Below are 57,671 nucleotides of genomic sequence, written 5' to 3' on the forward strand. Positions count from 1 at the left end.
CGCCCGCGTCCTTCGTGAAGATCGAGGCCGCGAGCCCGAACCGCGTGGCATTCGCCTGCGCGATCGCCTCGTCGACCGAATCGACGACGACGTAGCGGAGCAGCGGCCCGAAGACCTCGACGTCCGCGCCGGGCCCGTCCTCGGAGAGCGTGAACCGATCGACGCGGACGATCCCAGGCGAGAGGAAATGGCCGCCGGTCGGCGATTCGAGGGCGCGCGCCGGGAGGCGGACCTCGGCGCCGCCGGCGGCGAACCGATCCTGCGCCGCGAGCACGGCCGCGCGCGCCTCCGCCGAGATGATCGGCCCCATGAACGGCTGCGGATCCGCGAGCGGATCCCCGACGCGGAGCCCGGACGCCATCGCCACGATCGTCCGGACGAACCGCTCGGCGACGGCGCTGTGCACGACGAGCCGCCGCGTGCACGTGCAGCGTTGCCCCGTCGAGACGAACGCCGAGCGCGCGACCTCGATCGCCGCCTGCCGCAGATCCGCGTCGGGCAGGACGACGGCGGGGGCATTGCCGCCCATTTCCAGCGCGAGGACGCGGCCCGGCCAATCGAGGCTCGCTTCGAGGATGCGCCGGCCGACGGGCCACGAGCCCGTGAAGAGCACGCCGTCGATGTCGGGGTTCGCGACGAGGCGCGACGCGACGCTCGCGCCGCCGTGCACGAGGTTCACGACGCCGGGCGGCGCGCCCTCGGCGTCGAGCGCCTCGGCGAGCCACGCCGCGAGGGTTTGTCCGACGGCCGGGGCCTTGTCGCTCGGCTTGAACACGACGGTGTTGCCGAGCGCGAGCGCGGGGATGATGTGCCCGTTCGGCAGGTGCGCCGGGAAATTGAAGGGGCCGAGCACGACCATGACGCCGTGCGGCCGAAACCAGGTGCGCCCCGTGCGCGAGGCCGAGAGCGGGATCTCGAAGCCCGAAACGCGCCGCAACCCGCCGTGCTCGGAGGCGTCGAGCGTGATGTCGACCTTGGCCGCGAGCAGATCGGCCTCGGCGCGCGCATCCCAGAGCGCTTTGCCCGTCTCGTCGGTGATGAGGCGGGCCATATCGGCCGCGCGGGCCTTGCAGAGGTCGCGGAAGCGGCGGAGGGCCGCGAAACGCCGCTCGGCGGGGAGCGCGGCCCAGGCGGGCAAGGCGCGCCGCGCCGCCGCGACGGCCTCATCGGCATGCGCGGGGTCGGGGCTGCCTTGCCAGACGATCTCGACGGGACGCGTGGGGTTTCGCGAAGTGATGGCGTCGCCGGGGAGCGGGACCCAGCGGCCTTCGAGGAGATTCGACGGCCCGTGCGCGAGGAGGGTAGACATCGCGCAGAAGGGTCCCGGGCGTCCGGGCCCTTGTCAAGGCCCGGCGCCCCGGCTCGTCTTTTTTATTGCGGGGCGAACGCGACGCCGCGGAAGACGGTATTCAGCGGCGCGACCGTGGCGATCACGATCTCGGGGAACGCCGAGCCGTCGTCGAAGAGCGTGAGAACCCGGTTTTCGTTGTTCTCCGAGGTCGTCGCCACGATCTGCACGCCGGCCCCCGAGGGCTTCGCCGCAAGGCCCCGCACGCCCGCCGTGCCGTCGCTCCACGTCGCCGCGAGCGACCACGAGGCGCCGTCGAACGTCCATTTCTGAATTCCACCGCCGCTCGCCGGGCTGCGATCGTCCGCGATGTAAAGCGTGTCCGGGCCGGCAATGCCGGCGGAAAGATCGAGCAAGACAAACCCGTACGGGCTCGCGCCGACGGTGGGCAGGCCCGGGAGCGACGCCGCGGTTTGTCCGCTCGACGTGGGCAGGCCCGCGCCGACCGTGAAGACGTTGACGAACGTGCCCGCGCCGGACGTCGCGTAGAGCTGTCCGCCGGAGGCGTGCACGCAGCGCGTATTGAGCGGGTTCGTGAGGATCTGCGTGGGCGCGCTCGAGCCGAGCGTCGTGTAATGAATGCCGCCGGTCGTGGTGCTGTTGCCCGAGACCCAGATCGACGTGCCGTCCGAGGAGGTCGCGCCGCGCACGTTGCTGCCGTTGAACGCGCCCGTGAGCAAGGTCGAGGTGTTCACGTTGCCGAGCGCGTCGACCCGGCCGACAACGCGCGACACGAGCTGCGTACTCACGTTCAGCGTGCCCACGTCGGCGGCATACCCGGCGAGGAAGACGTATTTGCCATTCGCCGAGAGCGACAGGTGCCCCTCGGAGGACGCCGTCCCCGACAACGTGAGCTGGTAATTCGAGCCCGAGATCGACTGCGGCATGCCGGTCGTCCCCGGCGCGCCCGGCGTGGCAGAGCCGTCCGTGAGCCGCCATTCGAGGGAGACCGGCGACGCCGCGGAGGAGAGCGTGGTCACGCCGTCGCCGATACGCAGGAGCACGATGGGCAATGGCCCGCTGCCGCCGCCACCGCCGCCCGAGGACGAACTCGATCCGCTGCTCGTGCTCGACGAAGACGACGACGCGCCCGCGCCCATGCCGCCCATCCCTCCGCTGCTGCTCGAGGATTGCGCGGGACCGCTCCACTCGTCGCCCCCCTCGCCTCCTGCGCCACCGCCTCCGCCGGGACGGGAGCTTCCCTTGGCGCAGGCGAAGAAGACGAGCGGGACGACCACGAATGAAATGGAGACGAAGGTTCGAGACGAAATCAAGCGTGCACCTCCGGCAAAGCGTTCGGATACCCACGGCGTATGCCGGATTCGTCGGGGCCGCAAGGGCGAGGCAAGGAGGGTCGGTCAGAGAAAGTCCAGCCCTTCCCGGGCGCGTACGCCCTCGGGCAGCTCGACGCCTGGAACGACGTCGAGCATTTCGTCGGCGGGCTCCCGTTCGGCGCGGTCGCCCACGTCACCGGCGCCGTGAACCTCTCGAAGCAGGGCGGGCTGCCGTTCTTGCCCGTGAGGAACGTCGGGCTCTGAACCCACGGGGCCCGGATCTCGCCCGGCCGGGACTCTGCCAGTTTTCCCGGGAACAATCAACACCTATGTACGTGGGGGCCAAACGAGCCCGCGCCACCCTGGGTGTAGGCTGGTTCTCGGACGTCCTCTCCAAAATCTACGGGTCGGACGAACTGGGCGGTTTGTCTTCCGCGCATGTTGTGGTAAGGGGGAATCCTCGCTGCCGAGAGGTGATCCCATGCCCCGACGAACCGAACCCAGCCCCTTCTCCTCCAAGGTCGGCGCGCGCATCCGCGAGCTGCGCCTCGAGCGCAACATGTCCCTGCCCGCGCTCGGCGAGGCGAGCTCGATCTCGAAGGGCCACCTCTCGAACATCGAGCACGGCTTCGCGGCAATCACGATCGAGACGGTCGATCGCATCGCCCGCGCGCTCGATATCCCGCCCCTGTACATCCTCGCCTTCCCGACGGAGGACGAGCGGGCCCGCATCGCCGACGCCGTCCGCAAGCTGCCAAAGGCCGAGTGGAAGAAGCTGCGCAAGGAGATCGAGGGCCGCGCCCCCGCCGCTCCGAAGAAGCGCGGTTGACGATTCGTCACGCCCCCGGGGCCCGAGCGGCTCTCCGGGGGTCTCCCCCTTCCTTCTCCCTCCCTGCCCCCGACGTATCGAGCGCGACGCCGCGAGGCGTGTCATGAATGGGTTCGCGCGGGATGCGCGGCACGCCGCGCGTCCCGGCCGAAGGAGGATTCGACGTCATGACAGGCTGGACGATCGGGTACGGCGGTCTCTTGACCGCGCTCGGCATCGGGGGGTTCGTCGCGACAGGCAGGGAGCACAAGACGGCGCTGATCCCCGCGGGCGTGGGCGCGGCGGCGCTGGGGCTCGGCCTGCTCGCCCGTCGCGGTTCGTCCCGGAAGGCCGCGCTCGTGGGCGCGACGGCCGTGGCGGGCCTCGGCCTCGCCGGCTCGGCGCGCGGGCTCGGCAAGCTGCCGGCGCTGCTCCGCGGAGAGCCGGTGGAGCGGCCTGCGGCGGTGATCGCGCAATCCATCATGGCGGGCACGTCCGCGGCCTATCTCCTCGCCGCCGTGCCTTCGCTGCTGCGCGGCTGAGCCGCGCGCGGGAGCGTATCGTGGTACGATCACGTTTCCCATGACGCGCCCCTCGTATTCGCCCCGGCAAACGTGGCTCTCCGACATGACCGAGCGGTGCCTCGATCCCGGCTTCGTTCGCGCCGTGCAGGCCGGGACGCACGAGGCCCTCGAAGCGCTCGTCACGCGGCTTCATCCCGGCGTGATCGAATTCCCGCTCTTGTCGGCCGAATACAGGGAGGCCCTGCTCCGCGAGATCCACGCATTCGAGCACTGGTGCCGCCACCGAGGCGTGGGCCCGGTCCGGCCGAACAGCATGAACAACCAGGGCGTCGTGCTCGCGGAGCTCGGGCTCGAAGGGGCGATGGACGAGCTGCTCTACACCTGGCTTTCGCCGCTCACGAAATGGGCGTTTCCGGAGCATGCCGGTTCGAGCGTGGATCACCAGCATTCGTTCGTCGTGGAGTACGCGGAAAACGGCGATACCGACCTCGGGTTTCACGTGGACGATAGCGAGGTGACGCTCAACGCGTGCCTCGGGCTCTCGTTCGACGGGGCCGAGGTGTACTTCCGGGGGGTTCGTTGCGACGCCCATCGGGAGGACCCGGCGAACGACGCGGAGGTCTGGCAATGGAACCCCGCGGCAGGCCGGGCGATCCTGCACGCGGGCGCGCACCGGCACGGCGTGCATGCGCTGCGCTCCGGGAGGCGCGTGAATCTCATCGTCTGGGCGCGCAGCTCGAGGCACCGCCGCGCGCACCGCGCGCCGCACGAAGGCCCGACGACGTGGTGCCCGCGGTGCGAGGCGGCCTGAGAGATTGACAGGCAAAGCGGGCGCGGCTCTACTCGCCCCGTGCTCTCACGTACATGTCTCCTGGTCCTGCCGCTGCTCGCCATCGGCGGATGCTCGGGCCCGCCGCCGTCCTTCAAGGAGGCGGAGAACCTCGAAGCCCAAGCGAACTTCGAAGAGGCCTCGCAAAAGTTCGAGATCGTCTGCGCCGAGGGGCCGACGAGCCCGGAATGCCAGCAGAGCCGCCCTCGGGCCGCGGGTGCGCTCGTGACGGCCGCGACGAAGGCCGTCGAAAAGAACGAATTCGGCAAGGCCGAGCGTCTGCTCGTCCGGGCCCTCGCCCTCGCGGACGAACCCACCACAAAGGACATCGAGGCGCGCCTCGGCAAGGAAGATCTGACGGAGGGCGTTCGCTTCGAGCAGGCCGCGGCGGATACGGACAAAGGCCGCGCGTTCGACGCGATGAACACGCTCGCCGCAGGAAGCACGCCCGCGGCGACGCTGGCGAAGGCGTGGATCGAGAAGGAACGGCCGGGACTGCTGGTCGCGCAGGTGAAAGCCGCGTGTGGCCCGGAGCATCAAGGATCCTGCATGGATACGTTCGAGAAACTTTCGGCGCTTCCGCAGAAGCCGCCCGGCTTCGACGAGGCCAAAGCCGCCCACGACGCCGAGCAAAAGCGCACGGAGAAGGTACGCGCCGAGCTCGACAGGTTCCTCGGGGTCTTCATGCAGCGGGGCAAGAAGGACCTGGCCTTCGTCTTCTGCATGGCCACGAAGACCGCCGAGATCGAGGCCGAATTCCAGCGCGTCCGCGCCTGTGAGGAAGACGTCTACGCCGACGGGAAATCCGCCTACGAGCGGTTCGACGCGCGGCAGACCGAGGACTCGCTCTTTCGCAGGCGCGTCGCGGCGCTCGGCGATCCAGGCGTCATTGCGACGTACGAGGCGCGTCGCTCCGGGGCCATCGCGACGGGCGAGGATCCGCAGAAGGCCGCGGGAGGTGCGAAATGAGCCGATCCATTGCATGTGCCATCGCCGCGCTCGCCCTCGCGCTCGCGGGCTGCGACGCGGCCAAGGAGCCGATGTCGAAGGCGAGAGAGGCCGAGGCGGCCGGCAAGATCCCGGAGGCCAAGGCGCTGTATGCGGAGGTCTGCAAGGCCGCCGAGAGCTCGCCGTTTTGTCCCGTGGCGAAGCAACGCATCGAGGCCCTCACGGTCCGGGAGGCGACCACGCTGGTCGCCGAGGGGCAATTCGCGAAAGCCAAGGAGCTCTCCGCGACGGTCGCGGATGCGCCGGCCAAACGAGCGTTCGAGGCGCTCTCGAAGACGCGGGCGATGAGCAGCGCGGCCGCGTTCGAGGAGGCGAATGCCTCGGCGGACAAGGCCGCGGCGCGGGCCAAGATGGAGGAGCTCGCCGGGCAAAGCTCGCCGGTCGCGGACAAGGCCAAGGAGTGGCTGACGAAGAATGGCCCGGCGCTCCTGCTCGACGAGGTGAAGGCCGCGTGCAAGCCGGACGGGACGGGCTCCTGCGTCGATCTCGGCAAGAAAATCGCGAAGCTCTTCCCCACGAGCCCCGAGGCCGGCGAGGCGAAGGCGCTCGTCGACGCCGAATACAAACGCGTCCACCCGCTGCTCAAGCAGGCGGAGGCCCTGCTCGTGCAAAGGCTCGAGATCAGCAACTGGAAGAACAAATACGACCTCTGCTTGAAGCAGGCGGAGCCCGCTCCCGGCGGCTACGAGATGCAGGTGTGCAAGACGGAGATCGGCATTCCCGAGGACCGAGGGGATCCCTTCAGCACGAGCTTCCTCGAAGGCGCGTGGAAGAAGAAGCTCACCGAGATCCACGATCCAGGCTGGGTGAAATCGCTCGAGGAGCGGTGGGGGAAGATCGAAAGCGACGGGATCTACGACCCCGCGAGCTTGCCCAAGCCGGGGGAGCAAGAATCGAAGAAGTAGCGGTGAGCGGGCTGGGCCATGCGGCCGTGGAGCGGAGGAGGGGCAGGCCCTGATCCGGATCTGGTAACGGAGTCCACGTTTCCGCTTCCGCGCGGCCCTTCATTTTTCGTGATCAACCCGCGCCGGACCGGGCATTCTAGAGACGTGGCCCCCGCTCTTGCCCACGTCCCCCCTGCGTTCGCCGCGTCACGCGCGGCCCGAGGGCTCCGTTCGAAACGGAGGGTGCGCCCGTGACCCTCGTCTCCGACCTGGACATCCTCTTCGCGGGCGCCGAGGTCTGCGAGGCGGACGAGCCTCGCGCAGTCGAGGAGGCGTGGGCCAGGGGGGGCGAGGCCGGCGCGGAGAAGGCGCGGCTCCGGGAGATGGTCGACGCGCATTTCGACGCCGTGTACGTGGCGCTCCGCCGGCTCGGGGTGCCCGCGGCGGAGCTCGATGATTGCGCGCAGCAGGTGTTCGTCGTGGCCTCGGGCAAGCTCGGGGTGATTCAACCGGGACGCGAGAAGGCGTTTTTGATGGGCACGGCCGTGCACGTCGCCTCGCACGCCAAGCGCGCGCAGCGAAGGCGGCGCGAGGTCCCCGAGGGGGACGAGGTGGCGGACGCGCGCGCCGACGCCGGGCCTCGGCCGGACGAGATCGTGGAGCAAAGGCGCCTGCGGGCCCTGCTCGACGAGGTGCTCGCGGCGATGCCGGAGGATCTCAGGACGGTGCTCGTTTTGTTCGAGCTCGAAGAGCTCACGATGCAGGAGATCAGCGGGGCGCTCGATCTACCGATGGGCACGGTGGCGTCGAGGCTCCGGCGCGCGCGGGAGCTCTTTGCGAGGCTCTCGGCGCGGGCCATGGGAACACAAGGAAGGGGGCGGCCGTGAGCGAGATGCGCAGGCTGCTCGAAGAGAACGGGGATGACGCGGCGACTTCGCTCCTGCGCTCGGCGCGGCCCGATCGGGCGCCGGCGGCGTCCAGGGCGCGGGCGCTCGCCGCGCTCGGAATCGAGCCGTCACGAGCGGCGAAGCCGCAGGAGATTTCGGCGCGGGAGATCGTCGCGCCTCGAATGACGACGGCGCAGAGGCCCCAGACGTCCGAACCTCGGCCGGCGCGGACGGCAATGGCCGGCGCGAAGCGATCGGCGCAGGCGACGCCGCATATGCTCTTCCAGAGCGTCCTCGGGCCCACGGGACGACCGGTCGGTTTTTTCCAGAAAGGCCGGCTCGGCGCCGCGCTCATTGCGGCGGCGCAGGTGGTGGTGCTCGGAATCGTGCTCGCGCAGCCCATGCAGCGCCCCAGGGTATCGAAGGGGCCCGCGGAAGAGCCGCAGCAATACCCCGAGCTCCAGCTCGGCGCAGGGATCGCCGCGCCCGCGCCTCGCGCGGAGGCGAAAGGCCACGACGAGGAGCCTGTTCGCGCCGCGACGCCCGTGGCCGCGCCGCGTCCAGGACCGAATGCCGCGCCGTCGCCGCCGAAGGTGGCCGTGGAAGCAGAACCGCCGGCCTCCGAGGAGCCACGCGTGCCCGAGGCCGCGCCCCCCGCGGTCGCCATGGTGGAGAGCGTGAGCGCGCCCGAGGTGCCTCCGGCCAAACCCGAGGCGACGGCCGCGATCGTTCAGCCCTTCGAGCAAGGGACCATGTCCCCGCCGAAGCGCATTGGCGGTCGTGATCCGGTGTACACCCGCGAAGCGCTCGAAACACGCGTGGAGGGCATGGCCCTCTTGCAATGCGAGATCACGGCGGAGGGCGCGACGAAGGATTGTCGGCTCCTCAAGTCTTTGCCGCACATGGACGGCGAGCTGCTCGCGGCTGCGCGCACGTGGCGATTCTCGCCGGCGACGCAGGACGGGCGGCCGATCTCGGTGCGGTACGTCTCGAAGGTCAATCTCGTTCTGCCGAAGTGAATCGGTCGTGAAATAGGTTTCTCCGGGACGAGACCCCGTTCGTCCTGGAAAGGAGGCATTCGTGTTCGAATCGGCCATGGGCCGGTACGAGGGCGCTCGTCCGCACCTCGGCACCGGAGCGCTTCTCTCCATCGGCGCGCACGCGCTGGCAGCGGTCATCGTGTTCGCCATTCCCGCCAAGAAGGCCGCCTCGAACGAGGACGAGCCGGTCGTGGTGTTTCAGGTCCCGCCGAAGCCCGCGGCCTTGCTGGGCTCGCCGGGCCCGGCAGCTCCCAAACCCCCGCAGGCGGCCCCGCCGAAGACGCCCCGTCCGAAGCGCCCGCAGGCGCCGATCCTGACGAACGAGCCGCCGAAGATCGAGCCGACCGAGCCCGAACCGACGAACGATCCGCCCGCGGCCGCGGCGGGGGACGGGGCGACGGCGCCCGACGGAACGGGCAATGGAGGCGATCCGAATGGCAAGCCCGACGGCGTGATCGGCGGTGATCCGAACGGCAAGGGCATCGCTCCGCCTCCGCCGGAGCCGCCGCCGACGAACACCACGCTGAACTGGACCTCCGAGATGGGCCGCCCGGTCCTCGTCGCGGGCCCCGCCCAGCCTCCCTACCCGAGCGACGCGATGCGCCAGCGGGTCGAAGCGACCGTCATCGCGCAATGCGTCATCACCACGGAGGGCCGGCTGCGGGATTGCCGCATCCTCAAGGGGCACCCGTTCCTCGATCCCGCGGTGAACGCGACGCTCGCGCAGCAGCGCTACAGCCCCGTGACGTACGGCGGCCGGCCCGTCAGCGTTCGTTACATCCTCACGTTCAAATTCAAGCTGCAGTGACGCACCTTGGATCGATGGGAGTGATGCACGGTGGATCCACCCTGGATCGCACGTGACCCAACCGAGATCACAATCGCCCGAGGCTGCTACAGCCTCAATGGCTTGTTCCAGGCGCAACGCGTCATTCGATCCTCTGGCATGAACGGTGCCATTCGGATAGGATGGAGGGCCTCAACATGCGCTGGAACATTGGCTTGGGGGTTCGGTTTGGTCGGGCGGCGGCGTTCGGCGCGGCGATGTTCGCGTCGGCCTCCTTTACGGTTGGCTGTGGCGGCGAGTCGCCGAACCAGCTCGCGGCCTCCGAGGAGACGTCGACGTCGTCGGCCAATGCCTACACCGACACGTACACGCAGACGAAATACCCCATCGTGCTTTGCCACGGCATGGCGGGCTTCGACGAGCTGTTCGGCGTCGTGGACTACTTCCACGGCATCGAGTCGTCGCTCGCGTCGGGCGGCACGCGCGTCTTCGTGACGCAGGTGCCCGCGTTCTCGTCCACCGAGGCGCGCGGCGAGGAGCTGCTCCAGCAGGTCGAGGAGATCGTCGCGGCCACGGGCGCGAAGAAGGTGAACCTCATCGGCCATAGCCACGGCGGCCTCGACATCCGGTACGTCGCCACGGTGCGGCCCGACCTCGTCGCGAGCGTGACGAGCGTGGGCTCGCCGCACCACGGCGCCGACCTCGCCGATTTCCTCCGCGACAACATGACCGAGGGCGGCTTCTCCGAGGCCGTGCTCTCGCTCTTCGCGAACTCGCTCGGGACGATCCTCGGCCTGCTCTCCGGCCAGACGAGCCCGCAGGACTCGGTGGCCGCGCTGGAGTCGCTCTCGTCCGACGGCGCCGCGACGTACAACGCGACCTACGGCGCGGGCCTGCCTTCCGCGTGGTGCGGCGAGGGCGCGCACGAGGTGAACGGGATCCGGTATTTCTCGTGGTCCGGCACCTCGAAGGTGACGAACGTGCTCGACGTCTCCGATTACCCGATGGGCCTCACGGGCATCATCTACGACGACGCGAACGACGGGCTCGTCGGCCGCTGCAGCTCGCACCTCGGCGACGTCATCCGCGACGATTACAAGATGAACCACCTCGACGAGGTGAACCAGCTCTTCGGCATCACGGCGCCGTTCCAGACGAGCCCGAAGTCGGTCTTCCGCGCCCACGCGAACCGCCTGAAGCTCCTCGGCCTCTGACGAACCTCTCGAAGCGAGGAAACGCGTGAACCGCCGCCGCGTCGCCACGGGGTTCGCCCTCGTCACGCTCGTCGCTGCAGCCGGGATCGGCCTGTGGAGACGCGGCGGGGACGAACCCACACGCGCGGTCGAGACGACGGCGGAAACACGCGGCGGCGGCCCGAAGGGCGCGACAAACCGGACCACCTCGGCGCCGTCGGATCGACGCGCCGAGGCGAACGTCGATACCCGCGAGAAGAGCCCGTTCAAAGACAAGGCCCGCTCGCTGCGTGGCACGGACGAGGACGGCGCCTTGCGCGTCGGGCCCGACGGATCCCTCCTCCTCGGGCCGGAGATCCTGCGCCTCTTCGATTACTACTTCACCACCGAGGGCGAGGAGAGCGACGAGACGATCCGCGCGCGGATCCTCGCCGCCATTCGCGAGCGCGTCGACGGCCCGGCCGCCCTCCAGGCTGCGGCGCTGCTCGATCAGTATCTCGCGTATCGAAAGGACAAGGGCGGGCTCGAGCTGCCGAAGGCCGAGGAGGCCGATCCGAAGGCGCGGCTCGAAGCGCTGAAAAAGCTCAGGCGCAAGCATTTCGGCGAGGAGACGGCGGACGCGCTCTTCGGCGACGAGGAGCGCGAGGGCGAGGTCGCCGCGGAGGCGAGCCGGATTCGTCAGGACGAGGCGCTGACGGCCGAGGAGCGGGAGCAAAAGCTCGCCGAGCTCGAAGCGGGCCTGCCGAAGGGAGCACGCGACGCGCGGGAAGCCGCGACGTTGCCGCTCCGCGCGCGCGCCGAGGTGGACGCGATGCGCGCGGAAGGCGCGACGGACGAGGACGTGTACACGAAGCGCGTCGAGACGCTCGGCGTGGAGGCGGCCGACAGGCTGGCCGAGCTCGACGCCGAGCGCGCGGCGTGGAAGGCGCGGATCGAAGCGTTCCGGAAGGAGCGCGACGCGCTCGCCGCGAAGACCGAGGACGAGGCGGCGTTCAAGGCGGCCGAGCAAGCGCTGCTCGATCGTTCGTTCACGCCGCTCGAACAGCGCCGGGTGCGGGCGACGCTCGCCATGTCGAACAAGTGAACGCCGCGCCTTGCGCGTCGGGTTCCGCGCTGGTACGCGGGGCCTTCGATGCAAGGGCGTGTGCTCATCGTGGCCGGCTCGGACTCGGGCGGCGGGGCGGGAATCCAGGCGGATCTGAAGGCCGTGACGGCGCTCGACGCGTTCGGGGCGACCGCGATCACGGCGCTCACGGCGCAGAACACGCGCGGCGTCTTCGGGGTTTTTCCGGTCCCGCCCGCGTTCCTCGCGCAGCAGATGAGCCTCGTCCTGGAAGACATCGGCGCGGACGCGATCAAGACCGGCATGCTCCATTCGGCCGAGGTGATCGACGTCGTCGCTGACGTGCACGAGCGCCTCGCCAAGGACGTGCCGCTCGTCGTCGATCCGGTGATGGTGGCGAAAGGCGGCGCGCCGCTCCTGCTCCCGGAGGCGCGCGATGCGCTCCTCGGCCGGCTCCTGCCGCGCGCGGCGCTGATCACGCCGAACCTGCCGGAGGCGGAGGTTCTTTCAGGTCAAACGATCGACGGCGTCGCGGCGATGCGGCGCGTGGCCGAAGCGCTGCTCGCGCTCGGGCCGAAGGCGGTGCTCGTGAAGGGCGGGCACCTCGAGGGGCCGAAGGTCACGGACGTGCTCGTCACGGCCGCGGGCGAGCGGATCTTCGAGGACGACCGCATCGAGACCACCTCGACGCACGGGACGGGATGCACGCTGGCGTCGGCGATCGCCGCGGGGATCGCGCAGGGGCTCGGGGTGGAGGCGGCCATCGCGCGGGCGCGGCGATACATCCGGCTCGCGATCGCGCAGGCGCCGGGGCTCGGGCACGGGCACGGGCCCCTGAATCACGCGGTGACGGTCCGGCCGTTCGACTGATTATTCGGGGATCGGCGGCTCCGAGAAGCAGCCGATGGTCGTGTCGATGCGGAAGTTCGATTCGCTCGTGTGCCGCTCGGCGAAGAAGAAATCGAGCGGATAGGTCTTGCCCTTCTCGATCCCGAGCTCGGCCGCGCGCGCGTCGAGGTCCACCGTCGAGGTCTGCGCGCCGTGCACGCCGCCGAGGTCGATGACCTTCTTGCCGTTGATGAACGTGAAGAGGTCGTCGTCGCCCGTGAACGTGAAGACCTCGCCGCCCTCGTAGATGAACTGCGTCCGTAGCTCCAGCGTGAAATGGTAATTGTGGGTGTTGAACTCGTCGCCGAAGCCCTGGCCGTCAATGGGGAAAAACGCCGAGTTGTTGTACGTGTAGGTCCCGCCGCCCATGGCCATGAGCGGGATCTCGACCGGGATCGCGATGTTCACGCCCGCGACGTCGTTGTACCACTGGTCGAAGTTTTCCTTGCCCGTCGTCGTCGGCGTCGTGGGATTGCCTGCGTAGACGGGTTTTCCGTCCGCGCCCAGCTCGTCCGCGACGATGCCCTTATCGTCGCCGAGGAAATCCTCGAAATCCGGATGCGCGACCTGGAAATCGCGCACGGTGGCCTTGAGGATGGGATTGCAGCTCGGCCCACCGCCGCCCGCGCCTCCGCCCGCGCCGCCGACGCCCGAGGGAAAGAGCTCGCCGCCTTCCCCGCCCGTGCCGCCCTGACCCATGCCGCCCGCGCCACCTTGCCCCGAAGCGCCGCTGCCGCTCCCGCTGGCGCCCGACCCTCCGAGGCCGCCCGTGGCGCCGGTGCCGCTCTCCCCGCACGCGGTCGTCGCGCCGAGGAGGCCCATGATCGAAAGAACGAGCGCATAGCGCCCGCTCCGTCCCGCGTGTCGTGTCTTCGTCATGGATGGGATGGTATCCGCGCTGCGCAGGCGCTGTCACGCCGGCGCGCGCGGAGGCCGTGCTCAACCCGCCGAAACGAGTCCCACCGGGCAGCTCACGCCGGTGCCGCCGATGCCGCAGTAACCGCCCGGGTTCTTCGCGAGGTACTGCTGGTGATATTCTTCAGCGTAATAGAACTCGGGCGCTTCGAGGATCTCGGTCGTGATGTCCCCGTGCCCCGCGGCCTCGAGCGCCCGCTGGTACGCGACGCGCGAGCGCTCGGCGGCCATTTTTTGCAGCAGGCCGAAGCAATAAATGCCCGAGCGATACTGCGTCCCGACGTCGTTGCCCTGGCGCATGCCCTGGGTCGGGTCGTGGTTCTCCCAGAAGACCGCGAGCAGCGCTTCGTACGAGACCTTCGCGGGCTCGAAAACGACGAGCACGACCTCGTTGTGGCCGGTCAGGCCCGTGCAGACCTCTTCGTAGGTGGGGTTCGGCGTGATCCCGGCGGCATATCCGACGGCCGTCGAGTACACGCCCTTCGTTTGCCAGAACTTGCGCTCCGCGCCCCAGAAGCACCCGAGCCCGAACATCGCCTGCTCGGTGCCCTCGGGGAACGGAGGCACGATCCGCGCGCCGTTCACGAAGTGCCGCTCGGGCACGCGCATCCGATCGCTCCGCCCGGGGAGCGCCTGCTCCTTCGTGGGCATCTGCAGCTTGCGAGGGTCGACCTTGAAGAACATGGGCGTATCTTGGTGCGGAAGGCTCCGCGCGGCAAGATACGCCCGTCCGTCAGGGATTCGATCAGCTCGGGTCGGCCACGCGGCCGACGAAGAGCACGGACTTCGTCGCGATGTCGCGGATGAAGAACATGAAGGGCTTGTCGAACGTGATCGCCGCAGGCTGGGGCGCGCTCGTCTCGCCCACGATGACCGCGGTCGCCGCCGCGGCCTCGGTCCCCGCCTCGTTCACCGAGACGAACGACTGGTGAATCACGTCCGAGATGACGAGCCCGCCCGTTCCATTGATGCCCGAGAGATCAGCGCCGTCCGTGAATGCGATGCCCATGCCGAGTTCCTTCAGCGGGTCGACCAGGCTGAACTTCGACTCGAACTTGAACTTCGGCAAACGCGTGTCGACGCTGTGCTCCGAGAGCCCGCCGACGACCTCGCTCAGCTTGGCCGCGTCGAGGGCGCCCTCGAACGCGTCGAGATCGTCCGGCAGGACGAGCACCATCGAGAGCTCGTCGCCGTCGTACGGCAGCTCGACGGCCGCGTAATTCGCGCCCTTGACGTACGGCGCCTCGACGTAGCCTTGCATCATGGGCACCGTGACCGTGGCGCCGTCGCTCGTCGTGAACGAGGCGTTCTGCGTGTTCGCCTCCTCGAACGGCGTCCGCCAGGCCGCATTGAAGTACACGGCGTTCGTCAGCACGAGCCGCGTGCTCGAATCGATGGAGTCGGGCGAGAGGATGTCCTTGATCTTGCCCTCGGTCTTCTTCTCGACCCAGCCGTTGATCAACGAGAGCGCCTGATCCGTATCCTCGACGAAATCGACGATGTTCATGCCGGCGCCGTAGTTCTTGCCGAGCACGTCGAGGAACGCCGTCTCGAAGGGATAATTCACCTGGCCCCAGACCGCGTTCGCGATGTTGAGCCGGAAGCCCTGGCCGTCCGAGCCCTTCGCGTCCTTGCCGCGGCTCGCGAGCGCGAGATCGAGCGCGTTGTACGCCGGATGGAGCTGCGCCTGCGGCAGGGTGAAGTGCAGGGCCTTCGCCATGTCCGTTTCGGTTTGTCCGCGCGCGCCGGCCCAGGTCATCGCGAGGGCGCTGGAGATCGAGTGCGGGGAATAGAAGAAATTTCCCGGCTCACTGCGGAGGGACTTGTACATGTCGACCGCGAACGCCGTGTTGCCGTCGACGAGCGTGCCGAGGTCGGCGCTGGAGACGTTCGGGTTCGTGATCCGCTGCGCGCCGGAGGTCACGACGCACCCGGGGGTGCCCGGGTCGTGGCAATCGCCGGTGTTGTTGGCCCCCGGCGGCTCGGGCGGCGCGGACGAGCTGCAAGCGAGGGCCGAGAGGGAAAGAAGCAAGGAGAACAGAGGGAGCGTTCGCATGCGGGGGCTCCAGAGCAATCGGCATGCCGCAGGGCATTTTTCCGCGGTTCCATGGCGCGCGCGCCGAAAGCGCGGCAGCCGTGTCGGAGAACGGCTCAGGGTGGCACGGAGCGGCGATGGCTCACGCTGCAATGGCGGCGCGCGGGGCGTCGCCGCCGCTTGCGCCGAAGCTCTGCTCGACGGCCCGCATCAAGGACGAGACGGAGACGGAGAGAGGACGGCAAGCGCCTCGCTGAGGGACATAGGCACCGCGAGGTGCACGAGCGCCTCGGGATCGGGTCCGTGAGGAGGTTCGTCGGCGGAGGCCTGGGAGATGCCAATACGAGCCCCGTTTCCTCGGGACCACGCCACCACGCGCGCCGCGCCACCGTCACGATCGGCGGAAATGATCGGCCCTGAAAAACATACAGCCCCGGGCTCCCCATGAGCCCCGGGGCCGGATCGCCGAGCGGGAAAAATCGCGATCGACCTCATGGAAGCCCGCCCCGCGCGTCCCGTCAACTCGATTTCGACGAATGCAATTCTTTTGGCCCATCTCGCGCGCTCGCGTTATCGCCCCGGGCGGAGCGCGCCCGGACGCCTTCGGTCCTTCGCGCAGCGCGGCATGCATTCGTGTGCATGTAATGAGTCTCGCCGGCTTCGCGTCGACGCGGCGCCGAGGGTGGTCATTCCGGAGCGCAGCTCCTACCCGACGGAGCACGATACGAGCGTCGCGTGGGAAGGCCCGTCCCTGGTAAGGTGGGGGCTCCCATGAAAAAGGCCGAAATCGATGCACTCGTGCTCGCTCATCGGGGAAGCGCCCGCGCCGTGGCCTTCTTGCACGTCCTGCGGCAAGCGTCGCTCACGCCGGACGATCACGGCTTCCTCGCCGAGCACGCGCACGAGCTCACGTCCGCAGATCTCCTTCGCTGGCGCGCGCGCGCTCTGTCCGCGGATCGCACGCCCATCCTCGTCGCGCTCGCGAAGCTCTGCGAGGACAACCCCGCCGAGTTCGAGCACGAGGTGCTGAACGCGCCCGGGCTCTCCTTCGAGGATCGGGAATGGGAGACGCTCGCCGACCTCGTCCGCGGAAAGGCTCCGCCCGCGCTCCAGGCGCGTATCGAGCGCCGCGAAACCCGAGCCCCCGCGCCCGCCGTCGGGCTCTTCGCGCCCTCGGACGAACCCGTCGATCTCGCCGGGATGTTCGACCTCGACGAGGCGACGCAGCCCGCTGCTTCGGCCTCGAAAGAAGGGGAAGGCTCGTTCTTCGGCGAAGGCTCGCTCGGCGACGATCTCGGACTCGATCTCGGCCTCGGCGGTGACGAAGGCGATCCGCTCTTCGCCGACCCGTTCGCGGGGCTCACCGTCGAGGACGCGTTCGAGAAGGTGAAGACCGGGACGAACGGCGACGAGCGCGCGATGCTGCTCGATTGGCTCGCGGCGCAGGGCGCCGACGGCGAGCGGCTCATGGGCGAAGCGCTCCGCTCGCTGCATCGAGGGCCCGTGCATTCGCCCGTGGTCGCGTGGATCGCAAAGAGGCTGGCATCAAAACCGGCCTGGGAGACGGACGGGCACAACCTCTTTGGAGCGCTCGTCCATCGGCGCGCTTTCCCGGAGCTGCAGGAGCTCGTCGCGCAAGGTGCCGGTGGCTCGCCGGAGCTCGCGGAAGCGCGGCTCGCGGCGTTCGGGAACGTGCTCATCGACCTCGCGCGCGAAGCCATCAAAGACAAGGACGAGGCACGCGCAGCCGCGATGCTCGCCGCGCTGTCGGCGCAGGGCGCGACGGACGAGACGAGCAAGAGGTTCGGCTCGTTGAAACAAGCACTCCACGAGGCGAACGCCTCGGCGTATCTCGTGACGCTCGTCGACCTCGTGGTGCAGCATGCGCACACGCGCGGGGAAAACCCGACGGAAGGGATGATCGCCGCCGTGCACACGCTCTCGGACGCGCTCGGCTCGGGCTCGTAAGCCCGCTCAACGCTTCTTCGTGGACTTCGGCTTCGGCCCGTCCGTGGCTTTGCCCGTCACGGCTTCGTTCTTCGGCGCCTTCTCCGGCGAACGGATACGCACGGGCACGACGACCCAGTCGTTCGGCTTCAAGAGCTCCTTCGAGATCCATCCGACGGGCGCGTTCTTCGCGGTCGTCTCGACGAACGCGTACGCGCGGCCCTGGTAGCGGATCTTCTCGCCCTGCGCCGGCACGGCGACGCCGAGCATCGCGTGCCGGTGCGCATTCGAGTTGAGGAGCACGCTGTCGACGCCGATCGCGTCGAGCAGCATGTGCAAAAGGAGCGCCTTCGAATCGCAGTCGCCTTTCTTCGCCGAGGCCACGAGCGCCGGCGGCATGAGGCCGAAGGGGCGATCCTTCGGGATCTCGTAAGGGATCGTCTGGACGAACGAGGCCAGGAGCTCGACGGCGTCGAGCGTGCCGAGCTTCGCCTCCTGGATGCGCGCCTTGAAGCGCGCGGCGAGCGGATCGACATCGGGTTTGCTGCGCTCCGCGAGCGACTCGAAGATGCACTGCATGCTCGCGTCGCAGCCCGGCGGCGGCACCCACCGGAACGCACCGTCGCCCGCGTCCTGGTATTTGAGGCGCTGCGCGAGCTCGCGGTGCGCCGCGTCCACGTCACGCTGCTCGTCCGCGCCGAGCGCGTAGCCCGCGCGATAGACGGGCGGCTCGAGGCGAGGATCCCGCCACGCATACTTCGTCGCGCCGGCCTCGGGCGTCTTTTCGGGATACACCGCGACGCCGAGATCGACGCCCGGCGTGTCCTCGGACGGCTCCGCGTCGCCGCTCTGCGAGAGCAGGTCTCCGAGGTTGCAGCAGCAGCCCGCGACGAACACGCACGCCGTCGTGGCAAGCGCGAGGATCGTTCGACCGTTCATGACGGCGCCATCACCTCGTCACGCGCGAGCTCCGGCAGCGGGAGCAGACCGTCGAGGGCGGTCTCGAGGCCCGGCGCGGCCACGAGCGCGATCACCACCATCACCGCGCCGAGCACGAGCGCGGGCGCGAGGTTGCCCTTCCGGATCTCGGCGAGCTCGTCCACGCCGCGCGTGAGCCGGACGAAGAGGAACGTGCCCACGGCGAGCGCTGCGGCGCCCACGGCGAGCGAGAGCGCGACGTGCGCGAGGCCGTAGAACGCGAACTTGCCGAGCATCACCGGCGCGAGCTTCTGGCCGCGGTACATGAGGTCCATCGCGGCGAACGTCGCCGACACCGCGTGCTGCGCGAGGAGCCCGAGCGAGAGCAGACCCGCGGCCGAGATGACGGCGACGCCCGTGTTGCCCTTCGCGAGCTCCTCGTCGATCTCCCCGAGGCGCAAGAGCCGCCCGAGCACGCGCGAGCCGAGCCACACGCCGAGGGCCCCGACGAGGATGCCGAAGAGGATCTTGCCGATCCCGATCACGAAGAGGGCGACGTTCACGGCGCGAGCGTAGCGGAATCGAAAGGCCCTCGAAACCGGCGAACGAGCCGAGCCCCCCTCGGCCGGACACCGCGGAAAACGCAGGAGTTTCGCTTCTCGTGCTCTCCGAGGGCTCGCTCTTTCGCGTCGCCCGGCCCCCGGGAGGTGTTTCGTGGCGAGCTCGTCCGGAAGTGACGCGCCAAGCGTTGCGCGGGCCGAGCGGGGATCGTAGGTAGCAAGGACGAAGAAGTCCCCCAGAGGAGGCGCGCGCGTCGCGAGAGCACCGAACATGCCCGAATCTCACGAAAATCCGCTGCTCGGTCTCGGCTACGAAATCCCCTTCGATCGCATCCGCGGCGAGCACGTGCAGCCGGCCGTGAAGGCGCTCCTCGCCGAGGCGAAGGCGCGGCTCGACGCCCTCGCGGCGGACCCGGGCCCCCGCACGTACGAGAACACCATCACCGCGCTCGAGCGCGTGACGGAGCAGATCGATTTCGTGATGGGCGTCGTCGGCCACCTGGAGTCCGTCGCCACGACGCCGGAGCTCCGCGCCGCGTACTCCGCGGTGCAGCCCGAGGTGAGCGAGTTCTACAGCGGCATCGCGCTCTCGGAGCCCGTGTGGAACGCGCTCAAGGCGTACGCCGCGACGGACGAGGCGAAGGCGCTCACGGGGACACGCAGGCGGTTGCTCGACAAGACGATCGCCGATTTCAAGCGCAGCGGCGCGGACCTCGATCCCGACGGGAAGAAGCGGCTCGCGGAGATCGACGTGGAGCTCGCGCAGCTCACGCTCCGTTACGGGCAAAACGTGCTCGACTCGACGAACGCGTTCGAGCTCGTGATCGGCGAGCCCGAGAAGCTCGCGGGCCTGCCCGAGGGCGCGGTGCTCGCGGCGAAGGCGAGCGCGGAGGCGAAGGGCCTCTCGGGGTATCGCTTCACGATGCAGGCGCCGAGCTACCTGCCCGTGATGACGTACCTCGACGATCGCTCGATCCGCGAGCACATGTACCGCGCCTACGCCACGCGCGCGACGGAGCCGTCCTGGGACAATCGGCCGCTCTTGCAGCGCATCCTCGTGCTCCGGCGCGAGAAGGCGCGCCTGCTCGGCTTCGACAGCTTCGCCGACCTCGTGCTCGAAGACCGCATGGCGAGGTCGGGTCACGCCGCGCGCACGTTCGTGCAGACGCTGCGTGAAAAAACGCAGGTGTACTTCGAGCGCGAGAACGCCGAGCTCGAAGCGTTCCGCAAGGAGCTCGAGGGCCCGGACGCGCCGACGATCGAGCCGTGGGACGTCGCGTATTACGCCGAGAAGCTCCGCCGCGCGCGGTACGATTTCGACGAGGAGTCTCTCCGACCTTACTTCTCCGCGGAGAGGGCGCTCGAAGGCGTCTTCGCGATCGCCTCGGCGCTCTACGGCGTGCGCATCGAGCCTTCGCCCGAGACGAAGGCGTGGCACGAGACGGTCTCGACGTACCGCATCGTGGAGCCGAAGGGGCACGCGAGCGCGGTGTTCTACGTGGACCTCTGGCCGCGCGAGTCGAAGCGCGACGGCGCGTGGATGCAGGGCCTCGTGACGGGCATCGCGCAGGCGGCGACGCCGGCCTCGCACGTGGAGGTGCTCGCGGGCAACCTGACGCCGCCGATCGGCGATCGTCCCGCGCTCCTCAACCACCGCGAGGTCGAGACGCTCTTCCACGAGTTCGGCCACCTCATGCATCACGCGTCGAGCTGCGTGGAGGTGCGCACGCTCGCCGGGACGAACGTGGCGTGGGACTTCGTCGAGCTGCCCTCGCAGATCATGGAGAACTGGTGCTGGGAGAAGGAGGCGCTCGACCTCTTCGCGCGGCACCACGAGACGAACGAGCCGATCCCGGCGCCGCTGCTCGAGCGCATGCGGGCGGCGCGCACGTTCCGCGCGGCGAACGCGATGATGCGGCAGCTCGGCTTCGCCGAGGTCGATCTCGCGCTGCACGTGGACTGGGATCCGGCGCGCGACGGGGATCCCACCGCGTACGGCCGCGAGATCCTCTCGCGCCACGCGCCCGCGCCGCTGCCGGGCGATCACGCGATGCTCGCCTCGTTCTCGCACCTGTTCTCGAGCCCGGTCGGGTATGCCGCGGGGTACTACTCGTACAAGTGGGCGGAGGTGCTCGACGCCGACGCGTTCTCGCGGTTCAAGCGCGAGGGGCTGTTCAGCCGGGAGGTCGGCGAGGCCTTCCGATCCGAGATCCTCGCGCGAGGCGACAGCGAGGATCCGATGGTCCTTTACCGGCGCTTCATGGGGCGCGAACCAACCCTGGAGGCGCTGCTCGAACGCGACGGCCTCATCGCGTCCGGGACGGCGGTGGCCGTTTGATGAGCGAAACGAACGTCACGAACAATCGATCCGACAAGGTCATCCGCGCCATGACGAACGATGGCGCGTTCCGGGTCATCACGGCGCTCACGACCGAGACGGTGCGCGGCGCGATCGCCTCGCAAGGAGCCAAGGGCGCGGTGGCGAGCCGCTTCGGCGAGCTCGTCACGGGCGCGATCCTGATCCGCGAGGCGATGAGCCCGAACCTGCGCGTCCAGAGCATCCTGAAAGGCGCGGGCGGCAAGGGCAGCATCGTGGCCGACGCGCACCCGGACGGCACGAACCGCGGCCTCGTGGGCTTCAGCGGGGAGACGGGTGAGGACATGACGGGCGGCAAGGGCGCGCTACTCAAGATGATGCGGACGCTGCCAAACGGCGCGCTTCACCAGGGCATCGTGGAGGTCTCGTTCGAGGGGCCGGACGGCGGGATCTCGGGGGCGCTCATGGCGTACATGCAGCACTCCGAGCAGATCGTCTCCACGATCGCGGTGGCGACGCTGCTCCAAGGGGACGAGGTCGTCGCGGCGGGCGGCTACATCGTCGAGCTCTTGCCGGAGGTCGAGCGCGGGCCGCTCATGATCATGACGCAGAGGCTCGAAGACTTCCCGAAGCTCGACGACCTGCTCCACAAAGGAGACCTCACGCCGCACGCGCTGACCGAGGATCTCCTGTATGGCATGCCGTACACGCTGCTCGCGGAGTCCGATCTCCGTTACGCGTGCCATTGCAGCGAGCTCCGCGTCCTCTCGAGCCTCGCCACCCTCCCGCGCTCGGACATCGAGGATCTGCTCCGCGACAACAAGGTCCTGGAGATCACCTGCGATTATTGCCGCAAAGAATACGGCATCCAGCCTTCGCAGTTGAAGGCGCTCCTCATGGCGAGCTGAACAGGCTCGCGCGCTCGTCCCCACCAAACGCTCGCGTCATCCGCCCCCGCCATTGCCATTCCGGCCAGCACGGCGCTGCCCATTCGCGTTTCGCCGGCTTGACCATTCTTTGCTTGGATGCCACGCCTCTCGGGTACGGGGGGCAACCAATGGATCTCTCTTCTCACGAGCGCGAGGTCACGCGCGTCGCCACCACCATTCGTGTTCAGGCCGGCCGGGGCGGGCCTGTCCGTATCGACAAGGGCGGCGTCTCCCATTTCGTCCCCGTCCCGGGCGATCCTCGGGAGCGCGCCGCGCGCATCGACGCCTCGCGGCTCCGACGCGTCCTCAGCATCGATCCCGAGCGCCGCGTCTGCGTCGCCGAGCCTGGCGTCACGTTTGCCGAGCTCGTCCCGCGCACGCTCGAACATCACCTCGTGCCTGCGGTCGTCCCCGAGCTCGAGGACATCACGCTCGGCGGCGCCGTCGCGGGCTGCTCGATCGAATCGAGCTCGTACCGCTACGGCGGCTTCCACGATAGCTGCCTCGAGTACGAGGTCATCTCCGGCGACGGCGAGATCGTCACTTGCTCGGCCGAGAAAGAGCCCCTGCTCTTCGACATGATCCATGGCTCGTACGGCACGCTCGGCGTCCTCTCGCGCATCACGTTCCAGCTCGTGCCGGCGAAGCGGTTCGTCCGGATGGAATACCGCCACTACGACAGCTTCGACGCCTTCAATGCCGCCATGGTCGAGCGCTGCCGCGTGGGCGATTTCGAGTTCGTCGACGGCATCGTCCACGGACCGCGTATGTTCGTGCTCTGCCTCGGCACGTTCGTGGACGCGGCGCCGTTCACCTCGAACTATCGCTGGCTCGACGTCTATTACAAGAGCACCCTCGGGCGGACGGAGGACTTCCTCACGACGCCCGATTATTTCTTCCGCTACGACGCCGAATGCCACTGGCTCAGCCGCACCGTCCCGGGGCTCGAGACGAAGCCCGTCCGCTGGCTCGTCGGCCGCCACGTCCTCGGCTCGCGCAACCTCATTCGCTGGTCCAGGCGGCTCGATCGCGTGCTCGGCCTGAAGTCGCGCCCCGACGTCGTCTGCGACATCTTCGTCCCGCAGCGGAACTTCTCCGCGTTCTACCCGTGGTACGCGCGTGATTTCGATTTCTGGCCGCTCTGGGTCGTCCCCTACCGCATGCCGCGCCCCTACCCCTGGATCCGCGAATCTCACGCGAAGCACGAGGACGAGCTCTGGATCGACTGCGCGGTCTACGGCAAGCCCAATAACGACCCGCTCATCGACTGGTCCGAGGTCCTCGAGCGGAAGACGTACGAGCTCGGCGGCGTGAAGACTTTGATCTCGCGCAACCATTACACCGAGGAGCGATTCTGGGAGATCTACGACCGCGAGCGTTACGAGGCCGCGAAGCGTAGGCTCGACCCGCGTGGCGTCTTCCCGGGCCTCTACGAGAAGTGCCATCGCGTCCGCAAAAGCTGACGCTCCGCTCCTCCGTCCGCCGTGATACGGTGGCGGGCGAAGGAGCTTGCCATGCTACCGTCTCGGACTCTCGCCGCTTGCCTCATTTCATTCGCTGGTCTCGCCGCGCTCGGATGCTCGGACGGCACGGAGACGCCCGCGGGGCCGCCGCCGCTCGCCGTCCCCGAGGGGTGTAACCCCATCGCATTCGAGAACGACTGCCTCCTGCCCTACCCGTCCGATTTCTACTTGAAGGACGACGCCGCCATGCCGAGCGGCAAGCGGGTCGTGATCCCCGAGCCCGCGCAGATGAAGGACAGGACCGAGAGGTCCTTCGATTTCACGGCGTCGCACCCGATCGACGGGTTCTCGACGCACCAGCCGATCCTCGTGCATTTCAAGGAGGGCGTGAGCACCGAGGGCGTCGTCTTCCACACGGACGAGCCCGAGAAGAGCCTCTCGCCCGAGAGCAAGGTGATCCTGCTCGACGCGGCGACGGGCAAACCCGTGCCGGTCTGGGCCGAGGTCGACATGAACACCGACGAACCGTCGGAGCGGGCCTTCATCCTCCGCCCCTTCGCGCGGCTGGAAAACGGCAAGCGGTACATCGTCGCGCTCCAGGGGCTCGCGCAATACACCGAGGTCGACGGAATGCCGGCCGCGGGCCCGCCCCTCGCGCCGCCCGAGGGATTCAGGCGAATCCGGGACAAAGAGACGACCTCCGATCCCGTGCTCGATCCCATCACGAGCCGCTACGAAAAGGACGTCTTCCCCGCGCTCGTGGCCCATGGCGTCGATCGGACGAAGCTCCAGCTCGCCTGGGATTTCACGACGGGCAGCGAGGAGATGAACACGCGTGATCTTCTCGCGATGCGCGATGACCTCATTGCCAAGCTCGAAGCGAACCCGCCGGTCGTGGGCAATGTCGTCGTCAAGGAATACACGCAGGGCAGCAACGAGGACGCCGGCGAGAACGAGAACATCTGGATGCGGATCGAGGGCACGATCAAGGTGCCGCTCTACATGGAGAGCGCCGATCCGGGCGCGGTGATCCACCGCGACGCGAGCGGAAAGCCCGCGCAGAACGGCGAGGCGGACGTCCCCTTCATTCTCCAGGTCCCGCACAGCCTGAAGCCCGCGGACGCGTCCTTCGAGCCGGCGCGCATCCTCCAGTACGGGCACGGCTTCTTCGGGCTCGCCGAGGAGATCAATTACGGCTTCATGCGCGGCTACGAGAACGAGCGCAAGTACATCGCGGCCGCGGTCGATCTCTGGGGCATGGCCGAGCCGGACATCCAGATCGTGCTGCAGAAGGCCATCGAGGAGCCCGGCGTCGTGTTCAGCTTCGTCGATCGCATCCACCAGGGCATCATCAACTACATCGCCCTGAGCTACGCATTGAAGGGCCCGATCGCCGCGCTGCCCGAGCTCCAGCAATTCGACAAGCCCCTCTACGACACGAACAAGCTCTACTATTACGGGATCAGCCAGGGCTCGATCTTCGGCGTCACCATGATGGCCCTGAACCCGATCCTCGATCGCGCCGCGCTCGGCGTCGGCGGCGGCCCGTACTCGCTCATGATGTCGCGCTCGGCGAGTTATCAGCAGCTCTACGGCCTGCTCTACAACCAGATCCAGAACCCGCTCACCCTCACGAAGCTGATGTCCATGAGCCAGGGCACCTGGGACCGCGTCGACCCTATGACCTACGCGCCGCATCTCTTGAAGGACACGTATCCGAAGAGCCCGGCGAACCGGCACGTGCTCATGCAGATCGGGATCGGGGATCACTCGGTGAACAACCTCGCGAGCCACCTCGTCGCGCGCGCGACGGGCATTCCCCTGCTCGACCCCTCGCCGCGGCCGATCTGGGGCCTCGAGAGCGTGAAGGCGCCCGCGGACGACGCGCTCGTCGTGATCGACTTCAAGCTCGCGACCGAGCCCGGGATCGAATGCAAATTGCCCTCGGAGGCCGAGAAGAACGACGTGCACGAGGGCGTGCGGCGCAACGAGAAGGTCAAGGACCAGCTCGATCTGTTCTTCCAGCCGGACGGGCAGATCCAGAACACCTGCGAAGGCGCCTGCGATCCCGAATAGCAGCCCCATTGCGCCCGGCCTTCCTTCTGCGCTACGGTTCGTCCGCGCGCAGAGGAGGACCGGGCATGGCGACGTCATACAGGACGAAAGCAACCGCGACGAAGACCCCCACCACGAAGAAGAGCCCCGCGAAGAAGGCCGCGACGAAGGCCGCGGCCGAGGCTCCGGCGAAGAAAAAAGCGGCCGCGACCAAGAAGGCGGCTCCTGCGAAGAAGGCCGCCGCGCCGACGAAAAAGGCCGCGGCGGCCCCCGCCCCGGTCGCGCCGGCGGCGACGGGCAGCGGCGAGGCGGCCCCCACCTTCTCGCTGCTCTCGGACGCGGGGACGACGGTGTCGCTCGCCGATTTCGCCGGGAAGCGCGTGGTCCTTTATTTCTACCCGAAGGACGACACGCCCGGTTGCACGCGCGAGGCGTGCGCGTTCCAGGACAACCTCGCGAAGCTGAAGAAGAAGGGCGCCGTCGTGCTCGGCGTGAGCCGCGACGGCGTCAACTCGCACGTGAAGTTCAAGGCGAAATACAACCTCGCCTTCCCGCTGCTCGCCGACACGGACGGCGCCGTGCATCGCGCGTATGGGGCGTGGGGGACGAAGACGAATTACGGCAGGACGTTCGAGGGCGCGCTGCGCACGACGGTGCTCATCGACGAGCAGGGCCGGATCGTGAAGCGGTTCGCGAACGTGAAGGTCGACGGGCACGTCGACCAGGTGCTCGCGGCGCTCTGAGTTTCCCTCACGCCCCGTTCGGGGGCTCCTCGGCGCCGGTGCCGAGCGGACCGTGAACGAGGTTCGGGGACTTCGATCACGCACTCGCCGACTCCCTTCACGCGCTCGCCGACTCCCTTCACACACTCGCCGACTCCCTTCACGCGCTCGCCGACTCCCTTCACGCGCTCACCGACTCCCTTCACGCGCTCGCCGACTCCCTTCACGCGCTCGCCGACTCCCTTCACGCGCTCGCCGACTCCCTTCACGCACTCCGCCGACTGCGTTCACGCACTCCGCCGACTGCGTTCACACACTCCGCCGACTGCGTTCACACACTCGCCGACTCCCTTCACACACTCGCCGACTCCCTTCACGCGCTCGCCGCCTCCGTTCACACGCTCGCCGACTGCGTTCACGCGCTCGCCGCCTCCCTTCACGCGCTCGCCGCCTCCCTTCACGCGCTCGCCGACTCCCTTCACGCGCTCGCCGCCTCCCTTCACGCGCTCGCCGACTCCCTTCACGCGCTCGCCGACTCCCTTCACGCACTCCGCCGACTGCGTTCACGCGCTCGCCGGCTTCGATGTCGAAGGGCGAGGCCTTCGAGCTGTACGCCGCCGTACGCTGCTGTTGTCATTACACGTCCATTACACGTACGGTGCGTCTCCTCCCGTCCTCGCTGGTGCGTGATACGCTCCGCGCCGCGTCATGAGGATCGACGTCGACGACCCCCTGCAAGCGCGCCCGTTGCCCACGGATCGAGGGCGCGTGTCGATGGGGTGCACCACCCGCTCGCTCACCCAGTCGGACTCCGCAGATTCGCCGTCCGCCTCGACGTCATGCTCCTCGGCCGAGGGCCGCACGCCGCCCGAAGCCGCTCCGCCCGCGCTCGACCCCATTCCGCGCGACGGGTACATCAAGCATTACGAAATCATCCGGGAGCTCGGCGAGGGCGGCATGGGGGTCGTCTTGCTCGCGCGGGACACGAAGCTCGGGCGCCTCGTCGCCATCAAGCTCCTCCACGGCGGCGGACAGGCCGCGCCCCGCCTGCGCGCGGAAGCCCAGGCGACCGCCCGCGCGAGGCACGACAACATCGTCGTCATCTACGAGGTCGGTGAGCTCGACGGGCGCCCCTACATGGTCCTCGAATACGTCGAAGGACGCACGCTGCGCCACGTCATTTCCACGGGCCGGAGCGGCGACGGGCGCGCGCTGCCGCGGGGCTTCGTGTTCGATATCATGGCGTCCGTCGTCCGGGCGCTCGCCGCGGCCCACAAGAGCGGCGTCGTGCACCGGGACCTGAAGCCGGAGAACATCATGCTGCTCGACTCCGGGCAGGTGAAGGTCCTCGATTTCGGCCTCGCGAAGCTCGTCGATTCCGAGGAGCCGAAGCGGCGCGCAGGGACCCGGGCCTACATGTCGCCCGAGCAATGGAGCGGCGGCACGGTCGACGAGCGTTGTGATCTCTGGGCCGCGGGTCTCCTTTTCTACGAGCTCCTCGCCGGCGCCCATCCCCTCGCGCCGCTCACGAAAGACCGGCTCGAGACCCTTTCCGATCCGGATACGCCGATGCCGCGCCTCTCCGACGTCCGGCCGGAGCTCGCCGGGATCTCGGAGGTCATCGACCGCTGCCTGCGCAAGAACAAGGAAGAACGTTTCGGATCGGCGGACGAGCTGCTCGCCGCGCTCGAAGCATGCTTCGCGGGCCACGGAGCCGTCGCGATGACCGGAGGCGAGCGCCCATTCGCCGGGCTCGCCGCGCTTCAGGAGGCAGACGCCGATCGCTTCTTCGGCCGCGCGCCCGACGTGGCCGCGCTCCTCGGCAGCCTCGCGCGGCAGGCGCTCGTCGCGGTCGCGGCGCCCTCGGGCGCGGGCAAATCGTCTTTCATTCGCGCGGGCGTGATTCCGGCCTTGAAGCGGTCGGGCGAGGAATGGGACGTCCTCGTCGTGCGCCCGGGCCGCGCGCCGCTCGCAGCGCTCCGCGAGGCGCTCGCCATGGCGCTCGCGCCCGCGGCCGTGGACGGCGATTTCGAGGCGCAACCGGGCCTGCTCGGCAGGCACCTGCGCGCCCACTGCCGCAGGCAGGGCCCGGCGCACCGCATGCTCGTCTTCGTCGATCAATTCGAGGAGCTTTATACACTGGTCCCGGACGAGGACGAGCGCGCCGCGTTCCTCGCCTCCCTGCTCGGCGCGGCGGACGACGCGTCGTCGCCCTTGCGGGTCATTCTCGCGATCCGCTCCGACTTCCTGGATCGTGTCGTCGAGGATCGCCCTTTCGTGTCGCAGGTGCGGGCCGGCCTCTTCTTCTTGCCGCCCGTGGGACGCGAGGAGCTACGCGAGGCCTTGACGCGGCCGGTGGAGGCTTCGGGTCATCGATTCGAGAGCGAGGCGATGGTCGAGGAGATCCTGGATGAGCTCGAGCGCGCCCGGAGCCCGCTGCCGCTCTTGCAATTCTCGGCCACCGAGCTCTGGGAGGCGCGTGACAAGGAGCAAAAGCTGCTCACGCGGCAAAGTCACGAGAGGCTCGGCGGTGTGGCCGGCGCGCTCGCGACGCACGCGGACGCCGTGGTCGCGAGGCTGTCGGCGTCCGATCAAAGCTTGTGTCGGGCGATTTTCTTGCGGCTCGTGACGCCGGAGCGCACGCGCGCCATCGTGGGCCTGCGCGAGCTCGCCGAGCTCGCCGAGGACGCGGCGGCGGTGGAGGCCGTGGTGCGAGAGCTCTGCGACACGCGGCTTTTGCTCCTCGATACGGACGGGGAGCCGGGCTCCGCGAAGGTCGAGCTCGTGCACGAGTCGCTCATCGAGCGCTGGCCGACGCTCGCGCGATGGCTCGGCGAAAACGCGGAGGACGCTCTCTTTCTGGCTCGACTGCGCGCCGCGGCATCCCAATGGCGGGCGAGCGGAGAGCCCTCGGGCCTGCTCTGGCGCGACCGCGCCGCCGAGGAGGCGCGCGTCTTTTATGAACGGCATCGAGGGGACCGCGCGGAGGCGCGCGAAAACCTCGTGGGAAATGCCGAGGAGCGGTATCTCGAGGCGGTCTTGGCCCTTTCCGACCGCGCTCGACGTCAGCGGAAGCGGCTCCTCGCGGGGGCGTTCGTATTCCTCGGCGCCGTGGCCGTCGTGGTGTTTTTCCTGGCGATGCGCGCGGGCGCCCAGGCGCGGCGCGCGGACGAGGAGGCCGCGCGGGTCAAGGAGCAAAACGAGGCGCTCGCGTTTCAAGCGCTCCGGGGCCGCAATGCGATGCGGATGCTCGCCGCGCGCAAGCGGCAGGACGATCCGACGCTCGTGCTCGCGCTCCTGCGCGAGGTCGAGAAAGAGGACATCCCGAAGGAGTGGGCCGAGCTCGTGAGCGCCGCGCTCTCGCAGGGCGTGGCGAGCGCGTCGTGGGTCGCGCCCGGTGCCCCCCAGGCGCCCGTCTACGACGCCGCCATGAGCCCGGATGGCGAGCGCATCGTCGTGGCGATGAATGACCACGTGGCGCGAATCCTCGGCGTCGATGCGCTGGAGGAGCGTGTCGTCCTGCGCGGCCACGATGCCTATCTATGGACGGCGGCATGGAGCCCGGACGGCAAGCGTATCGTCACGGCGTCCGGCGACAAGACCGCACGGATATGGTCCGCGGACGGCGAAGGGGAGCCGCTGGTCCTGCGTGGCCACGAATCTTCCTTGAACGCGGCCCGGATGAGCCCGGATGGTAGACGCGTCGTGACGGCGGCCGACGACAAGACCGCGCGCGTCTTCAGCGCGGTCGACGGGAAGGAGCTCGTCGTTCTTCGCCACGTCGACATGGTCAATTTCGCTGAATTCAGCCCGGATGGTCAGCGAATCGTCACAGCGGGGAAGGACGGCGCCGCGCGTGTGTGGAATGCGGACGGCATTGGCGCGCCGCTGGAGCTGCGCGGGCATGCGGATACGGTGGTCGCGGCGGCATTTCATCCAGATGGGACGAGCCTCGCGACGGCGGGCAATGACAAGACCGTCCGGGTGTGGGACGCGTCGAGCGGCGCCGAGCGCCTCGTTCTGCGCGGCCATGAAGACAAGGTCATGAGCGTCGCCTGGAGCCCCGATGGCAAGCGTATCGCCTCGGCGAGCAAGGACAGGACGGCGCGCATCTGGAATGCGGACGGGAGCGGAGCCCCGCTCGTCCTGCGCGGCCATGGTCATTGGGTGTACACGGCGAGATTCAGCCCGGAGGGCCAGAGGCTCGTCACGGCTTCCCTCGACAATACCATGCGCGTATGGAACCTCGACGAGGTCCTCGCCCCAGCGGTCCTCCGAGGCCACACGGAGACGATCACGTCCTCCGTCTTCAGCCCGGATGGCAAACGAATGGCGACGACCTCGCTCGATGGGACGACGCGCATATGGAACGTCGATGGGACGGGGGAAAGGGTGGTCCTGCGCGAGCACGGCGGTCCTGTCTGGCATGTCGCATGGAGCCCCGACGGGGCGCGCATCGCCACGGCGTCGAACGATAAAACCGCGCGAATCTGGAACGCGGACGGCACCGGCGCGCCCATCGTGCTCCGAGGTCATCCGGACGTGGTTCGATCCGTCGCGTGGTGCCCGAGGGGCGACCGTATCGCCACGGCGTCCTACGATGGAATGCTCCGGTCCTGGAGCGACGACGGGCGTCTGCTCGCGACGACGACCAGGTTCGACACGAACCAAGTCCACGTGTTCGTGAGCTTCGATTCATCGTGCAAACGGGTCCTCGTTTCGGACGGTCGCCACGGTATCGGCCACGTCTGGAACGTGGGCGAAGGCGGGGAGCTCGTCGCTCTCGGCGAGTTCCACGCCCCCATTCGGTCCGCGGCATGGAGCCCGGATGGCTCGCGTGTCGTCACGGTGCACATCGATCACGCCGTGCGAATATGGGATCTCGACGGGGCCGCGCGCCTCGTGTTCCCGGAATCCGGGCCCTTGACGCACGCGGCCTTCAGCCCCGAGGGGCGGCGTGTCGCCATGGTATTCGACGACGGCGCGGTGCACGTCTGGAAGACCGATGGCGCCCGGGAGCCCGTCGTCTTCGGCATTCCGGGGAACCGGCTGAAAGAGGTCGCCTGGAGCCCGGATGGCACGCGCCTCGTCACGGGGTCCCTGGACGCGATGACGCGCGTATGGAATGCCGACGGCTCCGGCGTGCCATTCGTCCTCGTCGGCGCTCGCACCCTCACCACCGACCCGTTCTGGAGCCCCGACGGCAAGCACATCGCCGTTCAATCCGAGGAGACGGTCGCCCGCATCTTTCCCGACGTGCGCCCCTTCTCCGGCCCCGAGGATCCGCGGCTCTGGAGGGCGACGTCCCATTGCATTCCCCCCGCGACCCGCGTCGAGCTTTTGGACATCACGGATGCCGACGCGCGGGCAGCCGAGGAGGCCTGCCGGCGCCGCGTGGACGAAGCGCGCGCCGAGAAGTCGGTGAGGTGATCATCATGAACGAGACATTCACCACGACCGAGGATGTGCCGCAGAACGAGCGGCTCGCTCCTGCCCGCCCCCTTCCCTTTCTCTTCGTCGTGCTGCACAACGACAACCCGACCCTCGGCGGTGCTCGGTACAGTCTTCTCGGGATCGATGAGATCACGATCGGACGCGGCTCCACGCGCGAGGCGTCACGCGCGGACGAGGCCGGCTCGCGGCGGCTCGCGCTGCGCCTGCCGTCGTCGACCGTGTCGAGAGCGCACGCGCGCCTCGTTCGCAGCCATGACGAATGGCTCCTCGAGGATCTCGATTCGAAAAATGGCTGCTGCGTCAACGGGGAGCGCGTCACCAGGGCGCGCATCCGGGACGGGGATTTCGTCGAGATAGGGTCGGTCGTCCTGCGGTATCGTGCTGCCTTGCCCGCGCCGCCAGGCTTTGCCGAGGATTTCGACAGCGCGCTTCGTCCTCCGGAGGCCTCCGGGTTCACGACCCTCGTGCCCGCCATCGCCGCAGGCCTCGGCACGCTCGCTCGTATCGCGCGCTTGCCGATTTCGACCCTGCTTCTCGGCGAGACGGGCACCGGCAAGGAGGTGCTCGCGAAGGGAATGCATGCGCTCTCGGGCCGCCCAGGACCTCGGGTCGCCGTCAACTGCGGTGGCCTGACCTCGTCCCTCGTGGAGAGCCAGCTTTTTGGTCACGTCAAGGGCGCGTTCACGGGGGCGCAACGAGACGAGCCGGGCTTCATCCGCAGCGCGGACGGGGGGACGTTGTTCCTCGACGAGATTGGTGATCTGCCATTGCCCGCGCAAGCCGCCATCCTTCGCGTCCTCCAGGAGCGCGAGGTCGTCCCCGTGGGCGGGACGCGCCCGACGATCGTGGATGTGCGCGTCATCGCGGCCACGCACAAGTCCCTCGACGCGCTTTGCCTGCGAGGTGAATTCCGGAGTGATCTTCTGGCGCGCATCGCGGGCTACCAGCACATGCTGCCGCCGCTCCGCGAACGAATGGAGGATGTTGGGCTCTTGATCAGCGACCTCTTGCGACAGATGAGCGTCCCGGGCGCGATGGATGCCCGCTTGAGCGTCACGACCGGGCGACGGCTGCTCTCGCATGCATGGCACCTCAACATCCGGGAGCTGAAGCAGGTCCTCACGCTGGGCGTGGGGCTCGCCGAGCGTGGTGTGGTGGAGCCATTGCACCTCCCCGAGGGCGTCGTGAAGGCGCCGGAGAAGCTCGGGCCCGAGAGAGAGACACCATCGAGCACGGACGAGCTTCGCGAGCAGCTCATATCCCTGCTGCGAAAGCACCGGGGCAACGTGACGGCCGTGTCGCGCACCCTGGGGAAATCGCGGATCCACATCCATCGATGGATGGCGAAGTACGGCATCGATCCCGACGATTATCGAGGGTGAGCAGGAGCGACGGCTCGGAGGCGGCGGGAGCACGTACACGTACAGGTACAGGTACACCTCGCTCCCTCCGCCCATCCCACCGAGAATGCCTGCATTCGACCGGTGGGAGCGTCCTGGGATCCGGGGGCTTCGGCGTGGCATTGGCGTTGCAAAAGCCTTCTCGAAACTCCGAACGGAAAGGGCGTCCGATGTCCGCGAATCTCATCCTCAAAGCTTCGACGATCATCACGATGGATCCGGCCAAGCCGCGCGCCGAGGCCGTCGCCTTCGACACGGCGACCGGTGTGATCACCGCCGTAGGCTCGTTCGACGAGGTGCAGAAATTGGCCCCCGATGCCAAGGTGCAGGACCTGGGCGCGCTGGTGCTGATGCCGGGCTTCATCGACCCGCATAGCCATCCGCTGAACGGCGGCATGGTCACCCAGCCCCCGGCATACTGGATCTCGCCCTACATCAAAGACGAGAAGACGGGTACGTACCCGTATTCGACCTTCGACCAGGTCAAGGCGTTCTGGGCAAAGCTCGATAGCCAGCTCCCCAACGGCCAGGCGGTGGTCTGCAATGGCCTCGATCGGCTGCTCCAGGGCGCGCCGGAGCTCACCAACAAGGATCTCGATGCGTGCTTCCCCTCCGGCCGCCCTGTGGTGATCCTCGATAACTCCGGGCACGAGGTGTACTTCAACAGCACGGTCATCAAGGGCAACCCGACCGTCTTCCCCAATGGGATTCCCGTCGAGGATCCGCCGGGCGCGAGATACGGCCGCTATACGAAAGACGACGTCGCGAAGGACCCCACCTTGACGGTCGGCGCCTCGAACGGCCGCGCCTACGAGACGGCCGCGGTCCTGAATGCCGTGGGCTACGTGCTCCACGCGACGATCCCGGATCCGCTGCACTCCGCTGCGCTCTGGTACCAGTTGATGGCCAAGAACGGCATCACGATGACGTCGGAGCACACCTACCAGACGGAAATGCTCCCCTACTACCTCGCGCTCTCGTCCGTGCCCGACTCGCCGCTGCGCCTGGGGCTGTACCACATGTCGATCGAGGCGGACTGCGGCGAGAAGGTGCCTGTTCCCAACCTGGAGAGCCGGCTCTGGAAGCAGGGTATCAAGCTCTGGGCCGATGGGTCGCCGTGGGTCGGCAACATCGCCGCCTCGTTCCCGTACCTGGACAACGAGAAGGTGCGGGCCGCAGGCATTCCGCTCGGCCCCGGCGGGACGGACAACCTCAATTACACGCGCGTCGAGCTCGATCAGATCCTCGACAAGTACACGCCGCTCGGCTGGCAGTTTGCCTTCCATTGCAATGGCGACATCGCTCTCGATGTGGTGCTCGACGCTTACCAGCGCGCGCTCGCCAATCACGGTCTGCTCGGCACCGACCATCGCTGGCGCGTGGAGCATTGCGGTGGCTGCCGCGGCGATCAGTTCGCTCGCGCCGCCGACCTCGGCGTGATGGTCTCGCTTCCGCCGTTCCAGTTCATCTACTGGGGCGACCTGCTCGACGGCACGATGTTCACGCCCGAGATCGGCAGGCAATGGGTGCGGGCCGGGGACGCGATGAAGACCCGCGCGCCGGTGTCCTTCCACAACGACGGATGCGTCAGCCCGCCCAAGCCGCTGCTCAACATCCAGTCCATGGTCACGCGCCGCACGCCGTCGGGCACGCTGCACGGGCCCGAGCAGGCGGTGAGCCTGCACGACGCTCTGATGGCGCACACGATGCACGCCGCGCATCATCTGCGGCGCGACCACGATCTCGGTTCCATCACCGTCGGCAAGCTCGCGGATTTCGTCGAGCTCACGAATGATCCCTACGTGGTCGACATCGAGAAGCTGGCGAACGAGGTCGCGGTGAACGGTACCTGGTCGAATGGCAAGAGGGTCGACCTCGCGGCCTTCCTGGACCAGATCGCCAAGTATCCCGCGATCGAGGCGAAACCTCGAGCCCGTGCGGCGGCCTTCAAGCGTTGCTGCTGATCGTCGCCCTCGGCGCCGCGCCGACGAAGGGAGCCGCGCTCAGTAGGAACAGGTGAGGCGCGGCTCCAGGCGGGCGTAATGGTTCCAGCCCCAGTTGCTATCCCAGGATCCGTGCGATTCGGCCGCGACCTGGATGTCCCACGCGTTCTGCGCGCCGTACTCGTTGAATGCCCAGTAGAAGAGGTGCTCCTCGGTGGGCGTCATGTCGCCGCAGACCCATTGCCCGCTCGAATAGGGCGGGAACGTGAGCCCGTCGCAGACCGAATACCCCCCGTAGCCGCCATTGCTGCACCAGACACAGCTCCGCGGGCCCGAGTCGAGCATCACGTAGGCATCGCCGTTCGTGCCGGCGCTCGCCGGCAGGAACGCGTCATTGCCGTTGAGCTGCACGTAGATGTTGATCTCGTCGTCCGGGTACATGTCGCGGAGGTATCCGCGGTATGCGATCGTGAGCAAGGCGTGGGCATCATAGAGGTCCACGCTGTTCCGGATGATCTCGAAGGGCCCGGTGGAAACGGTGTCCACGATGCCACACGTCGGATAGCTGGGCGGATACATCGAGGCGTCGGCCTCACGGGTCGAGACGCCCAGCGCGAGCGGGAGAGCGAGCAGGAAGAATTGGGCTTTCATGAGGAGATCCGGCCTATCGAACAACTCGGCCGGCGTCAAGGACGTCAGAGCTCCGCGACCCGCCCGCCCATCATCACCTTGCGGACTCCGTTGATGACGACGTTGATGTCCATCAGAGGGTCGCCCTCGACCGCGATGATGTCGGCGTAGTAGCCCACCGCGACCTTTCCGATCTCGTTTTGCACGCCGATGCTCTCGGCTCCATGAATGGTGGCGGCGCGGATCGCCTCGAGCGGGGTCATCCCGGCCTGCACGAACCAGGCGAGCTCCCGCGTATTTTGACCAAATCCGGTGAACACGGCGTCCGAGCCCATCGCGATCTTCACGCCCATGAGGTGTGCCTGGGCCGCGCTTTCGAGGTTATCGCGAATGTACGCGTCGAACTTCGCTTCCAGATCGGGGGCGTAGCCGAAGAACGCGAGGTTGTCCTTGTAATACCGGTTGTGATCGATGGTCGGCACGTAGATCGTCCCCTTGTCGATCATGATGCCACAGTCCACCGCGTCGAAGCCCTCCGGATGCTCGATCGAGTCCGGGCCGGCCATGATGGCGAGCCTGGCCGTGTCCTCGTGGTACGCGTGAATCGCGATGGGCAAACCCTCCTGGTGGGACGTGTCGACCAGCAGCTGGAGCTCGTCGAACGTGAACACCGGCGCGCATTCGAGCCTCTGGTCGCTGCACCCGTCGGCCCATACTTTCACGAGATCGGCGCCGCGCAACACCTGGAGCTGCACCCAGCCCTTCAATTGATCGGCGGTGAGCGCACCCGGCTGCTTGTGATTGGAGATCCCGCCGATGGAGTTGAACATCCGCGGTCCCGGCGTCTTGCCGGACCTGATCTCGGCGCGCAGGGGGTTCAGGATGAAGTCGCTGCCGCCCTTGTCGATCGCGGTGGTGACACCGGTCCTGAGCGTCGCCAGAGCGGCGCCTCGGGCAAGGTCGAGGAGCTTGTAGGGGTTGTTGTTCATCAGCCAGGGCGCGCGGGTCCAGGGGAGCGTGCCCGGCTCCTTGTCCGTCTGGTAGGTGAAGTGGACATGGGCATCGACGAGCCCGGGGAGCCCGGTGTACGCCGTCCAATCGATGACGCTGGCCCCGCACGGAATCTGCTTTTCATCCGCGCCGACGTAGCTGATCCGATCCTCGTGGATCACGACGATCGCCTTGTCGATGACCGAGCCATCGTCGGGATTGACGAGCTTGCCCAGCCGAACGGCCTTGTCGTTGCTGGTGCATTCACCGCCGCCCGTGCCGCCGGAGGGGTTCTGCTTTTCCGGGCCGCAATGGACCGTCGTGAGGATGACGAAGGCCAACGTCGATCTTCGAAAAACTGTTTTCCACATGGGAAAGGTCCTGATTCTGTCGGGGTGCGGCTCCACGGCGACCCATGGATGTCCGTGATACCTCCATGAGCCCCGGAGCAGCAAGGACCGTACCGCTCCGGCCAATGGCTTCCGGGCTTCGCTGGACCGGCAGACAAGAGGGCGCCTAGCTCGAGCTGTCGCGGGCGCGCAACAACTGTCACGCCGCTATGACGGCACCCGTAACGTCGTCATGACAGCACGCGTCCCATGGCTTTCGAGCCACGACGACGACGCCGTCACACTCCGGGAGGCCCGGACGATGTACGGGCGTGCGAAGCCCGTTCCTGCTCCCCGTCCTGTCCCTCCTCCTCATCGCCTGCGGCGCCGCGCCGCCCGCGGCCCCGGTCGAGCCCTCGGCCCCCCAGGACCGCCCACGCGCCGCCGTTCGCCCGCCGGGTTGTCGTGGCTCCGGTTCCCCCGTGGCCCCGTCCATGCCCGCCGACGCCGCGCGGCAGCGAGCCGCGGCGGCCGCGCGCGCGCCGGACCGCTGGGGCAAAGGCTACCGAGCGCTGAAGCCGCCGCCGGGATTCCACGCCGTTCCGATAACGCGAGGCGCAGCCGAGGACGGCGAACTCGAGACGCCTGCCGACCTCGTGGCGAGATTCGAATACGACGATCACGAATACATCTCGGCGGTCGTCCAGGTGTTCGACCACCGGGCCCCGCGGCCGGAGGGACAGAGTTTGTTTCGTCACGCGGCCAGATCGTTCGACGCGAATGGCGAGGACATCCCCGACGACGCGGAAGACGACAGCTTCGTGAACTGGTTCGACCGCGTCGCCGAGTTCCAAGACGAGAAGGGCCGGAGCATCGTGGAATGGGCGTACGTGGAAAAAGGCTGCGAGCGCGCCGAGCTTTACGAGCGCTTCATCGAGGACGGGGAGCATCTCTGGCACGTCTCCATGGAGGTCATGCCCACGGCGCCCGAGGAAGATTTGCTCCTCTGGATGGCGCTCTTCTTCGATGCACCCCTCGCCGGCCCGGCACCCGCGAATCGCCGCGGTCTCGGCGAGGGCAAGACGACGCGCTGACGACGAGGAGCGAGGAGTTACCCGTCCTTCTCCATCTGCGTTGCAACGAGCGATGCATACCACCCGCCGCGGGCCACGAGCTCTGCGTGGCGTCCCTGCTCCACCAGGCGGCCCTCGTGCATCACGAGGATGTTGTCCGCGTTCCTGATCGTGCTGAGGCGGTGCGCGATCACGACGCGCGTGCACCGCAGTTTCGCCAGCTCTTCGTTCAGCGCGGTCTCCGTGATGGCATCCAGGGCGCTCGTGGCCTCGTCGAGGAGCAGAATGGACGGCTTGCGCACGAGGGCCCTGGCCAGCGCCAGGCGCTGACGCTGGCCGCCGGACAGGGAGCTGCCACCATCCGCGAGGACCGTGTCATAACCCGCCGGCATCGCGTCGATATCGTCGTGAATATGCGCCTGTCGCGCCGCCTCCATGACCTCGTCCGCGGTCGCATCCGGGTTTCCCAGGGAGATGTTGTCACGGATGGTGGTCCCGAAGAGCGAAACCTTCTGCGTGACGATACCGAGCTGGCTGCGTACATGACGGATATCGAGGTCCGCGAGGTTGACCCCGTCATAGAGGATCTTGCCAGAGTCCGGGCGGTAAAGGCCTGCGAGCAGGCACGCCAGGGACGTCTTGCCGGAGCCCGAGCGGCCGACGATGGCGACGAACTGCCCCGATTCGATTCGAAGCGAGACGTCGTCGACCACCACCGGGTCGAGCGGGTTGTACCGAAAGCTCACGCGCTCGAGCTCGATGTGCCCGCGCACGCGCTTCAAGGCCTTGCTCCCAGGCGCTTGCTCGGGCGGCGTCCGCCGGACATCCTCGGCCCGCTCGAGATAACAACCGAGGAGCTCGAGCTTGCTTCCATTCGACGAAAGGCTCGACAGCGGCGCGAAGACGCCCGCGGCCAGCGCATTGAGCGCGAGCATCACCCCGAGCGAGATCGTTCCGTCGAGCACCTGGATGGCCCCGACCCATAAAACGACGAGCGGGGCGCTCATGCGGAGCGTGCTGCCGAGCGCCTCCACGGCCGCGTCGAGCTTGCCCTCCGAGAGCGAAGCATTGAGCACGTCGACGAACAGGTTCGACCATTGCTCCAGCGCGCGCGCTTCCGCTCCCATGGACTTGAGCGTCTCCACGTTGGCGAACAGCTCGACCTGATACCCCTCGGCGCGCGCCTGCCTGGCGAGCATCCGGGCGTCGAGCTCTCTGCGCTTTTTGCTGGTGAACGCGAGGATGCCTATCTGAGCGATGCCGAACGCCAAGGCGAGCAGCCCGATCTTCCAGCTCACCATGAACAGCAGGGCGAGATAGCCGACCGCCATCGTCCCATCGAGGAGCGCCGACAGCATGCCGGAGGTCAAGATCTGGCGGATGAGGGTATTGCTGTTCAGCCGCATCAGGAGATCGCCCGTCGAGCGGCGCTGAAAGAAGGCGTAGGGCAGCGCGATGAGGTGCTCCATGAAGCTCAAGGTCATCCGGGCATCCAGGATCGTGCGCATGTCGAGGAGGAGGTGCGCACGCACCAGCGAGGCCAGGAGGTGAAAGACCACGATGCCCACGATGCCAATGGCCAGCACGAGGAGCATGTGCAGGTCGCTCCGCGGCACCACGCGGTCCACGACGGTGCCGGTCAACACGGGCAAAGCGAGCAGCATGGCTTGCAAGAAAAACGAGGTCGTGACGATGCGCCCCCATTCGCCCGCGTCGCGCAGGAAGGTGTGGTATCCGGACGAAGAGGTTCGCTTGCTCGCGCCCTCGTGCGGAGGGAAATGCTCGGACGGCTCGAGGACCAGGGCGACGCCGGTGAAGGAGCGGTCGACCTCGGACAGGGGCAACCGGAGCCTGCCCGCGCCCGGATCGATGATGTCGATCCCTTTTTTCGAGGCCCTCTCCAGGACGACGAAATGGTCGAATTCCCAGTGGAGGATCGACGCCGTGGGCAGGTGCCCGAGGGCCTTCAATTCGAGTCGCACGCCGCGGCCGCGGAGCCCATGGTAGCGGGCCGCGCGGAGGATCTCCCGGGCCGTCGTGCCGCCCCTGCCGAGCGCGACGAGGCTGCGCAACTCGTCGTAAGGGACGTTCTTGCCGTGGTACCCGAGCACCATGGCGAGGCAGGCAACCCCGCATTCCGTGGACGCGAGCTGCTGGATGAACGGAATGCGCTTCGTCTTCTGGCCCAGGCGCGCGAGCGCCGGGAAACGGCGGCGCAGATCTCCGGATTGCGCTTCGTTATCCATGTGTCCTCCGGAGCAAAACGCGAAGGCCTGGAATCAACGCTACGATCACGCGCTCCGACCGCACGCGCACTTCCCCCACGCCGCTCATTCCGTGATGGAAGTCGAAGCGTTGCCCCTCGATCTCGAACGTCGGGGACGAGGGGACCGACTCGATCAGCACGACGGGCCCCTTGATCTCGACCGTATCCCCGAGCTCCTGTCCCAGATGACGCTTGACCTCCAGCGGGCCGATGATCTGATTGCCGACCGAGGTGATGGTCGCCTCGGTGTAAGCGAAGCGATACCCTTTCAGCTCGAAGCGCATGGACATGCCGGGGCGGAGCTGGGGTCTGTACTGGGCAGGCACGATGGCGAGAATCGAAGGCTCCCTGCTGGGGTCGAGCAGGTGGAGCACGACGTCGCCCGCCGCGACCGCCTGACCCGGGCGAATCCTGACATCACCCACGATGCCAGTACGGGGAGCGCGAATGAAGAGCTGCTCCAGCCGCGCCTTGGCCAGGTCTTTCTGGGTTCGAAGCGCCGTGAGCGTCTGCCGCGCCTGCGCGTCGGACGGATCGCGCAGGGTCTTCATGAGCTGGAGATCGAACTCGCGCTGCGCGCGCGAGAGCTCGGCTTCGGCTTGCCACGATTGAAGGCGAATCAAAAGCTCACCCGCCGCGACGTGCTCCCCCGATCGAATGTCGATGGAATGCACCGTTCCCTGGACGGTCGCCGTGAGGTCGAGTTTGCCGGGGACCCAGACGACGGCAGGGCCGGACGCATACTCGGAAATCGTGGCGAGGACGCTGAATGCGACAATGGCGACGAGCGCAGCGAAGAGGATACGGTACGACCACGTCGTCCAGCCGGAAGGCGTGCGGAGAATGTCGCCCTCGAGCCGGCCCGCATTTCTCCGGAGAGCCTCGCGTCGGAAGATCCTGGACGCACCTCGATCCATGGTGGGGCCTCACGGGTCCGGCCGGAGAGAGACCTCCGCGCCTCGGCCAGCAAGCACGGCGTTCTGGAGATCTCCTCCCTCGATCATCGCCTCGACGACGACCATTCGTGACGCCGCGTCGATCTCCGGGGCGATCCTTTCCACCTTTCCATCGAGCACCACCTCGGGGTTCCCGTCGACGGCCGTCCCGATGCGCAGCGCGCGCCCGACGGAGAGGAGCGCGACCTCGCTCTCCTGCACGGCGAATCGAACGAACAAGGAGCGCGCACCGACGAGCCGCACGACGGGCGTCTCCGTCGTCACGCTGGCGCCTGGATCGACGAAACGGGCGGCGATGTATCCCTCGAAGGGCGCGGTGATTCGAAGGTCCGTCTTGCTTCTACGGAGCTGCGCGAGCTTCGCGCGCCGCTCGTCGATCTGCGCGGAGAGGGTCTCGACGTGTGCTCGCCGGATCGCGACCTGATGTCGAGCGGTCGCCACGTCCTCCCCGGTCGTGAGGCCCTCGGCGGAGAGCCCTTCGCGCCGCGCCAAGCGCTCCTCGGCCTCGGCAAGTTCCTGCTTGGCCTGCTCGCGTGACAACTCCGCGCTCTTCAAGGCGGCCGCCGCCATGCGTACGTCGAAGGCGACCGAGGGTGCGTCGAGGACGGCAATCAGGCCCCCCTCGGGTACCCGATCTCCGAGACGAACGGAGACCTCGCCAATCTTGCCATCGAACCTGGGCGCGATATCGACGGTATTTCGTGAAAGGATCACCCCGACGAACCGTGGGGAGGGACCTGCCACGCTTTCGCTCCTCGCCCCGGAGCCCGGGCTCGCTGGCGGCGGAGTATCGACATGCGCCGCGGCTTTCACGCATTCCGGGTCGTGGCACCCGAACAGGAGCAGCGGTAGCAGGGCGAATATCGCGGCTCCCCCGAGCTCCCTCCTCGCGACGTTCATGGCGTCGGAGCATGTAAGGCGGCGCGTGGGCTCCGGCCAGGCGACCTCACGGCTCCCGCTCCGGTCGTAATCGACCTAGGTACGAGCGAGAGAGGCGTCATGAACGCAACGCGAATCGTTCGGCTGAACGTATTGCAGCAATCTCCCCATGACCTGACGGAGGCCGAGCCGGAAGAGCTGTCGAATGCGTCGAGGATCGAGTCCTGGGTGCCCTCGCGCTTCAACGTGCACGCGACGACCGACGATGGGCGGCTGATCCTGTGGAACACGCTGAGCACGGCGATCAGCGTCTTCAAGCCCGCGCAAGTCCCGCAGGTGCTCACGTTGCTCAAGGCTCCGGGGTTCGCGTCGCGCCGGGAGGGGCTCGCGGGGTACCTCGTGGAGCGCGGATTTCTGGTCCGGAAGGGAATGGACGAATACCGCAAGTTCCTCCTCGCCTTCGGCCAGCAGCATTACCGGACCGACAGGCTCGAGCTCTTCGTGCTCTCATCGGAAGACTGCAACTTCCGGTGTACGTATTGCTACGAGGATTTCGCGCGCGGCACGATGCGCCCGGGGGTGCGCGCCGGGATCAAGCGGCTCGTCGAGAGGCGAATCGAGGAGCTTTTGACGCTGGACATCCGGTGGTTCGGCGGTGAACCGCTGTATGGCTGGGAGGCCGTCGAGGACCTCGGGCCGTTTTTCTCCGAGATCGCGGAGAAGCACGGGGTCGCATACCGCAGCCACATGACGACGAACGCCTATTTGCTCACGCCCGAGATCGCGGAGAAGCTGCTCGCCTGGCGGGTGAACGCGTTTCAAATCACGCTCGACGGCATCGCCGCGACCCACGATTGCAGCCGGCCGACGCGGGACGGGCAAGGGAGCTTCGCGACGATCTTCCAGAACCTCGAAGCGCTCTCGCAGCGGCGTGACGAGTTTTCCGTCACGCTGCGAGTCAACTTCGACAAGAACAACCATCCCTACCTCGAGGAGCTGTTCGAGCTCGTGGAGAAGACGTTCCACGGGGATCCTCGTTTCACCCTCGATTTTCATCCCGTGGGGCGCTGGGGGGGTCCGAACGATCCCGAGCTCGAGGTGTGCGGCGACGACGAGCGCGACGCGGTGCAACGCGCGCTGAAGGCGCTCGCGCATCGACATGGCCTGAAGTTCTCCACCTTGAAGGACGTGAACTTCCTCGGCGGGCAGGTTTGTTATGCCGCGCGACCGTTCAACTTGATCATCGGCGCGAGCGGCAAGGTCATGAAATGCACGGTCGTGCTCGACAAGGACGAGAACAACGTCGTGGGGCGCCTCCACGAGGATGGTCGGCTGGAGCTCGACGACGATCGGATGGCGTTGTGGACCGAGCCCGCATTTCAGCGCGACTCGCAATGCCAGAAGTGCGCGGTACTGCCGAGCTGCCAGGGCATCTCATGCCCCTTGCCGCGCATCACGGACGGCGTGCGCCCGTGTGTCCCCACGCGGACCCATTCGAAGAGCGAGCTCTTCGAGCTGCTCGAATACCCGACGCGTAAGGCGCGCATTCGAGGGGTCGCGGAGAGGACGGAGACGGCGGCGCACGACAAAGAGCACATCGAGCCTTCCGACGATGGGCGTCCGGCGGCTCGATGAGCCCGCATCGCGGGTCTGCAGAGGAGGAAGCACATGTCCGACAAAGTGAAGAGCGCAAACGAGAACGTATCGACGGAGGACGCGGTAAAGCTCGAGATCACCGAGCTCGACGATCTCGATCTCGCTGCCGTGACGGGCGGCAGCGAGGACGGCGAGAACGTCGGGGAGGCGGAGCTCCCGGCGACCAGCAATCGAGGTTGTGGCGCCAATCGTCGCTCCTGCACGATCGTCGTGAGGCGGCGATAGTAACCGCCGACAGCGGATTGCGCATGGGCAGGTGATGGGGAGGGAGGGAGGGAGGGAGGGAGTATGTCCGAGGGAAAGAAGAGCCCGAGCGAGAAGGTGTCGACGGAGGAAGCAATCGAGTTCGAGATTGCAGAGCTCGACGATCTCGATCTCGCCGGGGTGTCCGGCGGCGCCCGCAAAGAGGACAAGGGCGACATTACCAATGGCTTCGCCTGCCCAACCAATAACTGCGGTTCCAAAAGGGGCTAACGCATAGTCCGGGAGCGGTTGCGCGTGGTGCCACGCCAGCCGCTTCTTTCATTTCACCCGTTGCCGAAGGAGCTCTCCAGCATGGATCCCCGCGACGCATGGCTCCCCCCCGATACGATCGCCGAACAGGGGAGAGTACGGCGCCCGCCGCTCCGTGCGTGGGCGTCCGATTTGATCGACAGGATGAATGCCCTGGAGCCGGACGACGCGGGCTTTTTGCGCATCGAGGAGTGCTGCAACAACACCGGGCTCATCGAGGTCTACCGGGGTCGGCCGGGCGCGGCGGCAGAGGTCTGCGCGCGGCAACTGGAATGGGCCGCGCGCCTGGTCGGGCGGCACGGCGTCATGGGCGCAGGGGAGCACCTGATCCAGCCCTGGATCAACCTCGGCAGGCTGCGCCGCATCGCGGGCGATCACGAGGCCGCGCTCGCCCATTTCGCGCTCGTGGTCGAGACCCTCTCGGCCAAGCCCGTACGGCTGGGCGACCTGGAGATCGACGCCGCATCGTGGCGAGCGCTGGTGCAGCATCGATCGCTCTACGATCTGCTCAAAAACGTGTACGTCGTCGACTCGGTCAAGACGTACTTCGTCGCCCGGGACCTCACCGGCGCCCTCGATTGCTTGCGCCGGGCGCGCTCGCTCTGCGGCGAGGAGCCATTCCCCCTGCTGAAAGAGATGGAGCTCCTCACGCTCGCCAGGCTCACGCGATTCGAGGAAGCAGCGGCTCTGCTCCAAAGCAATGCCTGGAACAACAGCGGATTCCACAAGCTCCTGCGGGTCACCTACCGCGTGGGTCTGCATGCAGCGTCGGGTGAGCTGCCCCGGTGCAAGCGCCTCATGGAGGATCTCGCAGCCCGCGTGCTCTCCATGCGCGGCCTCTCCGAGCCCGACGATCCATGCGTGCTGCGATATCTCCACTACCTCGGCGGCCTCGCCTCGCGACTCGGTCTCGACGAACGCGCAGCGCAGATCTTCCGCCTGGGCCTCGGAGCCGCCGAGCACGTGGACGACGTCCCGTGCCGCGTCGCCTTCCTCGACGCGCTCATCGACGCTGGCGTCGAGGACCGCAGGGCGCTCGAGGCCGCGCGCGCCGCGCTCCTCGACGATTGCCTCTACGTCCCGTTGCTAAAGGCGCGGGGCATGACGGCCGACCCCGCGGCCCTCTCCGATCCGGTCTTCGACGAGCTCCATGCGAAGCTCGAACGCGCCATGGTGGATCGAGAGGCCGTGTAGCTCGGAACGTCGCCAGGACGCCCCCCCGCTTCGGCATCCCTTCCGCGCTCAGCTCCCTTCAGAACGCGCAGACCTCATCCGAAACCCGCACCGTGCACACCATTTCGCTGCACCGAAGCGTCCCGAGGCAGTTCCCGTCATCCATGCACGCCTCGCCCTCGATCGCCTTCCGCTTGCACGTCCCGTTGTCGCAGAACGCGTATTGCAGGCATTCGTTGTCCATCGTGCAAGCCGTCCCGTCGCCCGGGAGCTGCACGCATTTGCGGTCCGTCGGGTGGCAATAATCGTCGAACCGGACGCACGCGCCCTGCTGCAGCGAGGGGTTGCACTGCCCGCCGCGGTTTTGCAGCAGGTAACAAGTCTGCGGGTTGCCGCCGACGTCGCAGCGCATCCCGTCCTTGCATTGGTCGACCGCGTCGCACGCATCGCCGTTGTCCTTGCGCGCCTTGCACGTGAACGGCATTGCGGCTTGATCGCAATAGGCCGACGCGACGCACGGGTTCGTCGTGCAGTCGCCGCCCACCGCCACGAGCGCCGGCCGCTTCTTGCACACGCCGAGAGAGCAGACGCCGCCGCCCGTCGGCATCGACGTGTCGCAGAAGCTGTCGCCCGCGCACTCCTCCGCGAGCAGGCACGCCTCGCCCTCGCGCACCGTGCCGACGAACATCCCCTCGCACGCGTCGGAGATGCTCTTCAGCGACGTCGCGCGCGTCTCGCACGTGTATGCGCGCACCGCTTCGACGCACGCGCGACCCGCCGTCGGATCGTACGTCACGAGCCCGAGCACCGCGTCCGTCAGGAGCTGGAGCGTCTCTTGCTCGTCGCCCTGCGTCGCGTCGCACGTGGGCTTGTCCGGCGAAAGCCCGCACCGCACGTGTTGCTCGCACGTCGCTTGCGCGAGCTCGTCACGCAGCGCGTCGAGCGGGATCGGCCCGGGGCCCGCCGGAGGTTCGTCCCCGCACGCGCCGAGTGGCGCGGCGAGCAGAAAGAGCGCCGAGAGCCGAAGGGCGAGCCCGGTCGTGGTGCGAGGCAAAGGGAAAGAACGTGAGTGGATTTTCATGATGCGCGAGTGTACCGGCCTCCGCGCCCTGGAAAAGGTTTTCCGCGCGGGCTCGGGCTGGAGTAGCTTCCTCGCACCACACCCGTCAACGCTTGGGGCCTCGGATCGCCCGCGGCGTCCCGCGCCCCAAACCCCAGGAGGTTTCCACCCATGGTTCGCTCCCTCGCCGCCCTCACCTTCGCGCTCGCACTCTTGCCGGCTTGCGGCCCGGCACAAGAACCCGTCACGCCCGAAGGCGGCGGTGAAAGCGCTCCGAAGGAGCCCGCCGCGGAGGAAAAGAAGCCCGCGGAAGAGGCGCCCGCCGCCGAGGCGAAGCCCGAGGGCGAAGCGCCCGCCGCCGAGGCGAAGGCGCCCGAGCGCAAGCCCGCGGAGGCGAAGGCCTTGAGCGAGTCGGAGTCGCTCGCGAAGGAGATCATCAAAGGCGGCGGCCGGCGCATCGGCTGGTCCGCGTCGAAGAAGCTCTTCGTCGTGCCGATGGAGAAACGCACCGAGTCGACGGGCAGCCTCGACATCCACTTCTACGGAGAGGACGGGCAGAGCCGCGATCCGATGCGCGTCTGTCAGCCGGGCGAGTGCGAGGAGCACCTCGACGAGAAGGTCGCGGAGGTCCTGCCGAAGCTCGCGCAGAAGCTCGAGGAGGGCCAGTTCGTGGCGATCCGCAGCATCGGCTGGCCGGACAACCGCGACGAGCTCGACGTGTCGAGCCTCTCGATGAAGCTCAAGTGGTCGAAGGGCAAGATCGAGGGCGTGAAGGAAGGGCAGAAGCCCGTCGCGTTCACCGCGGCCGGCGGCAAGCTCGACATCTCGGCGCTGAAGGCGATCTACGTCGTGCCCGACTCGAAGCTGCTCGGCGTCTTCGGCACGCCCTCGAAGCCGGGCTTCGTGCAGACGTTCCACGTCGTCAAGATGCCCTGAGCATCACGGGTCGACCGGCGCGTCCAAAGCCTCGGCGAGAGCCTGGAATCCGAGGGGGCGCGGACACCAAAACCGCCGTTCCGTCTCGCGGGCCGATGTTCTAGGATGCGCGGTCATGACCGACGACATCTCCGAGCTCACGGCGCGGTATACCTACGGCACCTGGCGCGCGCAGCGCGGCTGGAAGCCCCTGCACGTCACGAAGGCCGAGGGCTGCCATTTCTGGGACGCCTCCGGCAAACGATACCTGGATTTCTCGTCGCAGCTCGTCTGCTCGAACCTGGGCCACCAGAATCAGGCGGTCATCGACGCCATTTGCGCGCAGGCCAAGGAGCTCGCGTTCATCGGCCCCTCGTACACGTGCGACGTCCGCGCGAAGGCCGCGCAGAAGATGCTCGAGGTGATGCCGAAGGGGCTCGACAAGTTCTTCTTCGCCACCTCCGGCACCGAGGCGAACGAGGCCGCCATCAAGATCGCCCGGCTCTACACGGGCAAACACAAGATCATCGCCCGCTACACCTCCTACCACGGCTCGACGGCCGGCTCGATCGCCGCGACGGGCGACCTGCGCCGCTGGTTCGTGGAGCCGACGGGGAAGATCCCGGGGGTCATTTTCGGGCCCGAGGCGAATTGTTATCGCTGCCCGCTCCAGCAAAAGCAGGGCAGCTGCGGCACGGCCTGCGCCGATTACCTCGCGTACATGATCGACCACGAGGAGAACGTCGCCGCGATCATCGTGGAGCCGATCGTCGGGACGAACGGCGTGCTCGTGCCGCCCCCGGACTACCTGCCGAAGCTCGCCGAGCACGCGAAGAAGCGCGGCGTCCTGCTCATCGCGGACGAGGTGATGACGGGCTGGGGCCGCACGGGCAAGTGGTTCGCCGTGGAGCACTGGGGCGTGACGCCCGACATCCTGACGACCGCGAAGGGCGTGACGAACGCGGCGATGCCGCTCGGCGTGGTCGCGACGAGCCGCGCGATCGCCGATTTCTTCGACGACAACTACTTCGCGCACGGCCATACCTACGAGGCGCATCCGCTCACGCTCGCGCCCGCGATCGCGGCGATCAACGAGTACAAGCGGCTCGACCTCATCGAGCGCTCGGCGAAGATGGGCGAGTTGCTCGGCCAGAAGCTCAAGGCGCTCGCCGCGAAGCACCCGTCGATCGGCGACGTGCGTGGCCTCGGCCTCTTCTGGGCCGTCGAGCTCGTCAAGGACCGCACGACGAAGGAGCCGTTCAACACGCCGCAGGACAAGGCGCAGCGCAAACCGCTCGTCATCGACGCGGTCGCCGCCGAGATGACGAAGCGCGGGGTCACGGTGCTCGCGTGGGTGAGCCACCTCGTGATCGCGCCGCCGCTCATCGTGACCGAGGAGGAGCTCGACGAGGGCATCGCCGCGCTCGACGCCGCGCTCACGATCGCCGACGAGAAGATCGCGTAGCTCGAGACCCGGATGACGGATCTCGCGCCCCCGACCGAGGCCCCACGCTCGCTCGCCTCCGGACGAAGCGCCCTCGCCGTTCCCCCGGCCGAGGGCCTCGCCCGGAGGACGATCAGCGACAACCTCGCGCGCGAGATCCTCATCAGCGAGCGCTTCCGGGCGCAGCTCCTCGCGGGGGCGTTCGGCGGGGCGCTCATCGCGTTCCTCGCGCTGTCGGCGTCGTATCCCGGCGCGATGGCCGAGTTTTTCCATAGCCGCCTCGACCGCGTCCGCGTGGGCCTCTTGCTCGGCGGATTCGCCGCTTACGAGCTCGTCGCGCTGCGCGGCATCGAGAAGCTCATCCAGAGCCGCAAAAAGCCGGCCGTGGCGCGGCGTTACGTGGACACGCTCGTCGAGACGAGCCTGCCGACGTTGGCGATCGTCTATTACATGTCGATCGTCGAGCCGTTCGAGGCGCTGCTCCTGCCGCCGGCGTTCGTCTATTTCGTGTTCATCCTGCTCTCGACGCTGCGGCTCGATCCGAAGCTCTGCGTGTTCTCGGGGATCGTGGCCGCGGCGGAGTACGCGCTGCTTTCGTTCTTCGTGCTCCAGGGCGCGACGGCGAAGGCGGCCACGAATCCGCTCGCGTCGGCGGCGCATCACCTCGGCAAGGCGCTCATTCTGCTCGGGAGCGGCGTGGCGGCGGGGTTCGTGGCGCGGCGGCTGGAGAAGGGCTTTCGGCGGACGCTGGAGTCGCTCGAGGATCGCAGCCGGATCCTGAGCGTGTTCGGGCAGCACGTCTCGCCCGCGGTGGTGGAGCAGCTGCTCGCGCAGAAGGCGGACGTACGGAGCGAACTGCGCGAGGTATGCGTGATGTTCCTCGACGTCCGCAATTTCACGGCGTTCTCGGAGCGAAAGAGCCCCGAGGAGGTCGTGGGGTACCTGAACGCCCTCTTCGATTTCATGATCGAGAGCGTCAACGCGCACCACGGCATCGTGAACAAGTTCCTCGGCGACGGTTTCATGGCGGTGTTCGGCGCGCCGCTCCGGGGCGACAACGATTGCAAGAACGCGGTGGAAGCGGCGATCGAGATCGTGTCGAGGCTCGAAGCGCTGGTCGCGGACGGATCGATTCCGGCGACACGGGTCGGCATCGGCATCGCGTCGGGCAAGGCGCTCATCGGGAACGTCGGTTCGTCGGAGCGAAAGGAATACACGGTGATCGGCGACGTGGTGAATGTCGCATCCCGCGTGGAGGGGCTCAACAAGGAGCTCGGATCCCAGATTCTCGTGACGGCGCGTGTCTTCGAATCGTGCGGGCTGGAACTGCCCGAGGCGTCGGCGACGGCCCCGCTCCATGTGCGCGGCCGAAAGGAGCCCGTCAGGATCTTTCGTTTGGCCTGAGAATCTCAATAGAAGGCACGACGCGCACGCCCGCTCTCCCGAGGGGGATTTCCGCGGCGGAGAGCGCCTCGACGAGGAGCACCACGAGCTCGCTCGATGCGCCCGCGCCGGCGCGATGCGCCGTCACCCGATAACGAGCGCCCTCGGCGTCGAACCGCACGAGCTCGACGCGCGGCCGACTTCCCACGGCGCCCGCCGCCTCGCGCAGGAGATCGCGCACCTCCTCGTCGAGGGCCGTCTTTTCGAGCGTGACCTCGACCGAGACCGGCGGCTCCGGGCCGAGGAGGCGCGTGGGCCGCACGAGTGAATACAGGTGCGGGATACGAAAGGTCCCGTCCTCCCCTTCGAGCTCGACTTCGAGGAGGGAGACGGCGCGCACCCTTCCCGCGCGTCCGCCGATTTCAGCATGATCGCCGACCGACAAACGCCGGCCGTACACGACCACGATCCCCACGGCCGCGCTGGCGACGACGGGCGTGGTGGAGAGCGCGAGCGCGGCGATCACGGCCGTGCCGGCGCGCGCGAGGGCGCCGTCGTCGCCGCCGAGGACGAGCGGCGCGGCGACCAGGAAAAACCCGATGACCACGGCCGCGCGGACGAGGATGCTCGTCGGCGCGGCGAGATCGGCCGGGAGCCAATCGAGGGTGGTCTGCCCGCGCGCGACGCCGTCGAAGAAGAGGCTGATGAAGCGGACGAGGACGATGAGGGCGATCGCAGCGATGACCGCGACGACGAGCAAGGGGAGCGAGCCAATGAGGCGCGCGAGGAGTGAATAAAGCGGGCCGAAGACGAAGCCGCTGAGGCGCTCGGCATACCCGCGCGTGGGCTCGAAGAGGGAGAGGCCGATGAGGACCCAGCCATAAGCAATGCCCAGCCGGAAGAGGACACGCGCGGCCTTCGTGGCGATGAGCATCGCGGCGCGGAAGGATTCCGGCCGGACGACCTCGATCGATTGCAGGCGAATGGCGGGGATACGCTCGGGGTGTTCTTCCAGGAAGGTGCGGGCCCGGTCGGCGACCTGGCCGATTTTGCGGGCGAAAAAGAGGGCGACCATGCCCGAGAGGACGACGAGCGCGACGGAGAGCAAGGTGAGCAGCGCGGCGCTGCGGGATTGCTCCTTGGCGAGCGCGACCCGGATGCGGCCGGCGACGTCCTCGGCGAGCGCGGCCACGCTGGCCTCGCCGGACGCCGCGGCGTCCTCGGGGCCGAAGGTGACGACCGTTCGTTCCCCAACGATGATGAGCGCTTCGTCGCCGCGGCGATCGACCCGCACGGCGGCCTGCTCGCCGCTCTCGGCGGCCGCGCGGAGGGCCATCGAGGCGGCGCGCGCGCGCTCCTCGGGCGATTCATCGGCGCGGGGGACACGGATCGAGAAGAGGCGCGCGTCGCGGAGGCGGACGGGGACGCCTTCGGCGATGGGAGGCGCGGCGGTGGCGGTGGCGGTGGCGGAGGGGGACGCGGGAGCGGAGGCGGAAGCGGGTGCGGGAGCGGAAGCGGAAGCGGGGGCGACGGCGGAAGCGGCCTCGGGCGCCAGCACCGCGCCATCGGGCGCGGCGTGGGCGGCGATCGGCAGCGCCAGGCACATCAGCGCGAGGAGGACGCCTCGGAGCGGACGGAACGGGGGCACGTGGCAAGCTTCGGGCGGCGGGCCGGCAAGGTCAAGTGCGACGGGCGATTACTGGCAGATGCAGGTCATGCGCTTGCAGTTGACACAACCATTCTCTTGAACCGTCCCCGCCGTGAAGGACCGGGGCTGTTCCCCGATGAAGCATTCCTTGCTCTGGATCTCGAAGCACGCCGCTGTCTGGTCCTCGCAGCGGAAGCAGTCGAAGTTGCAACATTGCGCGATGGGCGCGCCGCACCCCGCATCCCCATTGCAAACCCACGTGCCCTTGCACGGCGCGCAGCTCCCGCCGCAGTCGACCTTCGTCTCGCTGCCGTCCTGCACCCCGTTCTCGCACCGGCATGTCCCGCCCACGCAGACATCCGCGCCCACGCAGCGCCCGCCCGGATTGTTGCCGTCGAGGGCCGGCGCGCATACGCCGTTCGGCATTCCGGTCGCCGTATTGACGCACCCCATGCACTTGCCGTCACACGCGCTCTCGCAGCATACCCCCTGGACGCAAAAGCCGGTCGCGCAATCGGGGTTCGTCATGCACACCGCCCCCACGGATTGCTCGCCCACCGAAACGCAGCCCATGCCCTCGCAAAAAAACCCAGGGCTGCAATCGCCGCAGACGCCATCCGTGCACGATTGACAGCCGACCCCGCACGCGGTGCCGGTCGCCGCGTTCCCGTGGACGGTGCCCGTCTCCGAACAGATGTCGTCGGTGCAGGGATCGCCGTCGTCGGCCGCGTCCTGCGGATACGGGATCTGGTCGAGCTTCCCCTTGCCGTCACAGGCCTCGGCCTTGCAATCGCCCTTCACCGTGTCGGCGACGATGGTGCCCGCCGGCTCGAAGACACGAATGCAGACCTTGCTCTCGGTCGGGCACGACCATTTCAAGCACGGGCCGTCGTCTCCGCAGTCGCTCGGCATCGTGCAGCCCGTGCAGGACCCGAGCCCGTCGCACTTGAGCTGCTTGTCCTTGCCGCAAGGGGCGTTCTGCTCCAGAGGCACGAAAAGCGGCGTCCCCTCCACGCACTTGTCCTCGGTGCACTCGCTCCCATCGTCGGGGAGCTGATCCGACGCCGACTTCACAACCGCATGCCCCAGGCCATCGCAGGTCACGTCCAGGCAATCGTCGAGCGGCTGGCCGGGAGGTCGCTCCCCCGCGGGTAGCACGTTCATGAACCTGCAGACCCCCTGCTCACAGGCCCGCGTCCCGCACGCGGTGTCCTCGCCCGGACAATCGCTCGCCTTCACGCACGGCGCTCCGCCGGGGGCCTCGAGCGTCAGGCATCCGCCCGCGGCGACGACGAGGGAAAGGGCCAGACCCCTAAAAAATGCCTGAAAATAAGTCGGCGATCGCATGCGACCCCAAGCGTTCCGATAAAGTTTTCATTGACAAATGCAGGTCATGCGGTTGCATGTATCACACGGAAAATCGTAGAACGAGCCACCGGTGAACGACTTCGGTTGCTCTCCGATGAAGCATTCCGTGCTCTGGGTCTGAAAACACGCCTCCGTCTCGTCGCCGCAGTCGACGCAGAAGAACGCGCAACATTGCGCAATGGGCTTGCCGCATCCCGCATCCCCATTGCAAACCCACGTGCCCTTGCACGGCGCGCAGCTCCCGCCGCAGTCGACCTTGAGCTCGTTCCCATCCTGGACGCCATTCTCGCACCGGCACGTCCCGCCCACGCAGGTGTCCGCGCCCATGCAACGCCCCCCTGGATTGTTGCCGTCGAGGGCCGGCGCGCATACGCCGTTCGGCTTTCCGGTCGCCGTATTGACGCACCCCATGCACTTGTCGTCACACGCGCTCTCGCAGCATACCCCCTGGACGCAAAAGCCAGTCGTGCAATCGGGGTTCGTCTTGCACACCGCCCCCACGGGTTGCTCGCCCACCGAAACGCAGGCCATGCCCTCGCAAACGAACCCGGGGCTGCAATCGCCGCATACGCCGTCCGTGCACGATTGACAGCCCATCCCGCACGCGGTGCCGTTCGCCGCGTTCGCGTGCTCGGTGCCCATGTCCGTGCAGATGTCGTCGGTGCAGGGGTCCATGTCGTCGGCCGCGTCGGTCGGATACGGGACCTGGTCGAGGTTCCCCTTGCCGTCGCAGGCCTCGGCCTTGCAATCACCCTTCACCGTATCCGCGACGATGGTGCCCGCCGGCTCGAAGACACGAATGCAGACCTTGCTCTCGGTCGGGCACGACCATTTCAAGCACGGGCCGTCGTCTCCGCAGTCGCTCGGCATCGTGCAGCCCGCGCAGGACCCGAGCCCGTCGCACTTGAGCAGCATGTCCTTGCCGCAAGGCGTGGTGTTCTCGAGAGGCACGAAGAGCGGCGTGCCATCGACGCACTTGTCCTCGGTGCACACGCTCCCATCTTCGGGGTGCTGATCCGGCGCCGGCTTCGACACCTCGTGTCCCGCGCCGTCACACGTCACCTCCTGGCAATCGTCGAGCGGCTGGCCGAGCGGCTTTTCCCCCTTGGCCAGCACCTCCACGTACGTGCACACGCCCTCGTCGCAGAAACGCTTGCCGCACCCCGTATCCTCGCCCGGACAATCCTGCGCTTTCTTGCACGAGTCCGGCGGCTGCTTGTTGAAATCGTACCCGAGGACCACGCACCCGCCCGCGCCGAGGAGGAACGTCAGGGCGAGGACCCTGGAAAGCACCTGCGTCTTCTTCGTGGATCGCATCAGAACTTCCCCTCGACCCCCACGAAGCCAGGCCCCACGACGAAGGAATGGCCGGGCTTGTTCTTCTCCTGGCCCTTCTTCTTCCCGTCGAGGAGCAGGAGCACCGCCCCCGCGCCCGCCCCCGCGATGCCCACGCCCCACGTGATCGCATTCGCCACGAGCATCGTCTTGCCGAGCTTGGCCGCCTCGTACCCCTGTGCCGTGTCGCATTGCACGTTGGGGCAACCTCCCTCCACGCGGCCATTCGCCGAGACGATGATCCCGCCCGTGATGATCGCCCCGACGAACCCGAGCCCGCCCACGCCGAGCGCCGCGATGCCCGCGATACGCCGCGGCCCGAACAGGGGGGGCGGGGGCGGCTCGACGATGACCTTGCCTGCGTTGACGAGGATCTCGACCTGCTCCGCCTCGGCGACCTCGAGGACGTACTTCTCCTCGGTGCGCTTCGGCGCGAGCACGGAAATGGTGCGCTTGCCGGGATTGATGGGCACCGCGACGCCGATCGCCTCGGCCTCCTTGCCGTCGATCGTGACGCGGGTGTCCTTGGGCAGCGCGGTCTTGGGCTTGATCGTGAGGTACGGGATGCGCGGCTCGATCTCCGCGAGCTTCTTCTTCGAGGGCGCGAGGCGCGGATCGCCGGGGTCGAGGACGACGATGCCCTCCTTGTAATAACGCATCGCCGTGACGAGGCGCCCCTCGTGCTCCTCGCATTGCGCGAGGTTGAAGAGCGTGCCGGCGCGGCGGACGAGCGCGAGGCTCTCCTCGAACTTGGGGCAAGCCGTGGCGTAATCGTTCCTGTCGATCGCGGCGCGCGCCTCCTTGAAGAGCTCCTCGGCGCGGCGCGCGTCGTCGTCCGTCTTGTCGGCCGCGGCGGGGCGCGCGAGCAAGAGCGAAAGAAGGGCCGCGCCGAGCCCCACGGCGCGCAGCTTGCGCCGCTCCCAGGTCGAGCAGTCGTTCTTCGAGGTCACCATTCGCTGAAGATGTCCTTCGAGCCGCCTGTTTGTGGAGGCGTCGTGCTCTTCTGGGGGGTCGGAACGGGCGAGGCGCGCGGCCCCGTCGCCGCCTTCGGCGCGGCGCTCGCCGAAGGCGGAGGCGGAGGCGCGAGAGCGACGGAGGTCGCCGCGGATGCTGGCGGCGCGAGGGCCGCAGACGATGCGGGCGCGTGCAGTGCCGCGGGCGAGGTCGCCGCCGCGGAGGGCGTCGTCCCGAAGGCGCGGACGAGGACGAACCCAACGCCGCCGAGCACGAGGGCCGCCGCGAGCGCGGCGCCGACGAGCACGGCCTTGCGCGAAGGAGGCGGCGACGCGGCGTCTCGCGAGAACGCGGCGCCGCCCTCGGACGGCCCCATCGTGATCGGCGGCGCCGGCGGCATGAGCTGCATCGCGGCGCGGAGGGCGCGCTGCATCGTGCGCGCGTCGGGCCAGCGGCGCTGGCGATCGAAGGCGAGCGCGCGATCGACGACCTCGCAGAACGCCGGCGGCAAACCGGGCATGATCGAGCCGATCGGCGGCGCTTGCCGCGTCATCGCAAGCAGCAGGACCTTGTTCACGGTCTCGGCCTCGTGGACGAGCCTGCCGGAGAGCGCGTAGTACATGACCGCGCCGAGCGCCCAGAGGTCGGTGCGCGCGTCGATCTCGGCCGTGTGACCGAGCGCTTGTTCGGGCGGCATGAAGGCCGGCGTGCCCATCACGCTGCCGACCTCCGTGGCGCGACCGACGCCCCCGACCGCCGCATTCTCCCGCATGCGCGCGATGCCGAAGTCGAGGATCTTCACCTCGCCGGCCCTCGTCAAAAATACGTTCTCGGGCTTCATATCCCGATGCACGATGCCCTTGTCGTGCGCGGCCGCGAGGACGTCGAGCAAGCGCTCCGCGACGAACGCGACCTCCGACGGATGCAGGCGTCCCCCGGGATGCGCGCGCCCGCGCTCCTCGAGGTTCTGCCCTTCGAGCAGCTCCATCACGAGGAAGACCGCGCCGTCCTCCGCGCTGTCGTCGTCGAGCACGGCGACTGCGCCCGGATGCTCGATCCGGTTCGCGACGTAGCCTTCGCGCAGGAAGCGACGGCGCGCTTCCTCGTCGGTCGCGAGCTCCGCGCGGAGCAGCTTCACCGCACCGCGCTTGCCGTTCCTGTGCGTGGCCGCGTAGACGCACGCGGTGCCGCCGACGCCGAGCAGGCGGTCGAGCCGCCATTTGCCACGCAAGACCTGGCCCACGCGGGCTTGGGCTCGCTGGAAGACGTCGTCGGCGACCCGCTCCATCGTGCTGATCGAACCGTCTCGTCGCGAGACTGTCAAGGCGTGCGGGGGGCTTCTCGCGGAGCGGAGCCCCCAACGTCAACGGGACGACCCCGGCTTTTCACGGGCGCCCGGCTTACTTCTTCTTTTGCTTCGCGAGCCCTTCGAGGATCTGGAGGAACCGCTGGCACTTCTTGCCGACCTCGAGCCCGTAGGCCGCACGACCATTGCAAAGCTTCTCGGCGCGCTCCATGGCCACGGCGTCGCCTTTGATCGCGCGGGACGCGACCTCCTCGGCGTCCGGCGCGATGCCCTCTTTGTAGGCCGTCTCCTTTTCGAGCTCCTTCGAGGCGAGCGCCTTCTTGAGGTCCTCGGAGATCTCCGGTACGTCGGCCCACGCCGCCGAGGAGCGCGCCGCGCCGCGCGCGTACGCAAGCCAGATGCGGCCCTTCGCCTTCGTGTCGCCGCACGGCATGTCGGCCTCTTTGGCCATCAGATCCGCGGCGACGAGCTTCGCCTCCGCGGCGCGCTCGAGCTTCTCCGCGGCGCCCTTCGCGGTCGCCTTGTCCTCCGCGGAGAGCTTGCCCGACTCGACGGCCTTCGCGAGCGCGTCGCACGAGGCCTCGTACCGCTCGCGCGCGCGT

General features: G+C 68.2%; 49 protein-coding genes (2 of these 49 running past the window's edge). 29 read left to right on the plus strand and 20 right to left on the minus strand.

The genetic code is table 11. The features are described 5' to 3' along the window. Together QHF83_RS21155 and QHF83_RS21160 are read right to left on the minus strand one after the other, a co-directional pair. Positions 1 to 1,309, minus strand: the 5' portion of a protein-coding gene (locus QHF83_RS21155) for an aldehyde dehydrogenase family protein (RefSeq protein WP_282419694.1). 233 nt of this gene lie to the left of the window's left edge; the window shows 1,309 of its 1,542 coding nt (coding positions 1-1,309); its start codon is at positions 1,307 to 1,309; the stop codon falls past the left edge of the window. Positions 1,310 to 1,371: 62 nt separating this feature from the next. Beyond that, positions 1,372 to 2,622: a hypothetical protein gene (locus QHF83_RS21160; RefSeq protein ID WP_282419695.1), complete on the minus strand. Its 1,251-nt coding sequence runs from the start codon at positions 2,620 to 2,622 to the stop codon at positions 1,372 to 1,374. A 39-nt stretch (positions 2,623 to 2,661) separates the two neighbouring features. Between QHF83_RS21160 and QHF83_RS21165 the strand changes: the two genes are divergently transcribed. The 12 genes from QHF83_RS21165 to thiD all read left to right on the plus strand — a co-directional run bounded on the left by QHF83_RS21165 (position 2,662) and on the right by thiD (position 12,515). Beyond that, positions 2,662 to 2,886: a hypothetical protein gene (locus tag QHF83_RS21165; RefSeq protein WP_282419696.1), complete on the plus strand. Its 225-nt coding sequence runs from the start codon at positions 2,662 to 2,664 to the stop codon at positions 2,884 to 2,886. A gap of 217 nt (positions 2,887 to 3,103) precedes the next feature. Next, a complete protein-coding gene (locus QHF83_RS21170; RefSeq protein WP_282419697.1) occupies positions 3,104 to 3,451 on the plus strand; it encodes a helix-turn-helix transcriptional regulator in 348 nt (115 codons plus the stop codon). 167 nt (positions 3,452 to 3,618) lie between these two features. Continuing rightward, positions 3,619 to 3,972 carry a hypothetical protein gene (locus QHF83_RS21175; protein WP_282419698.1) on the plus strand — a complete coding sequence of 118 codons (354 nt, stop codon included), beginning with the start codon at positions 3,619 to 3,621 and terminating at the stop codon, positions 3,970 to 3,972. 40 nt (positions 3,973 to 4,012) lie between these two features. After that, on the plus strand, positions 4,013 to 4,765 hold the full coding sequence (locus tag QHF83_RS21180) for a hypothetical protein (RefSeq protein ID WP_282419699.1): 753 nt from the start codon (positions 4,013 to 4,015) through the stop codon (positions 4,763 to 4,765). Between the two features lie 39 nt (positions 4,766 to 4,804). Further along, positions 4,805 to 5,752 (plus strand): hypothetical protein, encoded by a 948-nt coding sequence (locus QHF83_RS21185; protein WP_282419700.1) that lies wholly within the window; start codon positions 4,805 to 4,807, stop codon positions 5,750 to 5,752. Then, entirely contained in the window at positions 5,749 to 6,696 is a 948-nt protein-coding gene (locus QHF83_RS21190; protein WP_282419701.1) for a hypothetical protein, read from the plus strand. Before QHF83_RS21185 ends, QHF83_RS21190 begins: the two co-directional genes overlap by 4 nt. A 230-nt stretch (positions 6,697 to 6,926) precedes the next feature. After that, on the plus strand, positions 6,927 to 7,562 hold the full coding sequence (locus tag QHF83_RS21195; RefSeq protein ID WP_282419702.1) for a sigma-70 family RNA polymerase sigma factor: 636 nt from the start codon (positions 6,927 to 6,929) through the stop codon (positions 7,560 to 7,562). A gap of 5 nt (positions 7,563 to 7,567) precedes the next feature. Beyond that, a complete protein-coding gene (locus QHF83_RS21200) occupies positions 7,568 to 8,581 on the plus strand; it encodes a TonB family protein (RefSeq protein WP_282419757.1) in 1,014 nt (337 codons plus the stop codon). A 61-nt stretch (positions 8,582 to 8,642) separates the two neighbouring features. Next, entirely contained in the window at positions 8,643 to 9,410 is a 768-nt protein-coding gene (locus QHF83_RS21205) for an energy transducer TonB (RefSeq protein WP_282419703.1), read from the plus strand. A gap of 176 nt (positions 9,411 to 9,586) precedes the next feature. Continuing rightward, positions 9,587 to 10,603, plus strand: coding sequence for a triacylglycerol lipase (locus tag QHF83_RS21210; protein ID WP_282419704.1), 1,017 nt, complete (start codon positions 9,587 to 9,589; stop codon positions 10,601 to 10,603). Between the two features lie 25 nt (positions 10,604 to 10,628). Continuing rightward, positions 10,629 to 11,666 (plus strand): lipase secretion chaperone, encoded by a 1,038-nt coding sequence (locus tag QHF83_RS21215; RefSeq protein WP_282419705.1) that lies wholly within the window; start codon positions 10,629 to 10,631, stop codon positions 11,664 to 11,666. A gap of 48 nt (positions 11,667 to 11,714) precedes the next feature. Then, the gene (gene thiD, locus QHF83_RS21220) at positions 11,715 to 12,515 is read left to right on the plus strand and encodes a bifunctional hydroxymethylpyrimidine kinase/phosphomethylpyrimidine kinase (protein ID WP_282419706.1); all 801 of its coding nucleotides are present in this window, start codon (positions 11,715 to 11,717) and stop codon (positions 12,513 to 12,515) included. On the opposite strand, the gene QHF83_RS21225 is transcribed toward thiD, so the two are convergent. The 3 genes from QHF83_RS21225 to QHF83_RS21235 all read right to left on the minus strand — a co-directional run bounded on the left by QHF83_RS21225 (position 12,516) and on the right by QHF83_RS21235 (position 15,504). Then, positions 12,516 to 13,412, minus strand: coding sequence for a fibro-slime domain-containing protein (locus tag QHF83_RS21225; RefSeq protein WP_282419707.1), 897 nt, complete (start codon positions 13,410 to 13,412; stop codon positions 12,516 to 12,518). A gap of 60 nt (positions 13,413 to 13,472) precedes the next feature. Next, positions 13,473 to 14,132: a peptide-methionine (S)-S-oxide reductase MsrA gene (msrA, locus tag QHF83_RS21230; RefSeq protein WP_282419708.1), complete on the minus strand. Its 660-nt coding sequence runs from the start codon at positions 14,130 to 14,132 to the stop codon at positions 13,473 to 13,475. Positions 14,133 to 14,193: 61 nt separating this feature from the next. Next, positions 14,194 to 15,504: a serpin family protein gene (locus QHF83_RS21235; protein WP_282419709.1), complete on the minus strand. Its 1,311-nt coding sequence runs from the start codon at positions 15,502 to 15,504 to the stop codon at positions 14,194 to 14,196. A gap of 750 nt (positions 15,505 to 16,254) precedes the next feature. Here QHF83_RS21235 and QHF83_RS21240 point away from each other — a divergent pair. Then, positions 16,255 to 17,451: a hypothetical protein gene (locus tag QHF83_RS21240; protein ID WP_282419710.1), complete on the plus strand. Its 1,197-nt coding sequence runs from the start codon at positions 16,255 to 16,257 to the stop codon at positions 17,449 to 17,451. Between the two features lie 6 nt (positions 17,452 to 17,457). On the opposite strand, the gene QHF83_RS21245 is transcribed toward QHF83_RS21240, so the two are convergent. After that, positions 17,458 to 18,369, minus strand: coding sequence for a hypothetical protein (locus tag QHF83_RS21245; protein ID WP_282419711.1), 912 nt, complete (start codon positions 18,367 to 18,369; stop codon positions 17,458 to 17,460). Then, positions 18,366 to 18,911 carry a DUF350 domain-containing protein gene (locus tag QHF83_RS21250; protein ID WP_282419712.1) on the minus strand — a complete coding sequence of 182 codons (546 nt, stop codon included), beginning with the start codon at positions 18,909 to 18,911 and terminating at the stop codon, positions 18,366 to 18,368. Before QHF83_RS21250 ends, QHF83_RS21245 begins: the two co-directional genes overlap by 4 nt. Positions 18,912 to 19,179: 268 nt before the next feature. On the opposite strand from QHF83_RS21250, the gene QHF83_RS21255 reads away from it, so the two are divergent. The 5 genes from QHF83_RS21255 to bcp all read left to right on the plus strand — a co-directional run bounded on the left by QHF83_RS21255 (position 19,180) and on the right by bcp (position 26,415). After that, positions 19,180 to 21,246, plus strand: coding sequence for a M3 family metallopeptidase (locus QHF83_RS21255; protein WP_282419713.1), 2,067 nt, complete (start codon positions 19,180 to 19,182; stop codon positions 21,244 to 21,246). Then, a complete protein-coding gene (locus QHF83_RS21260) occupies positions 21,246 to 22,133 on the plus strand; it encodes an Hsp33 family molecular chaperone HslO (protein WP_282419714.1) in 888 nt (295 codons plus the stop codon). The genes QHF83_RS21255 and QHF83_RS21260 overlap by 1 nt, the downstream gene beginning before the upstream one ends. 149 nt (positions 22,134 to 22,282) lie before the next feature. Next, on the plus strand, positions 22,283 to 23,617 hold the full coding sequence (locus QHF83_RS21265; protein WP_282419715.1) for an FAD-binding oxidoreductase: 1,335 nt from the start codon (positions 22,283 to 22,285) through the stop codon (positions 23,615 to 23,617). Between the two features lie 51 nt (positions 23,618 to 23,668). Further along, positions 23,669 to 25,693: a hypothetical protein gene (locus QHF83_RS21270; protein ID WP_282419716.1), complete on the plus strand. Its 2,025-nt coding sequence runs from the start codon at positions 23,669 to 23,671 to the stop codon at positions 25,691 to 25,693. Positions 25,694 to 25,758: 65 nt separating this feature from the next. After that, positions 25,759 to 26,415, plus strand: coding sequence for a thioredoxin-dependent thiol peroxidase (gene bcp / locus QHF83_RS21275; RefSeq protein WP_282419717.1), 657 nt, complete (start codon positions 25,759 to 25,761; stop codon positions 26,413 to 26,415). 266 nt (positions 26,416 to 26,681) lie between these two features. Here bcp and QHF83_RS21280 read toward each other — a convergent pair whose 3' ends face one another. Beyond that, the gene (locus QHF83_RS21280; RefSeq protein ID WP_282419718.1) at positions 26,682 to 26,939 is read right to left on the minus strand and encodes a hypothetical protein; all 258 of its coding nucleotides are present in this window, start codon (positions 26,937 to 26,939) and stop codon (positions 26,682 to 26,684) included. A 163-nt stretch (positions 26,940 to 27,102) separates the two neighbouring features. Between QHF83_RS21280 and QHF83_RS21285 the strand changes: the two genes are divergently transcribed. From QHF83_RS21285 to QHF83_RS21295, 3 genes are all read left to right on the plus strand, one after another. Further along, complete coding sequence (locus QHF83_RS21285; protein WP_282419719.1) at positions 27,103 to 31,824, plus strand: protein kinase; 4,722 nt, start codon at positions 27,103 to 27,105, stop codon at positions 31,822 to 31,824. A 5-nt stretch (positions 31,825 to 31,829) separates the two neighbouring features. Beyond that, a complete protein-coding gene (locus QHF83_RS21290) occupies positions 31,830 to 33,230 on the plus strand; it encodes a sigma 54-interacting transcriptional regulator (RefSeq protein WP_282419720.1) in 1,401 nt (466 codons plus the stop codon). 188 nt (positions 33,231 to 33,418) lie between these two features. Further along, complete coding sequence (locus QHF83_RS21295; protein ID WP_282419721.1) at positions 33,419 to 35,212, plus strand: amidohydrolase family protein; 1,794 nt, start codon at positions 33,419 to 33,421, stop codon at positions 35,210 to 35,212. Positions 35,213 to 35,251: 39 nt separating this feature from the next. Here the strand turns inward: QHF83_RS21295 and QHF83_RS21300 are convergent, their stop codons facing one another. Then, positions 35,252 to 35,842, minus strand: coding sequence for a hypothetical protein (locus QHF83_RS21300; protein WP_282419722.1), 591 nt, complete (start codon positions 35,840 to 35,842; stop codon positions 35,252 to 35,254). 44 nt (positions 35,843 to 35,886) lie between these two features. Next, complete coding sequence (locus tag QHF83_RS21305; protein WP_282419723.1) at positions 35,887 to 37,152, minus strand: amidohydrolase family protein; 1,266 nt, start codon at positions 37,150 to 37,152, stop codon at positions 35,887 to 35,889. 320 nt (positions 37,153 to 37,472) lie between these two features. Between QHF83_RS21305 and QHF83_RS21310 the strand changes: the two genes are divergently transcribed. Beyond that, positions 37,473 to 38,234, plus strand: a complete 762-nt coding sequence (locus QHF83_RS21310; protein ID WP_282419724.1) for a hypothetical protein — start codon at positions 37,473 to 37,475, stop codon at positions 38,232 to 38,234. Between the two features lie 17 nt (positions 38,235 to 38,251). Here the strand turns inward: QHF83_RS21310 and QHF83_RS21315 are convergent, their stop codons facing one another. The 3 genes from QHF83_RS21315 to QHF83_RS21325 are packed head-to-tail and all read right to left on the minus strand — an operon-like array spanning position 38,252 to position 42,179. Further along, entirely contained in the window at positions 38,252 to 40,459 is a 2,208-nt protein-coding gene (locus tag QHF83_RS21315; RefSeq protein WP_282419725.1) for a peptidase domain-containing ABC transporter, read from the minus strand. Further along, a complete protein-coding gene (locus tag QHF83_RS21320; protein WP_282419726.1) occupies positions 40,452 to 41,396 on the minus strand; it encodes an HlyD family efflux transporter periplasmic adaptor subunit in 945 nt (314 codons plus the stop codon). The genes QHF83_RS21315 and QHF83_RS21320 overlap by 8 nt, the downstream gene beginning before the upstream one ends. Positions 41,397 to 41,405: 9 nt before the next feature. Further along, positions 41,406 to 42,179, minus strand: coding sequence for an efflux RND transporter periplasmic adaptor subunit (locus tag QHF83_RS21325; RefSeq protein ID WP_282419727.1), 774 nt, complete (start codon positions 42,177 to 42,179; stop codon positions 41,406 to 41,408). 255 nt (positions 42,180 to 42,434) lie between these two features. On the opposite strand from QHF83_RS21325, the gene QHF83_RS21330 reads away from it, so the two are divergent. The 4 genes from QHF83_RS21330 (at position 42,435) to QHF83_RS21345 (ending at position 45,677) form a co-directional block, all read left to right on the plus strand. Next, the gene (locus QHF83_RS21330; RefSeq protein WP_282419728.1) at positions 42,435 to 43,949 is read left to right on the plus strand and encodes a radical SAM protein; all 1,515 of its coding nucleotides are present in this window, start codon (positions 42,435 to 42,437) and stop codon (positions 43,947 to 43,949) included. A 33-nt stretch (positions 43,950 to 43,982) separates the two neighbouring features. Beyond that, on the plus strand, positions 43,983 to 44,195 hold the full coding sequence (locus QHF83_RS21335) for a hypothetical protein (RefSeq protein ID WP_282419729.1): 213 nt from the start codon (positions 43,983 to 43,985) through the stop codon (positions 44,193 to 44,195). Between the two features lie 63 nt (positions 44,196 to 44,258). Then, positions 44,259 to 44,444 carry a hypothetical protein gene (locus QHF83_RS21340; RefSeq protein WP_282419730.1) on the plus strand — a complete coding sequence of 62 codons (186 nt, stop codon included), beginning with the start codon at positions 44,259 to 44,261 and terminating at the stop codon, positions 44,442 to 44,444. 183 nt (positions 44,445 to 44,627) lie between these two features. Continuing rightward, positions 44,628 to 45,677 carry a hypothetical protein gene (locus tag QHF83_RS21345; RefSeq protein WP_282419731.1) on the plus strand — a complete coding sequence of 350 codons (1,050 nt, stop codon included), beginning with the start codon at positions 44,628 to 44,630 and terminating at the stop codon, positions 45,675 to 45,677. A 58-nt stretch (positions 45,678 to 45,735) separates the two neighbouring features. On the opposite strand, the gene QHF83_RS21350 is transcribed toward QHF83_RS21345, so the two are convergent. Further along, a complete protein-coding gene (locus tag QHF83_RS21350) occupies positions 45,736 to 46,737 on the minus strand; it encodes a hypothetical protein (protein ID WP_282419732.1) in 1,002 nt (333 codons plus the stop codon). A gap of 150 nt (positions 46,738 to 46,887) precedes the next feature. Here QHF83_RS21350 and QHF83_RS21355 point away from each other — a divergent pair, with 150 nt between their 5' ends. The 3 genes from QHF83_RS21355 to QHF83_RS21365 all read left to right on the plus strand — a co-directional run bounded on the left by QHF83_RS21355 (position 46,888) and on the right by QHF83_RS21365 (position 50,479). Beyond that, positions 46,888 to 47,652 (plus strand): hypothetical protein, encoded by a 765-nt coding sequence (locus QHF83_RS21355; RefSeq protein ID WP_282419733.1) that lies wholly within the window; start codon positions 46,888 to 46,890, stop codon positions 47,650 to 47,652. Between the two features lie 115 nt (positions 47,653 to 47,767). Then, on the plus strand, positions 47,768 to 49,096 hold the full coding sequence (locus QHF83_RS21360; protein WP_282419734.1) for an aminotransferase class III-fold pyridoxal phosphate-dependent enzyme: 1,329 nt from the start codon (positions 47,768 to 47,770) through the stop codon (positions 49,094 to 49,096). Positions 49,097 to 49,108: 12 nt separating this feature from the next. Further along, entirely contained in the window at positions 49,109 to 50,479 is a 1,371-nt protein-coding gene (locus tag QHF83_RS21365) for an adenylate/guanylate cyclase domain-containing protein (RefSeq protein ID WP_282419735.1), read from the plus strand. Here the strand turns inward: QHF83_RS21365 and QHF83_RS21370 are convergent. The 6 genes from QHF83_RS21370 to QHF83_RS21395 all read right to left on the minus strand — a co-directional run. Continuing rightward, positions 50,457 to 52,106, minus strand: a complete 1,650-nt coding sequence (locus tag QHF83_RS21370) for a mechanosensitive ion channel (RefSeq protein WP_282419736.1) — start codon at positions 52,104 to 52,106, stop codon at positions 50,457 to 50,459. The genes QHF83_RS21365 and QHF83_RS21370 overlap by 23 nt on opposite strands. Before the next feature lie 48 nt (positions 52,107 to 52,154). Then, positions 52,155 to 53,453 (minus strand): hypothetical protein, encoded by a 1,299-nt coding sequence (locus QHF83_RS21375; RefSeq protein WP_282419737.1) that lies wholly within the window; start codon positions 53,451 to 53,453, stop codon positions 52,155 to 52,157. Between the two features lie 27 nt (positions 53,454 to 53,480). Further along, a complete protein-coding gene (locus QHF83_RS21380; RefSeq protein WP_282419738.1) occupies positions 53,481 to 54,791 on the minus strand; it encodes a hypothetical protein in 1,311 nt (436 codons plus the stop codon). Then, complete coding sequence (locus QHF83_RS21385) at positions 54,791 to 55,762, minus strand: tetratricopeptide repeat protein (protein ID WP_282419739.1); 972 nt, start codon at positions 55,760 to 55,762, stop codon at positions 54,791 to 54,793. The genes QHF83_RS21380 and QHF83_RS21385 overlap by 1 nt, the downstream gene beginning before the upstream one ends. Continuing rightward, complete coding sequence (locus QHF83_RS21390) at positions 55,756 to 57,051, minus strand: serine/threonine-protein kinase (protein WP_282419740.1); 1,296 nt, start codon at positions 57,049 to 57,051, stop codon at positions 55,756 to 55,758. The genes QHF83_RS21385 and QHF83_RS21390 overlap by 7 nt, the downstream gene beginning before the upstream one ends. A 112-nt stretch (positions 57,052 to 57,163) precedes the next feature. Beyond that, positions 57,164 to 57,671, minus strand: partial view of a hypothetical protein gene (locus QHF83_RS21395; protein WP_282419741.1) — the end only. 758 nt of this gene lie beyond the right edge of the window; 508 of the gene's 1,266 nt are visible here — the last part of the coding sequence; the start codon falls outside the window, past its right edge; its stop codon occupies positions 57,164 to 57,166.

This window comes from Polyangium sp. 15x6, from assembly GCF_029960785.1.
Classification (GTDB): Bacteria; Myxococcota_A; Polyangia; order Polyangiales; family Polyangiaceae; genus Polyangium.

Coding starts and splice junctions, on each gene's coding strand:
- QHF83_RS21165 (WP_282419696.1), top strand. CDS start 2,662: ATGCCGGATTCGTCGGGGCCGCAAGGGCGAGGCAAGGAGGGTCGGTCA.
- QHF83_RS21170 (WP_282419697.1), top strand. CDS start 3,104: ATGCCCCGACGAACCGAACCCAGCCCCTTCTCCTCCAAGGTCGGCGCG.
- QHF83_RS21175 (WP_282419698.1), top strand. CDS start 3,619: ATGACAGGCTGGACGATCGGGTACGGCGGTCTCTTGACCGCGCTCGGC.
- QHF83_RS21180 (WP_282419699.1), top strand. CDS start 4,013: ATGACGCGCCCCTCGTATTCGCCCCGGCAAACGTGGCTCTCCGACATG.
- QHF83_RS21190 (WP_282419701.1), top strand. CDS start 5,749: ATGAGCCGATCCATTGCATGTGCCATCGCCGCGCTCGCCCTCGCGCTC.
- QHF83_RS21200 (WP_282419757.1), top strand. CDS start 7,568: ATGCGCAGGCTGCTCGAAGAGAACGGGGATGACGCGGCGACTTCGCTC.
- QHF83_RS21210 (WP_282419704.1), top strand. CDS start 9,587: ATGCGCTGGAACATTGGCTTGGGGGTTCGGTTTGGTCGGGCGGCGGCG.
- thiD (WP_282419706.1), top strand. CDS start 11,715: ATGCAAGGGCGTGTGCTCATCGTGGCCGGCTCGGACTCGGGCGGCGGG.
- QHF83_RS21225 (WP_282419707.1), bottom strand. CDS start 13,412: ATGACGAAGACACGACACGCGGGACGGAGCGGGCGCTATGCGCTCGTT.
- msrA (WP_282419708.1), bottom strand. CDS start 14,132: ATGTTCTTCAAGGTCGACCCTCGCAAGCTGCAGATGCCCACGAAGGAG.
- QHF83_RS21235 (WP_282419709.1), bottom strand. CDS start 15,504: ATGCGAACGCTCCCTCTGTTCTCCTTGCTTCTTTCCCTCTCGGCCCTC.
- QHF83_RS21240 (WP_282419710.1), top strand. CDS start 16,255: ATGAAAAAGGCCGAAATCGATGCACTCGTGCTCGCTCATCGGGGAAGC.
- QHF83_RS21245 (WP_282419711.1), bottom strand. CDS start 18,369: ATGAACGGTCGAACGATCCTCGCGCTTGCCACGACGGCGTGCGTGTTC.
- QHF83_RS21255 (WP_282419713.1), top strand. CDS start 19,180: ATGCCCGAATCTCACGAAAATCCGCTGCTCGGTCTCGGCTACGAAATC.
- QHF83_RS21260 (WP_282419714.1), top strand. CDS start 21,246: ATGAGCGAAACGAACGTCACGAACAATCGATCCGACAAGGTCATCCGC.
- QHF83_RS21265 (WP_282419715.1), top strand. CDS start 22,283: ATGGATCTCTCTTCTCACGAGCGCGAGGTCACGCGCGTCGCCACCACC.
- QHF83_RS21270 (WP_282419716.1), top strand. CDS start 23,669: ATGCTACCGTCTCGGACTCTCGCCGCTTGCCTCATTTCATTCGCTGGT.
- bcp (WP_282419717.1), top strand. CDS start 25,759: ATGGCGACGTCATACAGGACGAAAGCAACCGCGACGAAGACCCCCACC.
- QHF83_RS21285 (WP_282419719.1), top strand. CDS start 27,103: ATGAGGATCGACGTCGACGACCCCCTGCAAGCGCGCCCGTTGCCCACG.
- QHF83_RS21290 (WP_282419720.1), top strand. CDS start 31,830: ATGAACGAGACATTCACCACGACCGAGGATGTGCCGCAGAACGAGCGG.
- QHF83_RS21295 (WP_282419721.1), top strand. CDS start 33,419: ATGTCCGCGAATCTCATCCTCAAAGCTTCGACGATCATCACGATGGAT.
- QHF83_RS21300 (WP_282419722.1), bottom strand. CDS start 35,842: ATGAAAGCCCAATTCTTCCTGCTCGCTCTCCCGCTCGCGCTGGGCGTC.
- QHF83_RS21315 (WP_282419725.1), bottom strand. CDS start 40,459: ATGGATAACGAAGCGCAATCCGGAGATCTGCGCCGCCGTTTCCCGGCG.
- QHF83_RS21320 (WP_282419726.1), bottom strand. CDS start 41,396: ATGGATCGAGGTGCGTCCAGGATCTTCCGACGCGAGGCTCTCCGGAGA.
- QHF83_RS21330 (WP_282419728.1), top strand. CDS start 42,435: ATGAACGCAACGCGAATCGTTCGGCTGAACGTATTGCAGCAATCTCCC.
- QHF83_RS21335 (WP_282419729.1), top strand. CDS start 43,983: ATGTCCGACAAAGTGAAGAGCGCAAACGAGAACGTATCGACGGAGGAC.
- QHF83_RS21340 (WP_282419730.1), top strand. CDS start 44,259: ATGTCCGAGGGAAAGAAGAGCCCGAGCGAGAAGGTGTCGACGGAGGAA.
- QHF83_RS21345 (WP_282419731.1), top strand. CDS start 44,628: ATGAATGCCCTGGAGCCGGACGACGCGGGCTTTTTGCGCATCGAGGAG.
- QHF83_RS21350 (WP_282419732.1), bottom strand. CDS start 46,737: ATGAAAATCCACTCACGTTCTTTCCCTTTGCCTCGCACCACGACCGGG.
- QHF83_RS21355 (WP_282419733.1), top strand. CDS start 46,888: ATGGTTCGCTCCCTCGCCGCCCTCACCTTCGCGCTCGCACTCTTGCCG.
- QHF83_RS21360 (WP_282419734.1), top strand. CDS start 47,768: ATGACCGACGACATCTCCGAGCTCACGGCGCGGTATACCTACGGCACC.
- QHF83_RS21365 (WP_282419735.1), top strand. CDS start 49,109: ATGACGGATCTCGCGCCCCCGACCGAGGCCCCACGCTCGCTCGCCTCC.
- QHF83_RS21375 (WP_282419737.1), bottom strand. CDS start 53,453: ATGCGATCGCCGACTTATTTTCAGGCATTTTTTAGGGGTCTGGCCCTT.
- QHF83_RS21380 (WP_282419738.1), bottom strand. CDS start 54,791: ATGCGATCCACGAAGAAGACGCAGGTGCTTTCCAGGGTCCTCGCCCTG.
- QHF83_RS21385 (WP_282419739.1), bottom strand. CDS start 55,762: ATGGTGACCTCGAAGAACGACTGCTCGACCTGGGAGCGGCGCAAGCTG.
- QHF83_RS21390 (WP_282419740.1), bottom strand. CDS start 57,051: ATGGAGCGGGTCGCCGACGACGTCTTCCAGCGAGCCCAAGCCCGCGTG.